At 64.4% G+C, this 55530-nt stretch carries 59 protein-coding genes (2 of these 59 cut by a window edge); 28 read left to right on the plus strand and 31 right to left on the minus strand.

The genetic code is table 11. The annotated features are described in order from the left end of the window. The 8 genes in view from I6F24_RS21175 to I6F24_RS21210 are tightly spaced (at most 41 nt apart) and all read left to right on the plus strand, a layout consistent with a single transcriptional unit that may run on beyond the window. Positions 1-506 carry the 3' portion of an ABC transporter ATP-binding protein gene (locus I6F24_RS21175; protein ID WP_036011537.1) on the plus strand. Its footprint begins 202 nt before the window's first position, so 506 of the gene's 708 nt are visible here — the last part of the coding sequence; its start codon lies beyond the left edge, outside the window; the stop codon is at positions 504-506. A 32-nt stretch (positions 507-538) separates the two neighbouring features. After that, the gene (locus I6F24_RS21180) at positions 539-1771 is read left to right on the plus strand and encodes an ABC transporter substrate-binding protein (RefSeq protein WP_128262831.1); all 1233 of its coding nucleotides are present in this window, start codon (positions 539-541) and stop codon (positions 1769-1771) included. 31 nt (positions 1772-1802) lie between these two features. Further along, positions 1803-3038 carry an ABC transporter substrate-binding protein gene (locus tag I6F24_RS21185; protein WP_036026677.1) on the plus strand — a complete coding sequence of 412 codons (1236 nt, stop codon included), beginning with the start codon at positions 1803-1805 and terminating at the stop codon, positions 3036-3038. A 41-nt stretch (positions 3039-3079) separates the two neighbouring features. Next, positions 3080-3460, plus strand: a complete 381-nt coding sequence (locus I6F24_RS21190) for a carboxymuconolactone decarboxylase family protein (protein ID WP_036011548.1) — start codon at positions 3080-3082, stop codon at positions 3458-3460. A 16-nt stretch (positions 3461-3476) separates the two neighbouring features. Next, complete coding sequence (locus I6F24_RS21195; RefSeq protein WP_225151588.1) at positions 3477-4247, plus strand: SDR family oxidoreductase; 771 nt, start codon at positions 3477-3479, stop codon at positions 4245-4247. A 24-nt stretch (positions 4248-4271) separates the two neighbouring features. Beyond that, positions 4272-5012: an SDR family oxidoreductase gene (locus I6F24_RS21200; RefSeq protein WP_225151590.1), complete on the plus strand. Its 741-nt coding sequence runs from the start codon at positions 4272-4274 to the stop codon at positions 5010-5012. A 23-nt stretch (positions 5013-5035) separates the two neighbouring features. Continuing rightward, a complete protein-coding gene (locus I6F24_RS21205; protein WP_050991723.1) occupies positions 5036-5752 on the plus strand; it encodes a GntR family transcriptional regulator in 717 nt (238 codons plus the stop codon). Positions 5753-5776: 24 nt separating this feature from the next. Beyond that, the gene (locus I6F24_RS21210) at positions 5777-6751 is read left to right on the plus strand and encodes a tripartite tricarboxylate transporter substrate-binding protein (RefSeq protein WP_225151592.1); all 975 of its coding nucleotides are present in this window, start codon (positions 5777-5779) and stop codon (positions 6749-6751) included. A gap of 27 nt (positions 6752-6778) precedes the next feature. Here I6F24_RS21210 and I6F24_RS21215 read toward each other — a convergent pair whose 3' ends face one another. From I6F24_RS21215 to I6F24_RS21250, 8 genes are all read right to left on the minus strand, one after another. After that, entirely contained in the window at positions 6779-7525 is a 747-nt protein-coding gene (locus I6F24_RS21215; protein WP_225151594.1) for an SDR family NAD(P)-dependent oxidoreductase, read from the minus strand. Positions 7526-7583: 58 nt separating this feature from the next. After that, the gene (locus tag I6F24_RS21220) at positions 7584-8546 is read right to left on the minus strand and encodes a sugar kinase (protein WP_225151596.1); all 963 of its coding nucleotides are present in this window, start codon (positions 8544-8546) and stop codon (positions 7584-7586) included. Between the two features lie 32 nt (positions 8547-8578). Beyond that, on the minus strand, positions 8579-9271 hold the full coding sequence (locus tag I6F24_RS21225) for an L-fuculose-phosphate aldolase (RefSeq protein ID WP_225151598.1): 693 nt from the start codon (positions 9269-9271) through the stop codon (positions 8579-8581). A 19-nt stretch (positions 9272-9290) separates the two neighbouring features. Further along, the gene (locus I6F24_RS21230) at positions 9291-9950 is read right to left on the minus strand and encodes a hypothetical protein (RefSeq protein WP_311735354.1); all 660 of its coding nucleotides are present in this window, start codon (positions 9948-9950) and stop codon (positions 9291-9293) included. Positions 9951-10076: 126 nt separating this feature from the next. Next, positions 10077-10646, minus strand: a complete 570-nt coding sequence (locus tag I6F24_RS21235; protein WP_036026687.1) for a peroxidase-related enzyme — start codon at positions 10644-10646, stop codon at positions 10077-10079. A 14-nt stretch (positions 10647-10660) separates the two neighbouring features. Further along, on the minus strand, positions 10661-12970 hold the full coding sequence (locus I6F24_RS21240; RefSeq protein WP_225151600.1) for a molybdopterin-dependent oxidoreductase: 2310 nt from the start codon (positions 12968-12970) through the stop codon (positions 10661-10663). Next, on the minus strand, positions 12967-13725 hold the full coding sequence (locus I6F24_RS21245; protein ID WP_225151602.1) for a CoA transferase: 759 nt from the start codon (positions 13723-13725) through the stop codon (positions 12967-12969). Before I6F24_RS21245 ends, I6F24_RS21240 begins: the two co-directional genes overlap by 4 nt. Then, positions 13725-14534: a CoA transferase gene (locus tag I6F24_RS21250; protein WP_225151679.1), complete on the minus strand. Its 810-nt coding sequence runs from the start codon at positions 14532-14534 to the stop codon at positions 13725-13727. The genes I6F24_RS21245 and I6F24_RS21250 overlap by 1 nt, the downstream gene beginning before the upstream one ends. A 242-nt stretch (positions 14535-14776) precedes the next feature. Between I6F24_RS21250 and I6F24_RS21255 the strand changes: the two genes are divergently transcribed. From I6F24_RS21255 to I6F24_RS21270, 4 genes are all read left to right on the plus strand, one after another. After that, entirely contained in the window at positions 14777-15931 is a 1155-nt protein-coding gene (locus I6F24_RS21255) for an ABC transporter ATP-binding protein (protein ID WP_225124506.1), read from the plus strand. Continuing rightward, the gene (locus tag I6F24_RS21260) at positions 15928-17718 is read left to right on the plus strand and encodes an ABC transporter permease subunit (RefSeq protein WP_057026118.1); all 1791 of its coding nucleotides are present in this window, start codon (positions 15928-15930) and stop codon (positions 17716-17718) included. Before I6F24_RS21255 ends, I6F24_RS21260 begins: the two co-directional genes overlap by 4 nt. Before the next feature lie 32 nt (positions 17719-17750). Further along, entirely contained in the window at positions 17751-18845 is a 1095-nt protein-coding gene (locus I6F24_RS21265) for an extracellular solute-binding protein (RefSeq protein ID WP_036011588.1), read from the plus strand. Between the two features lie 113 nt (positions 18846-18958). Further along, positions 18959-19774, plus strand: a complete 816-nt coding sequence (locus I6F24_RS21270) for an IclR family transcriptional regulator (protein ID WP_036026695.1) — start codon at positions 18959-18961, stop codon at positions 19772-19774. On the opposite strand, the gene I6F24_RS21275 is transcribed toward I6F24_RS21270, so the two are convergent. Beyond that, entirely contained in the window at positions 19757-20188 is a 432-nt protein-coding gene (locus I6F24_RS21275; protein ID WP_225151604.1) for a hypothetical protein, read from the minus strand. The two genes, I6F24_RS21270 and I6F24_RS21275, sit on opposite strands and share 18 nt — an antisense overlap. A gap of 446 nt (positions 20189-20634) precedes the next feature. Here I6F24_RS21275 and I6F24_RS21280 point away from each other — a divergent pair, with 446 nt between their 5' ends. Then, the gene (locus I6F24_RS21280; protein ID WP_225151607.1) at positions 20635-20946 is read left to right on the plus strand and encodes a hypothetical protein; all 312 of its coding nucleotides are present in this window, start codon (positions 20635-20637) and stop codon (positions 20944-20946) included. A gap of 66 nt (positions 20947-21012) precedes the next feature. Here the strand turns inward: I6F24_RS21280 and I6F24_RS21285 are convergent, their stop codons facing one another. From I6F24_RS21285 to I6F24_RS21305, 5 genes are all read right to left on the minus strand, one after another. Continuing rightward, positions 21013-22284, minus strand: coding sequence for an efflux RND transporter periplasmic adaptor subunit (locus I6F24_RS21285; RefSeq protein WP_225134981.1), 1272 nt, complete (start codon positions 22282-22284; stop codon positions 21013-21015). Further along, positions 22281-25463 carry an efflux RND transporter permease subunit gene (locus I6F24_RS21290; protein WP_225151609.1) on the minus strand — a complete coding sequence of 1061 codons (3183 nt, stop codon included), beginning with the start codon at positions 25461-25463 and terminating at the stop codon, positions 22281-22283. The genes I6F24_RS21285 and I6F24_RS21290 overlap by 4 nt, the downstream gene beginning before the upstream one ends. Positions 25464-25544: 81 nt before the next feature. Further along, positions 25545-26468, minus strand: coding sequence for an RNA polymerase sigma factor RpoH (gene rpoH / locus I6F24_RS21295; RefSeq protein ID WP_225151611.1), 924 nt, complete (start codon positions 26466-26468; stop codon positions 25545-25547). 60 nt (positions 26469-26528) lie between these two features. Then, entirely contained in the window at positions 26529-27953 is a 1425-nt protein-coding gene (locus I6F24_RS21300) for an ATP-binding protein (protein ID WP_225114040.1), read from the minus strand. Positions 27954-27965: 12 nt separating this feature from the next. Further along, entirely contained in the window at positions 27966-28643 is a 678-nt protein-coding gene (locus I6F24_RS21305) for a response regulator transcription factor (protein ID WP_192893334.1), read from the minus strand. A 489-nt stretch (positions 28644-29132) separates the two neighbouring features. Here I6F24_RS21305 and I6F24_RS21310 point away from each other — a divergent pair, with 489 nt between their 5' ends. Beyond that, positions 29133-29378, plus strand: coding sequence for a hypothetical protein (locus tag I6F24_RS21310; RefSeq protein WP_109145157.1), 246 nt, complete (start codon positions 29133-29135; stop codon positions 29376-29378). Between the two features lie 259 nt (positions 29379-29637). After that, entirely contained in the window at positions 29638-30030 is a 393-nt protein-coding gene (locus I6F24_RS21315) for a hypothetical protein (RefSeq protein WP_036026706.1), read from the plus strand. A gap of 1734 nt (positions 30031-31764) precedes the next feature. Here the strand turns inward: I6F24_RS21315 and I6F24_RS21320 are convergent. Together I6F24_RS21320 and I6F24_RS21325 are read right to left on the minus strand one after the other, a co-directional pair. Beyond that, entirely contained in the window at positions 31765-32187 is a 423-nt protein-coding gene (locus I6F24_RS21320; protein ID WP_225140424.1) for a hypothetical protein, read from the minus strand. Between the two features lie 155 nt (positions 32188-32342). Next, positions 32343-32819: a DUF3833 family protein gene (locus I6F24_RS21325; RefSeq protein WP_225140425.1), complete on the minus strand. Its 477-nt coding sequence runs from the start codon at positions 32817-32819 to the stop codon at positions 32343-32345. A 244-nt stretch (positions 32820-33063) separates the two neighbouring features. On the opposite strand from I6F24_RS21325, the gene I6F24_RS21330 reads away from it, so the two are divergent. Then, positions 33064-33333, plus strand: a complete 270-nt coding sequence (locus I6F24_RS21330; protein ID WP_109145159.1) for a hypothetical protein — start codon at positions 33064-33066, stop codon at positions 33331-33333. A gap of 76 nt (positions 33334-33409) precedes the next feature. Here I6F24_RS21330 and I6F24_RS21335 read toward each other — a convergent pair whose 3' ends face one another. Continuing rightward, positions 33410-34351 (minus strand): Ku protein, encoded by a 942-nt coding sequence (locus I6F24_RS21335; protein WP_109145160.1) that lies wholly within the window; start codon positions 34349-34351, stop codon positions 33410-33412. A gap of 120 nt (positions 34352-34471) precedes the next feature. After that, complete coding sequence (locus I6F24_RS21340; RefSeq protein ID WP_225151614.1) at positions 34472-35395, minus strand: LysR family transcriptional regulator; 924 nt, start codon at positions 35393-35395, stop codon at positions 34472-34474. A gap of 150 nt (positions 35396-35545) precedes the next feature. Between I6F24_RS21340 and I6F24_RS21345 the strand changes: the two genes are divergently transcribed. Then, on the plus strand, positions 35546-36472 hold the full coding sequence (locus I6F24_RS21345; protein WP_225144786.1) for an MBL fold metallo-hydrolase: 927 nt from the start codon (positions 35546-35548) through the stop codon (positions 36470-36472). 46 nt (positions 36473-36518) lie between these two features. Here the strand turns inward: I6F24_RS21345 and I6F24_RS21350 are convergent, their stop codons facing one another. The 4 genes from I6F24_RS21350 to I6F24_RS21365 form a co-directional block, all read right to left on the minus strand. Further along, positions 36519-37316, minus strand: coding sequence for an alpha/beta fold hydrolase (locus tag I6F24_RS21350; RefSeq protein ID WP_225144700.1), 798 nt, complete (start codon positions 37314-37316; stop codon positions 36519-36521). 385 nt (positions 37317-37701) lie between these two features. Next, positions 37702-38151 carry a lipocalin-like domain-containing protein gene (locus tag I6F24_RS21355; RefSeq protein ID WP_225114035.1) on the minus strand — a complete coding sequence of 150 codons (450 nt, stop codon included), beginning with the start codon at positions 38149-38151 and terminating at the stop codon, positions 37702-37704. Positions 38152-38267: 116 nt separating this feature from the next. Continuing rightward, positions 38268-39224, minus strand: a complete 957-nt coding sequence (locus I6F24_RS21360) for an oxidoreductase (protein WP_225144699.1) — start codon at positions 39222-39224, stop codon at positions 38268-38270. Between the two features lie 61 nt (positions 39225-39285). Next, positions 39286-40005 (minus strand): hypothetical protein, encoded by a 720-nt coding sequence (locus tag I6F24_RS21365; protein ID WP_225151616.1) that lies wholly within the window; start codon positions 40003-40005, stop codon positions 39286-39288. Between the two features lie 283 nt (positions 40006-40288). Here I6F24_RS21365 and I6F24_RS21370 point away from each other — a divergent pair, with 283 nt between their 5' ends. Next, positions 40289-40837 carry a TetR/AcrR family transcriptional regulator gene (locus tag I6F24_RS21370; protein ID WP_225151618.1) on the plus strand — a complete coding sequence of 183 codons (549 nt, stop codon included), beginning with the start codon at positions 40289-40291 and terminating at the stop codon, positions 40835-40837. 56 nt (positions 40838-40893) lie between these two features. On the opposite strand, the gene I6F24_RS21375 is transcribed toward I6F24_RS21370, so the two are convergent. Beyond that, the gene (locus I6F24_RS21375) at positions 40894-41691 is read right to left on the minus strand and encodes an adenylate/guanylate cyclase domain-containing protein (RefSeq protein WP_225151620.1); all 798 of its coding nucleotides are present in this window, start codon (positions 41689-41691) and stop codon (positions 40894-40896) included. A 176-nt stretch (positions 41692-41867) separates the two neighbouring features. On the opposite strand from I6F24_RS21375, the gene I6F24_RS21380 reads away from it, so the two are divergent. The 3 genes from I6F24_RS21380 to I6F24_RS21390 all read left to right on the plus strand — a co-directional run bounded on the left by I6F24_RS21380 (position 41868) and on the right by I6F24_RS21390 (position 42803). Further along, positions 41868-42236 (plus strand): rhodanese-like domain-containing protein, encoded by a 369-nt coding sequence (locus tag I6F24_RS21380; RefSeq protein WP_036011668.1) that lies wholly within the window; start codon positions 41868-41870, stop codon positions 42234-42236. Positions 42237-42330: 94 nt separating this feature from the next. Continuing rightward, the gene (locus I6F24_RS21385; RefSeq protein WP_050995990.1) at positions 42331-42537 is read left to right on the plus strand and encodes a hypothetical protein; all 207 of its coding nucleotides are present in this window, start codon (positions 42331-42333) and stop codon (positions 42535-42537) included. An 86-nt stretch (positions 42538-42623) separates the two neighbouring features. Further along, a complete protein-coding gene (locus I6F24_RS21390; protein WP_225114031.1) occupies positions 42624-42803 on the plus strand; it encodes a hypothetical protein in 180 nt (59 codons plus the stop codon). A gap of 174 nt (positions 42804-42977) precedes the next feature. Here I6F24_RS21390 and I6F24_RS21395 read toward each other — a convergent pair whose 3' ends face one another. The 4 genes from I6F24_RS21395 to I6F24_RS21410 form a co-directional block, all read right to left on the minus strand. Next, positions 42978-43301 carry a hypothetical protein gene (locus I6F24_RS21395; protein WP_158284442.1) on the minus strand — a complete coding sequence of 108 codons (324 nt, stop codon included), beginning with the start codon at positions 43299-43301 and terminating at the stop codon, positions 42978-42980. 56 nt (positions 43302-43357) lie between these two features. Beyond that, positions 43358-44563 carry an adenylate/guanylate cyclase domain-containing protein gene (locus I6F24_RS21400; protein ID WP_036011675.1) on the minus strand — a complete coding sequence of 402 codons (1206 nt, stop codon included), beginning with the start codon at positions 44561-44563 and terminating at the stop codon, positions 43358-43360. A 101-nt stretch (positions 44564-44664) separates the two neighbouring features. Continuing rightward, positions 44665-45249 carry a HutD family protein gene (locus I6F24_RS21405; protein ID WP_036026727.1) on the minus strand — a complete coding sequence of 195 codons (585 nt, stop codon included), beginning with the start codon at positions 45247-45249 and terminating at the stop codon, positions 44665-44667. A 60-nt stretch (positions 45250-45309) separates the two neighbouring features. Beyond that, positions 45310-47400, minus strand: coding sequence for an adenylate/guanylate cyclase domain-containing protein (locus I6F24_RS21410; protein WP_225151622.1), 2091 nt, complete (start codon positions 47398-47400; stop codon positions 45310-45312). Positions 47401-47708: 308 nt separating this feature from the next. On the opposite strand from I6F24_RS21410, the gene I6F24_RS21415 reads away from it, so the two are divergent. Genes I6F24_RS21415 through I6F24_RS21430 form a run of 4 tightly spaced genes read left to right on the plus strand, consistent with a single transcriptional unit; the run spans position 47709 to position 50274 of the window. Next, a complete protein-coding gene (locus tag I6F24_RS21415) occupies positions 47709-48014 on the plus strand; it encodes a DUF2282 domain-containing protein (protein WP_036026732.1) in 306 nt (101 codons plus the stop codon). A gap of 37 nt (positions 48015-48051) precedes the next feature. Further along, the gene (locus I6F24_RS21420) at positions 48052-48966 is read left to right on the plus strand and encodes a DUF692 domain-containing protein (RefSeq protein ID WP_225151623.1); all 915 of its coding nucleotides are present in this window, start codon (positions 48052-48054) and stop codon (positions 48964-48966) included. Continuing rightward, positions 48956-49738: a DNA-binding domain-containing protein gene (locus I6F24_RS21425; protein ID WP_225151625.1), complete on the plus strand. Its 783-nt coding sequence runs from the start codon at positions 48956-48958 to the stop codon at positions 49736-49738. The genes I6F24_RS21420 and I6F24_RS21425 overlap by 11 nt, the downstream gene beginning before the upstream one ends. Beyond that, positions 49735-50274 (plus strand): DoxX family protein, encoded by a 540-nt coding sequence (locus I6F24_RS21430; RefSeq protein WP_225151627.1) that lies wholly within the window; start codon positions 49735-49737, stop codon positions 50272-50274. Before I6F24_RS21425 ends, I6F24_RS21430 begins: the two co-directional genes overlap by 4 nt. Before the next feature lie 51 nt (positions 50275-50325). Here the strand turns inward: I6F24_RS21430 and I6F24_RS21435 are convergent, their stop codons facing one another. Genes I6F24_RS21435 through I6F24_RS21445 form a run of 3 tightly spaced genes read right to left on the minus strand, consistent with a single transcriptional unit; the run spans position 50326 to position 52409 of the window. Next, positions 50326-51171 (minus strand): SDR family oxidoreductase, encoded by an 846-nt coding sequence (locus I6F24_RS21435; RefSeq protein ID WP_225114022.1) that lies wholly within the window; start codon positions 51169-51171, stop codon positions 50326-50328. A 1-nt stretch (position 51172) separates the two neighbouring features. Next, positions 51173-51733 (minus strand): carboxymuconolactone decarboxylase family protein, encoded by a 561-nt coding sequence (locus I6F24_RS21440; RefSeq protein ID WP_036011690.1) that lies wholly within the window; start codon positions 51731-51733, stop codon positions 51173-51175. Continuing rightward, positions 51711-52409 carry a TetR/AcrR family transcriptional regulator gene (locus I6F24_RS21445; RefSeq protein WP_225151629.1) on the minus strand — a complete coding sequence of 233 codons (699 nt, stop codon included), beginning with the start codon at positions 52407-52409 and terminating at the stop codon, positions 51711-51713. The genes I6F24_RS21440 and I6F24_RS21445 overlap by 23 nt, the downstream gene beginning before the upstream one ends. 100 nt (positions 52410-52509) lie before the next feature. Here I6F24_RS21445 and I6F24_RS21450 point away from each other — a divergent pair, with 100 nt between their 5' ends. The 3 genes from I6F24_RS21450 to I6F24_RS21460 all read left to right on the plus strand — a co-directional run bounded on the left by I6F24_RS21450 (position 52510) and on the right by I6F24_RS21460 (position 55061). Next, positions 52510-53514: a tripartite tricarboxylate transporter substrate binding protein gene (locus I6F24_RS21450; RefSeq protein WP_225151631.1), complete on the plus strand. Its 1005-nt coding sequence runs from the start codon at positions 52510-52512 to the stop codon at positions 53512-53514. 105 nt (positions 53515-53619) lie between these two features. Beyond that, on the plus strand, positions 53620-54159 hold the full coding sequence (locus I6F24_RS21455) for a VOC family protein (RefSeq protein WP_225151634.1): 540 nt from the start codon (positions 53620-53622) through the stop codon (positions 54157-54159). 89 nt (positions 54160-54248) lie between these two features. After that, positions 54249-55061 carry a class I SAM-dependent methyltransferase gene (locus I6F24_RS21460; RefSeq protein WP_225151636.1) on the plus strand — a complete coding sequence of 271 codons (813 nt, stop codon included), beginning with the start codon at positions 54249-54251 and terminating at the stop codon, positions 55059-55061. 28 nt (positions 55062-55089) lie between these two features. On the opposite strand, the gene I6F24_RS21465 is transcribed toward I6F24_RS21460, so the two are convergent. Further along, positions 55090-55530, minus strand: the 3' end of a protein-coding gene (locus I6F24_RS21465; RefSeq protein WP_225151638.1) for a L,D-transpeptidase. Its footprint extends 1101 nt past the window's final position; the window shows 441 of its 1542 coding nt (coding positions 1102-1542); its start codon lies off the right edge, out of view; its stop codon occupies positions 55090-55092.

Below are 55530 nucleotides of genomic sequence, written 5' to 3' on the forward strand. Positions count from 1 at the left end.
TGCCGCCGCCGCAGCGCGCCCATCTCGGCATCGCCCACGTGCCCGAGGGCCGCCAGGTCTTCCCTTCACTGACCGTGATGGAGAATCTGGAGATGGGTGCGATGACGGAGAGCGGTCGACGCGACTGGCAGAGCAACATCGAGCGCATCTTCGAATGGCTGCCGGTGCTGAAGGAGCGTCGCAGCCAGTTCGCGGGCACGATGTCAGGCGGCCAGCAGCAGATGCTCGCGATCGGCCGCGGCCTCGCCTCCTCGCCGAAACTCTTGATGCTGGACGAACCCTCGATGGGGCTGGCGCCCTCAACCGCCGACTTCATCTTCGATCGGCTGATCGAGATTCGCCGCCAGTCCGGGCTGACCATGCTGCTGGTCGAGCAGCGCGTGGCGGAAGCGCTGGAATCCGCGGACCACGGCTACGTCCTCGAAGCCGGCCATGTCGTGCTCGAAGGCAACAACGACACGCTGCGCGCCGACGACCGCGTGCGCAAGGCCTATCTCGGCATGTGACGACCATAAAAAGAGACCAGGGAGCAAACAAAATGAACAAGACATCGGAGGGACTCTCGCGACGGACCGTGCTGTCCGGCGCCGCCGCCGTGGGCCTTGCCGGCGTGGCACGCGCGCAGACACCGGCCGAGATCAAGGTCGGGCTGATCGTGCCGCTGTCGGGCATCTACACCCGCCCCGGCCAGGTGATGAAGATGGGCGCCGAGATGGGTATCGAGCACATCAACGCGCAGGGCGGCATCAAGGCGCTCGGCGGCGCCAAGCTGAAGCTCGTCGTGATCGATTGCGGCGACACCACCGAGAAGGCCAAGAACGCGGCGCAACGCATGGTGGCGCAGGAGCCGGATCTCGTCGCTGCCACCGGCTCCTATCTCTCGTCCTTCACGCTGGCGGTCACCGAGGTGACCGAGCGTGCCGAGCTGCCGGTGCTGACGCTGTCCTATTCGGACCTTCTGACCGACCGCGGTTTCAAATACATCTTCCAGACCGCCGCGACCGCGAGCCGCCAGTCCGAGCTCGGATTGCCGACTCTGATGAAGCTCGCGGAGAACGCCTCGGGCAAGAAGCCGAAGACGGTCGCGATGCTGATGGACAACACCGCGACTTCGGTTGCCACGGCCAAGGCGCTGAAGGAGAAGCTGTTCGCGCAGGAAGGCCTCCAGCTCGTCGTCGAGGAAGTCTGGACCCCGCCGCTGTCGGATGCGACGCCGCTGATCCAGAAAGTCCGCTCGGCCAAGCCCGATCTGCTGCTGTTCATGCCGAACGCGGTGTCGGACGCCAAGCTGGGGCTCGAGAAGATCAGCGAGTTTGGCCTTGGCCAGGGCAAGATCCCGACCGTGTCCTTCAGCATCACCATCGCCGAACCGGACATGCTGCAGAGCGTGAGCCCGGAGACAGTGCAGGGCATCATGACCATCGTCGCCAATTGGGGCTCGAAAGGTCACGAGGCGCTGATCGCCGAGCTCAAGGCGAAATACAAGGAGCCCTGGATGACGCAGAACGTCATCTCGACCTATGGCGACATGTGGCTGATGAAGGAAGCCTTGGAAAAGGCCGGTAAGGCCGACCGCAATGCGGTCGCGCAGGCCTTCCGCACCATGGATGCCGGACCGTCGAAATACTATCCCGGCGGACAGCTCAAGTTCGACGAGAAGGGCCGCAGGGTCGGCGCCGGCGTCGTCATCGTGCAATGGCAATCGGGCGTGCCAGTCACCGTCTATCCGCCCGAGCTCGCGCAGGCGCAGCCGTTCTGGCCGAAGAAATAGCATCGCACGCTTTTCAGGGAGGAGGATTGTCATGAGAACAACGAGCAAGATCAGGATCACCCGTCGAACACTGCTTGCGGGCGCCTCCGGCACGCTGATCGCGTCCCGCGCCTGGGCCCAGCAGCCTTCGGAGGTGAAGGTCGGCCTCTTGGTGCCGATCTCCGGCATCTACGCCCGTCCCGGCACGGTGATGCGTCAGGGCGCCGAGATGGCCGTCGAGCACATCAACGCGCAAGGCGGAGTCAAGGCGCTCGGCGGCGCCAAGCTGAAGCTCGTGGTGCTCGATTCCGGCGACACCACTGAGAAGGCCAAGAACGCCGCCCAGCGTATGGTGGCGCAGGAGAGCGACCTGGTCGCGGCAAGCGGCGCCTACCTGTCATCCTTCACGCTCGCGGTCACCGAGGTCACGGAACGCGCCAACTTGCCCGTCCTCACCCTCTCCTACTCCGATCTGATCACGGATCGCGGCTTCAAATACGTGTTCCAGACCTCGGCCACGGCAGCCTCACAGGCCCGTCAGGCCTTGCCGCAAATCATCAAGCTGGCCGAGACGGCATCGGGCAAGCGGCCGAAGACGGTCGCGATCCTCACCGACAACACGGCCGCGTCGATCGCCTCGGCGAAGTCGATGCGCGAAGGCCTGCTGGCGGAAAACCAGCTGCAGCTGATCGTGGACGAGACCTTCACCCCGCCGCTGGCGGATGCGACATCGCTGGTGCAGAAGATTCGCTCGGCCAAGCCCGACCTGCTCTTCTTCCTGCCGACTGTGATCTCGGACGCAAAACTGCTGCTCGAGAAGATGAACGAGTTCGGCCTCGGCCAGGGCAAGGTGCCGACGATCTCATTCGGCATCGCCATCGCAGAACCCGACATGCTGCAGACCGTGAGCCCCGAACTGCTGCAGGGCGTCCTGACCTGCGTTGCGAGCTGGGGCGCCAAGGGCCATGAGGCCCTGATCGCCGAATTGAAGACCCGCTACAAGGAGCCGTGGATGACGCAGAACGCGATCTCCACCTATGGCGACATGTGGGTGATCAAGGACGCGCTGGAGAAGGCCGGCAAGGCCGACCGCGTCGCCGTCGGCGAAGCGCTGCGCACCATGGATGCGGGTCCCTCGAAATATTACCCGCTCGGCGAAATCAAGTTCGACCAGAAAGGCCGCCGCGTCGGCGCCGGCATGACCATCGTGCAGTGGCAATCCGGCGTGCCGGTGACGGTGTTCCCGCCCGAGCTCGCGCTGGCGAAGCCGTTCTGGCCCAAGAGCTAAGGTGAGACCTGATACCGCTCGAAAGCGAAACGGAGAACAGAATGGACAAGGCGACCTACGACCGCGGCCTCGAAATCCGCAAGAGCGTGCTCGGCAGCGAGTTCGTCGACAAGGCGATCGCGTCAGCCGACGAGTTCAACCGCCCGATGCAGGATCTGACCACCGAGTACTGCTGGGGTTACGTCTGGGGCCGCGAAGGGCTGACGCGAAAGACGCGCAGCTTCCTCAATCTGGCGATGCTCTGCGCGCTCAACCGTCCGCACGAGCTGAAGACCCACGTCCGCGGCGCCCTCGCCAATGGCGCGACCAAAGAGGAGATCCGCGAGGTCTTCATGCAGGTCGCGATCTATTGCGGCGTGCCTGCCGGCGTGGACGCGTTCCGCAACGCGAAGGAAGTCTTCGCCGAGCTCGACAAGAAATAAGGGCGCGCGGGCTGCGATGAAGGGCAAATGGGCACTCGTGACCGGCGCGACCGCAGGCCTTGGCCTCGCCATCGCGGAAGGCCTGGCCGGCGCGGGCTGCAACATTGTCCTGCACGACCTCGTTGCGCCGAAGCAGCCCGCGGACGACCTCAGCGCCCGCTTCGGCATCGAGGTCATCCCCGCCGCTGCCGATCTGTCCGGGCGCGACGACATCGAGAGCATGATGGTCGGCCTGCTCGACCGCTGCGGAGTCATCGACATCCTTGTCAACAACGCCGTTGTCAGGCATTTCTCGACGATCGAGCAGTTTCCACCCGATCGCTGGGACCAGGCGCTCGCTGTTAACCTGTCGGCGCCGTTCCACCTGATCCGCCTTGCGCTGCCCGCGATGAAGCAGCGCGGCTGGGGCCGGATCATCAATATCGGCTCGATCTATTCGAGCCGCGCGGTCGAAGATCGCATCGACTACGTCACGACCAAAGCGGCAATCCTCGGCATGACCCGCGCGGTGGCCATCGAGACCGCCCGCAGCGGAATCACCTGCAACGCGCTCTGCCCGGGTACGCTGCCGACGCCGGCGATCCTGAACAAGATCGCGACGATGGCAGCGAATAGCGGACGCCCCGTCGATGACGTGACCCGCGAATATCTTGGCGAGCGCCAGCCGACGCAGCGCTTCGTCGAAATGGATGCGGTCGCCGCCATGGTCATCTTTCTCTGCGGCACCGCGGCAAATGACATCACCGGCGCCAGCCTGCCCATCGACGGCGGCTGGTCAATCGCATGAAAGCATTGGAATGGGAGTGCTGAGATGACCGAACAACCAGGCCAGACCGTCGTCCTGACCGGCGCTGCCGGCGGCATGGGACGCGCCATCACCAAGGCGCTGCTGGACAGCGGCCGCCGCGTCGTGCTGGTCGATCGTGACGCCGAGGCGCTTCAGCAGCTGGCGGCCACCGTCGGCGACGAGGTGTTTCCGATTCAGCTCGACGTCAGCGATTCCCGGGACGTGGATAGTCTGCCGGAGGCCATTCCTGCTCATTTCAAGCCGGTCGAAATCCTCATCAACAATGCCGGGCATGACATCGGCGGCCGGACACGCTTCGACGCCGGCTCCGCCGACGACTGGTCCAACATCATCCAGACCAACCTGATTGGCCTGATGCGCGTCACCCGCGCGATCCTCCCCGACATGGTCAAGCGCAACGCCGGCCATATCGTCAACATCAGCTCCATCAACGCCGTCCGTATAGTCCCGGATATGGCGGCCTACAGCACCAGCAAGGCAGGCGTGCACATGTTCACCGAGACCCTCCGGGGCGAGCTGGCGGACACCGCGATCCGGGTCACCGAGCTCCAGCCCGGCCTGACCAGGACCAACATCATCCTGACCCGCTACCGCGGCGACAAGCAGAAGGAAAGGGACTATTTCGACCAGTTCAGGATGGCGCTCGAGCCGGCCGACATCGCCCTCTCGATCGTGTTCGCCCTGGATCAGCCCGCCCACGTTCAAATTGCCGAAATGATGATTCTGCCTGTAAACCGGTATTGAATCATTCCAACCAAGGCCCGGACATGGAAAGACGCCGCGAATTGCAGTCGACACTCCGCATCGATGACGTACCGACCGTCCGAGCGATGGTGGCGCAAAAGCTGCGCGAGGCGATCATGTCCGGCACGCTGAAACCGGGCCAGCGCCTGGTCGAGCGCGAGCTCTGCGAGATGATGGGCGTCAGCCGCCCCTCGATCCGGGAAGCACTACGCGCCCTCGAGGCCGACGGGCTGGTCAATACGGTCCCTCACCGCGGCCCCGTGGTCTCCACGATCAGCCTGGAGGAGGCCCGGCAGCTCTACGCCGCCCGCGCGGTGCTCGAAGGCTTCGCCGGCCGTGAATGCGCCAGGCTTCACGACCCGGAAGTGGCTCGCCGGATCGGGGAAGCCCTGACCCGGCTGAAGGCAGCCGCAGCCAAGCAGGACCTCGTCGGATGCCTGGAAGCCAAGACCGACTTTTACGCCGCTCTGATCGGTGGCTGCCGCAACGCGTTCATCGAGCGCATGCTCAAGCCGCTGCATGACCGAATCCAGCTGTTGCGGATCACCTCGATGTCGCAGCCGAAGCGGATCAACAAGAGCTTGCGCGAGGTTACCGCGATCTGGCGCGCGATCCAGAACGGCGATGCGGACCTCGCCGAGCGCTGCTGCGTCGACCACATCAATGCGGCGGCGGTGGCCGCGCTCGACATGATCGAAAAATCGTCGGCAGCCAAGGAGGCGGCGCCTTCCGACGACTAAAACATTGCCGCCAGGGAGTGTTCGATGACGTATCTCGTACGATCGCTGATCCTGCTTGTCCTGCTCTATCCCTGCCGCGCAGCCATTGCGGAAGACTACCCCACCCGCCCGGTCACGATGATCGTGCCGTTCTCAGCTGGTGGTCCCGGCGACGTGATCGCACGCATCCTCGGCGGCGCCATGAGTACGACGCTGAAACAGTCGATCGTGATCGAAAACGTCGTCGGCGCCGGCGGCACGCTCGGCACCAACCGTGTCGCCAAGGCGGCCCCCGACGGCTACACGCTGCTGCTGATGCATGTCGGCCAGGCCACCGCGCCGGCCCTCTACGCCAAGCTGCCGTTCGATCCGGTCGGCGATTTCGCCCCGATCGGGCTCGTCACCGACGTCCCGATGATCCTCGTGGCGCGGCCGAACTTTCCTGCCAAGGATCTCAACGAGCTCATCGCGCAGATCCGCAATGCCGGCGACAAGATCACCTTCGGCAATGTCGGTCTCGGCTCGGCCTCACAGCTCTGCGGTTTGATGTTCATGAGCACCACCGATACCAAGCTCACCCCGATCTACTACAAGGGCGGCGGCCCAGCGCTGAACGACGTCATCGCCGGCCACATCGACGTTTATTGCGACCCTGCAACCGGGCCGACGCCTTATATTCAGTCGAACACGATCAAGGGCTACGCGATCACGAGCAAGAAGCGGGTTGCAACGCTGCCGAACGTGCCGACCTCGGCCGAGGCCGGCCTTCCCGCGTTCGACGTGACGACCTGGTATGGACTCTACGCCCCGCGCGGCACGCCGAAGCCCGTAGTCGACCAACTCGTCGGCGCGCTGCAGACCGCGCTGAAGGATCCCGCCCTGATCAATCGGTTTGGTGAGCTCAGCATGTCCCCGGTTGAACCCGAACGCGCGACGCCGGAAGCCCTTGAAGCCTTTCTCAAGGCTGAGATCGGCAAATGGGGAAGGATCATCAAGGCAGCCGGCATCGAGCCGCAATAGGTTAGCTAGAGCGGATCGACCCCGTTGCTAGCTGTAGAAGATGCCTCCGTCGACGTTGAGGGCTTGGCCGGTCACAAACGCAGAATCGTCAGACGCAAAGAACGCAACGGGCCCGACGACGTCCTCCGGCTGCCCGAGCCGGTGCAGGTCCGTGACCTTCTCGAAATAGGCGACACGCTCGGGATCGCGGAGATTGTTCATCCCCATCTCCGTCACGATGATGCCCGGGCATACGGCATTGACCGTGATGCCGTAGCCGCCGAACTCCATGGACGACACCCGGGTGAAGCCGACCACCGCCGACTTCGACGCGGCATAGTGGGACTGTCCCGGACCGCCCGTTCGAGCGGCGAGCGAGGCGATGTTGACGATCCGCCCGTATTTGCGCTCCTTCATATGTGGCACCACGGCCTGGGTCATCTGGAAGACGCCGCGCGTGTTGACGGCGAAGGTCTGATCCCATGTCTCGGTCGTCAGCTCGTCGATGCTCGCCAGCCTGAGGATGCCCGCATTGTTGACGAGGACATCGAGGTGCCCGAGACCCTGGACGGCTTCAGCCACCGCACGCCTGCAATCGCCGATATCGCTGACGTCGCCCAGCACCGGGATGCAGCGGCCGCCAAGCTTGCCGACCTCGGCGACGGTCTCGAGCAGAACCTTCTCCTGGGCCGCGATGTCGGTCAGCGCGAGATCGTAGCCTCGCTTGGCAAGGCCAGTAGCAATCGCACGGCCAATGCCGCGGCTTGCCCCCGTCACGATCGCATGTCGGGCCATGTTGCATTCTCCCCTGTTATTTCCAATGAATCTTGGTTCTTTACCGGCGTTGAAAAGATCAGGCGCAAGCCGGCTTGCGGATTGGCAAGGTGTTCATGGCCTTCACGGTTTCCTCGAAGGATACGAGATTGGCGCCCGAACCCAGCCCCGTCGCGACGATCGCGGCCGTCGCGGTCGCGAGCTTGGCGCAGTCGAGCAGGTCCCAGTCGCGAGCCAGCCCCGCGATGAAGCCGCCCGTATAGGAATCGCCGCATCCCGACGTATCGCGAACGGCAACGTCGAACGCCGGCACCGTGAACTGGCGTCCGTCGCGGGTCATCACGAACGAGCCGTCGGCGCCGAGAGAGATGGCGCAGGCCCCCGCCCCCTTGTCGATGAAGAACCGCGCGCATGCGGCGGGATCGTCGGTTCCGACCATGGCACTGGTCTCATCGATGCTCGGCATGAAGAAGTCGACATAGGGCAGCAGCGGCTCGACCAGTGCCAGCGTTTCACGCCGCGCCTGGATGAGATCGAGCGTCGTCGTGCAACCAGCGGCTTTCGCATCCTGCAGCAATGCGACGGAAGGCGCTCCATCCATCGCAAGCAGAGAGCCGACCCCGCCGAGATGGAGAATTTTGCTCCGGCATGCGGCTACTTGCGTTTCGGGCGCGATCCGCCATCGGGCTGAGGCGCCCCTCGCATGCATGACCGGACGCGAGCCGTCGGGCCGGATCGGCAAAATCGTTGCAGAGGTTGGAGCGCCGGTCATTCGCTCCATCAGAGCGATATCGATGCCTTCGCGCTCCAGCGCGTTCAGCATCCAATCAGCCTTCTCGTCGGAGCCGACGGCACCAACCGCGAGCGCCTTCAAGCCGAGCCGCGCGCAAGGAACGACCGTTCCGCCGGCCGTGCCGGCGACTGCGAGCCGGATTTCCTCGATCAACAACCGGCCACCTCCGGGTGGGATCTCGGTAACGGGGACCCCGAGAATATCCAGGATGTAAGTGCCGCAGACGCTGACGTCGTGAGTGTAGGCCATGAGTTCTCGCAAGGCAGGGGATTATTCGTGATCTAGCTCGACAGCTGGGTAATCTTGGCCGCGCCTTCGTTATCGCGCAGGCCGTAATGCCCCCATCGCTTCAGGATGCTGTCGATCTCCTCGTCCGGTAGCAGCGGAGGAGAGCCGAGTTGAAGACAGCCGTGATACTGCTTGGCGAGCACCTCGACCTCCACCGCGAGCCACAAGGCTTTGCGCAGGTTGGGACCGATGGCGATCAGCCCGTGATGTGCGAGGAGGCAGGCGCGGCGATAGCGAAGCGCGTTCAGGGCCGCCTGCGACAGTTCGGCCGTGCCATATTGCGCATAGGGCGCGCAGGGGATGTCGTTGCCGCCGGCCGCGGCAATCATGTAGTGAATCGCAGGGATCGAGCGATTCATGATCGCGATGATGGTGCAAAAGACCGGATGGGCGTGAACGACGGCGCCAACCTCCGGCTTCGACTTGAGGATGTCGAGGTGAAAACGCCATTCGGTCGACGGAACATTGCCGGCCGATGCAGTCCATGAGCCGTCCCACTTCATGGCCACGATGTCTTCGGGCTTCATGCGGTCGTAGGGAAGACCGGACGGCGTCAGGAGGATGCCGTCGTCGGCTCGAACGCTGATGTTTCCGGACGTTCCCTGGTTGATGCCTTGCGCCGCCATCTCGCGGCACGCGTCGATGATGGATTGACGAAGTTCGAGCTCTGCTTCGCGGCCGATCATACCTTGCTTCCACCCTGGTTCATGCACTTGCTCCGAGCTGGACCTGACGGTCGACCAACAGCCAGGTGGCTCGCGCGGTCGCCAGCACCTCCTGCTCGGCATCGAGCAAAGCACTCTCGGCAAACAACTTGCGGCCTTCCCGCCCGGTCGGCCACGCCACCACCGCACATCGATCTCCGGGACGCGGCCGGCGTTCGATCCGAGCGGCCATGCGTCCGAGCAGCGCCGTTTCGTCGCCCTTCAATCCCAGGTGACGGGCGCCAACGCTGCAATAGCCGGTCGGGCAATCGAGAGCGGCCCAGACGAATTCGGGCGCGACATGGCCGTCCGCACCGGACAGGCTCCGATGAGGTACCCAGGAGGCCGCGAACACGACGGGCTTGCCCGGGACAGCGCCCGCCTGCAGCGGGCCTGCGAAGATGCGAAGACCATCGCCGTGACCACGCGCGGGGCCACAGACAAAACAAGTCGGAAGGTTATGGGTCTGCTCTTCGTAGGGTGTTCGGCCGGCCGCCTCTTCGGCCGCCTCGTAGCTTACCCTGGGAACGTCCGGCACATCGATGTCTGTTGCACGCACCGTCGCGAGCAGCTTGTCTTTCTCGCGCAACTCGATCCCGCCGTCGGCCCCCGTCAGCACGTCGAGCGACCGCTCCAGCGGCGGTGGGGCGCGCAACGTCACTTCGGCGTCTCCACTGACGTGCCTTGCGAGACATCCGCATACATAACCGCCGTTGCCGGAGTTGGGTGGGCCCCGGAAGCGCCTGTCGATGACCAGCGATACCATTGCAGCTCTCGTTCGCGGCGTTTAGCGTCCCATCGCGAAGAACTCGTCGTTCGGACGCATGCTGGTGACGTTGGCGAGGCGGTTCGACATGCCGAAGAATGCAGCGATGGCTGCGATGTCCCAGACGTCCTCCTCGGTGAATCCATGTCCCTTGAGATCCACGAGGTCGGAATCGTCCACCTCATAGGCGCGCACCGAGACCTTCATCGCGAAATCGAGCATCGCCCTTTGCCGCGCGGTGATATCGGCCTTGCGGTAGTTGACGGCGACCTGGTCCGCAATCAGCGGATTCTTCGCCCGCACGCGCAGGATGGCGCCGTGCGCCACGACGCAATACTGGCATTGGTTGGCGCTGCTGGTCGCGACGACGATCATCTCGCGCTCGGCCTTGGTGATCGGCCCCGGCTTGTCCATGAGAGCGTCGTGATAGGCGAAGAACGCCCGGAACTCGTCCGGACGATGCGCAAGTGTCAGGAAGACGTTCGGGACGAATCCAGACTTCTCCTGAACGGCCTCGATCCGTGCGCGGATATCCTCCGGCAGCGTCGCGATATCGGGAACGGGAAAGCGGCTGATCGCGGTTGCAGACATGTTCCAAGCTCCTGTTAGACTGCCGCAAGCGCGACGAGCGTTTCCTGATAGGCCTCGAACGCATCGCGCCGATCGGCCGCATAGGGCTCGACCCGCACCAGGCAGGTATGGGCCGAACAGCCCTGGCCGAATTGAGACGTGCCGATATCGAGCGTGAGCACGTTTGGATTGCCGGCGACCTCCAGACCGCTATTGCCTGTCGGCGTGAACCAAGCACCGGTCGGAAGTACCAGCACGCCTTGACGGACTTTGTCGGTGACCTCCGCCGTCGCAAGGCACTCGCCACGGCCGTTCCAGACGCGGATGGTCTGGCCGTCTTCGACGCCGAGAGCTGCCGCATCGTCAGGATGAAGACGAGCCTGTTCACGGCCGTTGCACTTCATGGCCCGGCTCGATGCGCCGGTTTCGAGTTGACTGTGAAGACGGCCGGCCGGCTGATGCGACACCAAATGCATCTGGCCGGCGGTGGCATTGCCGAGCCATTCAGCCGGCTCGATCCAAGCGGGATGCGAGCGGCAGTCGGCATAGTCCAGCCTGGCCAGAGTTTCGCTGCCGAGCACTATCTTTCCGCTTTCGGTCTTGAGCGCGTGCTCCTCCGGCTCGTTGCGGAAGTCGGTCAAGTACGTATGGTCTGTCTTGACCGGGCAGCGGGCATAGCCGGCTTCCCAGAACGCATCGAAATCCGGCATCTCGAAGCCGAAGCGCTGCGCGGCGTCGCTGCGGCAGGCTTCGTAGAGATGCCGGACCCAACCCATTTCGTCCCGGCCTTCGTTGAACCGATCGGCCACGCCGAGCTTGCCTGCAATCGCGTCGAAGATCGCGAAGTCGGAGCGGGATTCGCCCAGCGGCTCGATGGCCTGCTTCATGGCCAGGATGAAGTCGGAGCGTCTGTTGCCGGCAAGATCGTTGCGCTCGATCGACGTCGTGGCCGGCAGCACGATGTCGGCCCGCTGGGCCGTCGCGGTGAACATCGGGTCCTGCACGATGATCGTTTCGGGCCGCGTCCAGGCTTCCGACAGGCGATTGAGGTCCTGATGATGGTGGTAGGGATTGCCGCCCGCCCAATAGACCAGCCTCGTATCGGGATAAGTGCGGATCTCGCCTTCATAGCTGAACGACCCGCCGGGATTGAGCAGCATGTCGCTGATCCGCGCCACGGGGATGAAGCTGTCGATCGGCCTCTTCAGCTGTGAAATGGCAGGAGCGCGGCCGAGGTTGATCGGGGCCCCGACGCCGCCCAGGGAAGCGTAGCCGTAACCGACGCCGCCGCCCGGCAATCCGATCTGGCCGACGAGCGATGCAAGTCCGAGCGCTGCCCAGAACGGCTGTTCGCCGTGATGGGCACGCTGCAGGCTCCAGCTTACGGTCAGCATGCTGCGCGTGTCGACCAGGCGCCTTGCGAGCTCGGCGATCTGGTCCGCATCGAGCCCGCAGATGCCGGCGGCCCACACGGCGTCCTTGCGTCGGCCATCCGCCTGGCCCGCGAGATAGCCAAGAAAGCGATCCGCACCGCTGGTGCAGCGCTTGAGGAAATCCGTGTCGTGCCGGCCTGCCTTCACGATCTCGCCGGCGAGGCCGAGCATCAACGCCGTGTCCGTGTTCGGCCGGATTGGCCACCATTCGGCGTTGACCCAGTCGGGCAGATCGTCCTTCAGCGGCGAGACGTGGATGATCTTGACGCCGCGTTCGACGATCTGCCTGAGATAGGTCTCCAGGCGATGGCTGCCAATTCCTCCGGCCTCGTTTTGCGCGGTTCGCGGCGAGAGAGCGCCGAACACCACCAGCGTCTCGGTGTGCTGCGCGATAGTGTCGAGCGTATTGGCGCGGCCACCGCAGGCATCGTCGTTGCCCAACGCGTGGCGCAGGATCACGGGGCCCGCGGCGATGGAATAGGTGTCGACATGCCTGGTGAAGCCGCCAACCAGATTGAGCATGCGCTTGAGAAGCGAAGAAGCATGATGCAGGCGGCCGGAGTTGGTCCAGCCATAGGAGCCCGCGAAGATCGACGCATTGCCGAACGTGCCCGCCACGCGACGCACTTCGTCCGCAACCAGCGTCGTCGCCTCGTCCCAGCTGACCGGCACGAATTTCTCCCGGCCGCGTCCCCGGCGATCGCTTTTCTCGCGCTTGTCCAGCCAGCCGGAACGGACCATCGGCCGCAGCATGCGCCGTTCGGGATTGGCCCATTCGGCAATGGAATGGATGATTGGGGACGGCGCCGGATCATGCTGGAACGGTTCGACGCCGACGATGCGGTTATCCTCGACAAGGATCGTGTACGCACCCCAATGGCTGCAATGCGGGATCCGCTTGATCCTGCTCATGCGTCCACCGCTCCAAGTTCGCGCCGCATCTGCGCGGCGAATTCGGGATAGGTCTCGGCGAGCTCGTCGAACACGCGGCCGCGGAGCAGCTCCAGCGTCGATCGATCGGGCAGCGCCGTCTGCCGCGGCTCGGCGTCATGGGCGAAGCGAAAGCCGGTCGCCTGCTTGATCTCCGCAAGATCGTGCCCGGGATGGACGCTCTCGAGATCGAACCCGGGCCGCGTCTTGTCGAATCGAAAGAGGCCCTTGCCGGTCAGGAGAGCCACGGGGCCGCCGCTCCGAAACACGCCCTCGGGGCTGACGCCGGGGGCACTGATGAAGTCCACCTTCTCCACGAAGACGCGCGGCGTATGCTCCTCGCGGAACAGGATGACCCGCGGCACGACGAAATAGAGATAGGCCGACCCGAACGAGCCGGGCCAGCGCACGCTCGAGCGCGGATAATCACCGGTGCCGACGAGGTTCACGTTGCCGAGGCCGTCGATCTGGCCGCCGCCGAGAAAGAACGCGTCGATCCGGCCCTGACCTGCACAATCGAACAGCTCCGCCGAACCGTTGGTGAAGAAATTATGCTCGACAGAACCGAGGATGGAGATGCGTGGACCAACGGCGCCACGCGCCTCCTTCATTGCACGCAGCAGCATCGCGCCAGCGGCAGGAATCGGAGAGGAGGCGCCTACGGCAACATGCCTGACGCCATCGAGCAGCCGCGCGATCGTGCAAATCAGCACTTCGCGAGGGAGAACGTCCGACATCACGCGGGCTCCATCTGCGCCTGCGCCATATAGGCCGAGAAGCCATCGGCCGTTCGCGCGGCCTTCGCATAACGCGCGATCTCCGCGCTATCGGCGGGATACTCGCCCCATAAACCGTATGGCCATGCGCCCTTCGGTGCGCGCGCGACTGCCGTGACGTAGAGTGCCGGCAGCACGCCGGCCGCGCTCATCTCGTTGGCGAGCAGATTTTCCTCGACGATGCGCTCCACCGTGACGAGAACTGTCTGCGAAGCGTAGGCCATTGCGGCAAGCTCGCGGCGTCGCCCGATCCAGACATTGCCGAAGCGATCAGCCATCGGCACATGGAAGATCGTGACGTCGGGCTTGATGGCGGGAATCAGCACGATCGGATCGCCTCCATCCGCCAGCGGATTGTCGACGACACGCCAATCGTCGCGGTGGCGCAGCAGATCCGTTCCGATCAGCCCGCGAAGGGGCATGAAGGGGCTGCCCTTCTGCGCCGCCATCAGGCCCGCATGGATGGCAGGACAGGTCGCGTCCTTCAGTCGAACCGCGCCTTCCTTGACCGCCGCGTTGAACCGGGGCGCTCCACCTGCTTCGCCCAGCGAGGCCGCACTGGTCTCCACCGTCCGGACCAGACCTGCGCCGACAAGCTGGTCGAGCTGCAATCCGCCGGTTGGCACGCAGACCAGATCGAGATCGCCCGCGCCATGCTCGATCATTGGACGCGTCATGGCCATGGAGACGCCGGCGTAATCGACGGGCAGTGCGACTCGCATGCCCGGCTCGATGTGCTTCGCCATGACGCGAGGCTCGCTCAACACCATCATCCTCCCCAGCCTTGTTCTATATTGTAGAACGCAATTCCAAATTATGTTAGGCGGATTTGGACGATGCTGTCAATCTGGCTTCGCCGGCGGAGCCTTCATTTCCAGGACTTTCGCGCGCAGCCGGCCGCAGCAGCGCACCTTTGCGCCGCGATCAGGCGGCGCGACTTGACAAGACGACGCGCTGCTCCAACAATAATTGGAATGACGTTCTATAATATAGAACATACTGGGAGGATAGAATGGGCGAGCCTTCGGCTCAGCGTGCGATGCGCTCTGGCGATGCGAACGTTCGGACATTGCCGACCGGCCGCCTCCGGGACCGCGACGCGTTCGGATCGAGCATTGCCGTCCGTGAAGCGGTGAAAGCTTACGGCAACTTTCATGCGGTCGACCGGATCAGCATCGACATCGAGCCCGGCGAATTCATCACGCTTCTTGGCCCATCCGGCAGCGGAAAGACGACGCTGCTCAACCTTGTCGCCGGATTCCAGAGCCTCGACAGCGGCGAGATCCTCGTCGACGGCAAGCCGGTCCACAACGTACCCACGCACAAGCGCGGCTTCGGCATGGTGTTCCAGAGCTACGCGCTGTTTCCGAACATGACGGTCAGCCAGAACGTCGCGTTTCCGCTTCGGATGGCGGGGGTCGACCGGGCGACTGCGGAGCGGCGCGTCGCCGAAACGCTGGAGATCATGCGGCTGACGGAGCATGCGACGAAGTCTCCCTCGCAAATGTCGGGTGGACAGCAGCAGCGCGTCGCGATTGCCCGCGCCATCGTCAGGAAGCCCAAGGTCGTGCTGATGGACGAGCCCCTCAGCGCCCTCGACCGGCGGTTGCGCGAACAGATCCAGATCGAGATCCGCGACCTTCACCAGACCATCGGCAGCACGATCCTGTTCGTCACCCATGACCAGGGCGAAGCCCTGACGATGAGCGACCGCATCGCGGTACTCAACGCCGGCAAGATCGTTCAGATCGGCCGCCCCCTGGACATCTACCGGCATCCGACAGATCGCTTCGTCGCCTCGTTCGTCGGCGAGAGCAATCTGATCGAGGCCGAGATCCTGCAGAAGCGCGGATCGACACTGACGATGAAGAACCGTGCAGGATACGTGTTCAGCGCCGAAAGCCGGGACACGATCGACGTCGGACGCGCAACTGTGCTCGTGCGTCCGGAACGCATCGCCGTGTCGAACGAGCCGGCTGCGAATTCCACGCCCGTCAGCGTCACGTCTGCGATCTTCCTCGGCGAGATCCTGCGGATCGAGGCGCAAATGGAGGGCGGAGATCCGCTCCTGATCCGCTGCACCGACATGGCCGACCGGCCGCTGCCGGCCGTCGGCGATCGTCTGCACGTGAGCTGGGGCGCCGCGGACTGCTGGGTGCTTGCATGACCGCGGCATCGATCGGCGCCCAGGCAGGCCGTCCTGCGGATCTCGATCTCGTCAGGAGGTTGAAGGATCCGGCGCTGCTGCTCCTGCCCGCGCTCGCGTTTCTGGCCTTCATCTATCTGCTCCCGCTGATCGATCTCATCCGCATCAGCGTGAGCGGGCCGTCGTGGTCGACCTATTTCGAGCGGGTATTCGCCATACCGCTCTATTGGGATTCGCTCGTCCGCACGATGCAGATCTCGGTCACCGTCGCCGGACTGTGCCTGCTGTTCGGATATCCGACGGCGCTGCTCATTCACCGCAGCCGCGGCATGACCCAGGCCCTGATCGCGACCGCGATCGTGCTGCCCTATTTCATCGCCATCCTGATCCGAACCTACGCCTGGATGGTCCTGCTCGGCCGCAACGGGCCGGTCAACAAGCTGCTGGTTTCGGTCGGAATATTGAGCGAGCCGGTGCAGCTCCTCTTCAATCGCGGCACGGTACTTCTCGGCATGACCGCGGTGCTTCTGCCGCTGATGGTGCTGACGATCTATTCCAGCGTGGCGCGCCTCGATCAAAGCCTGACCCGCGCGGCGCTGGCCAGCGGCGCCGGGCCCATTGCGGCGTTCTGGCGCGTGTTGCTGCCGCTGACCCTACCCGGGATGGGCGCCGGCTTCCTGCTGGTCTTCGTCGCAGCGATCGGGTTCTTCATTACGCCCACGCTGCTCGGGGGTCCCGGCGACCAGATGTTTGCCATGCATATCACGCAGCAGGCGGACTCGGTCACATCGGAGGGATTCCTGCAGGCCTTGGGCGTGGTGCTGCTGACGATCACGCTGGCGGTGGTCGCGGTGGCCGGACGCTTCCTCGGCTTCGAGTTCATCTGGGGCGGCCGCAAGCTGACCGAGGCCGCACCGACGACGACTGACCGCCACGCCGCCGATGACGGCCGCCGCAGTTTCGGCGCCTCAGCTGCCGACTTGATAGGCTGGCCGCTTCTGAGACTTTTCGGGCGGCTGCCGGCGAGCTTCGGGACCTGGACAGTTCGCCTTCTGGGCGGACTGGTCATTACCGTTCTCATCCTGCCGATCATCGTGGTGATGATCATTTCGTTCAGCAGCGCAAGCTATCTGACCTTCCCGCCGCCGGGTTTCTCATTTCGCTGGTATGAGCAGTTCTTTTCCGATTCGAACTGGATGCGGGCGTTCTGGACATCCCTGGTCGTTGCGGCGATGTCGGCCGGAATCGCGATCGTGCTGGGCGCGTCGGCCGCCCTCGGCATCGTCAGGAGCAGCATTCGCGGCAAGTCCACCATCATGCTGCTGCTCGTAAGTCCGATCATCGTGCCTCCGGTCGTGCTCGGCCTGTCGCTCTACAGCCTGTTCCTGCGTTTCGACCTGGTCGGCTCCGTCTTCGGCCTTGCCGCGGCGCATGCGATCGGCGGCCTTCCCCTCGTCGTGGTGATCCTGTCCGCATCGCTTCAAGGCGTCGATACAAGGCTCGAACAGGCGGCTGCCGTCCATGGCGCATCGTCCCTGACGGTGTTCCGCCTGGTGACGCTGCCGGCCATCATGCCGGGCCTCGCTGCAGCGACATTCTTCGCCTTCCTGCACTCGTTCGACGAGTTGGTGCTGACGCTGTTCCTGTCGAGCGCGGAGCTGAAGACGCTCCCGCTCATGCTGTGGGGCGACATCAATTACCGGCTCAATCCGGTGCTGGCCGTGGTCTCGACGCTGGAGGTGCTGCTGGTGGTCGCAGGGCTCGTCCTTGCACGGCCCGTTCTCGCCACGTCGCGGAAGGCAACGTGACACAGATCAATTTCAACTGGAGGAAAGAGAAAATGCTGGGAATGAAACGCTGGCGACTGTCGGTTTCCGTATTGGCCTCGGCCCTGTGCATCGCGATGGGGACGGGCCCGGCTCAGGCTCAGAGCAACGTCGTGATCATGCAGGACCCGGGCGGCGGATATGGCGATGCATTGCGCAAGGTCATGTACGATCCGTTCGAGAAGGCGACCGGCATCAAGGTGGTCACCGTCCAGGAGGCGCGTAGCGGCCCACGCATCAAGGCTCAGGCCGAGGCCGGCAAAGCTCAATGGGACCTGACGTTCATCTTCGACCAGGAGACCAAGCTGCTCGGCGACTGTTGCCTCGCCGACATCGACTATTCCAAGCTGTCCGACGCCGCCAAGCAGACGCTGGCGGCCATGCCGGACAATCTGAAGCGCAAGAAGGGCGTGGCGCTGCAGGTGATCGGCGTCGGCCTCGTCTACAACAAGGACAAGTACAAGGGCGAGAACGTGCCGACCAGCTGGGCCGACTTTTGGGACGTGAAGAAATTCCCTGGCCGGCGCTGCATGCCCGCCTGGCCGCGTTTCGTCTTCGAGGCGGCGCTGATGGCCGACGGCGTAGAGAAGAGCAAGCTCTACCCGATCGACATGGAGCGGGCGCTGAAGAAGGTCAAGGAGATCAAGCCACACATTGCCAAATGGTGGACGACATCCGCACAGCCGCCGCAGCTCCTGCTCGACGGCGAGGCCGACATGTGCATGGCCTACACCGGTTCGATGAGCAAGCTCGCGCTGGAGGGCGCCCCGATCGAGCTGACTTTCAATCAGGGCTTCATCTACTACGACTTCTTCTCGATTCCCAAGGGAGCGCCGAACTACGACAACGCGCTGAAACTGCTGTCCTGGCGGCTCGAGCCCAAGCGCGCGGCGCAGCTCACCTCGACCTTCCCGGTCGCCCTTCCCTCCCAGGTCGTGTTCGAGGCCGCAACCGACAAGAAGCTCGCGCGCTACTGGGCCAACAACCCGGACAACGTCTCGAAAGCGATCGAATGGAGCCCGGATTATTGGGGCGCGACTTCGCCGGCTGGAAATTCCACCAATGAAGAGTACGGGCAGGAGAAGCTCAACGCCTTGCTGGCCCAGTAAGCAGGCTGATCAGCCCCGATCCGAAAGGATCGGGGTTAATTCCACACCCGGGCTATTGCCGTTCGCGCGGCCATGCTAGATCGAGTGAAATATCATTCTATTTTGGCTGGTGGATGGATAAGGCTTTTACCAAGGGACTGCGTCTCCTGGAAGCACTTGCTCTGAGCGAGCAGCCCCGCGGCGTCACTGACCTCGCGAGCGAGCTGAAGCTCACCAAGAGCAACGTGCATCGGCTGCTGATGACTTTGCAGTCTCAAGGCTATGTGCGCCAGATCCCCCCGCACAGCACCTACGAGCTCACGACCAAGATCTGGGCGCTCGGCAGCCATGTCATCCACCGGATGGATCTCATCAACGTCGCGCGACCGGCAATGACGAAGCTTGCCGAGATCACCGGCGAAACCATTCACCTGTCGGTGCTCGAGGACACCGACGTGGTCTATGTCGACAAGATCGAAAGCGCTCACCATATCCGCGCCCATACAAGCGTGGGCATGCGCGCACCCGCTTTCACCATGGCGACAGGCAAAGCGATGCTCGCACATATGCCTGATGACTACCTGGAACGGTTCCGGCCGCATCTGAGGCGCTACACGGAAGCGACGCGAACGACGATCGAGGAGCTGCGGGAGGACATCGAGCTGGCACGCGCGCAGGGCTACTCCTCCGTCCTGCACGGCGAGTGGCGCGAGGGCATCGCCGCCTGCGCTTGTGCCATCCTCGGTCGTTCCGGCGAACTCGTGGGAGCGATTGGCATGTCCGGGCCCGACAGCCGCATCAAGCGCAAGCAGATAAAAGAATATTCGGTTCACGTGATGGAGGCAGCCCGAACCATCGGCGCTGCCCTCGGCTATTCCAGTAGGCCGGCGGCATATCCAGCAATGCGAGGCGGTCCTAGACAGTCACATCAATCACGACGAGCCACCTGATCTTTCCAGGACGGCGTTGGTGCCGGGCAACGGAAGCAGCCGCTGCTCGTCCATCGCAGACTTCAGATCGAGGTCCGCACCCGTATACCCGGCCAGGAAGTGGGCATCCCCCGCTCCTTCGCAAAAGCCGAGGGCGACAACGGCATCGGCTTCACGGACGCGCTTGATTCGCTCGACCGCGCCCGCGCCGCCGATCGCAGCGGCGACATCGACGCGTGCAGCCGGGAGATCGCACGCGCGCGGGCCGTCCTGAGATAGCAAATGCCGCTCAAGGGTCGAAGGCAAGGCGATGCGCGCAACGCGGTCGTGCAGCCGTGGGAGCAGGACGTGCGTTCTGGAAATACTCGCCCGAGCGCAGGTTTCTAATGTCAATGCAATCAGGTGGAGTCTTGTCCATGCATAAACAGCACTCATCGAACAATAGGCCACACACGGGCCGGGATCGCACCGAGCCTTCTTGATGAATTTCAGTGCGATGCTTGCTGCGTCTTGCACCTGCCACTAGGGGTTCGATCTGCGTCCGACTTCAGCATCCGGGCGGCAGCACCGGCGACACGCCGGGCGTTGGTGCTGCGCCTGAAGCGTTCGCCGGCAGCACAGTCGCAGGCGAGGCGAGATTCATCGAGACGCCTTCCATGCAAGCCGAGCTGTTCGGGCTGGGCACAACCGCAGCGTTCGGGTCTATACCCGTCCCACCGGCACCACTGGCTTCCGCCTGAATCGTACCAGGTGCGGGGCTTGTAGCCACTTGCGGGATCGACAATGGCAGGGACGCAGCGCTCGTCACCTCTCCCCCCGGCGTCGAGCTGCATCCGACCGTCGTACCTGTTCCTGAGGGCGCAGCTGAGGAGATCGTACCGGTGGCGCTGCTGTTCCGCCTTATCACCGGCAGCAACGGCGCCGCGATGTCCGGTGGTGCAAGGCCTGTCGGCGATACGCTCGGCGTCGCCGGCACCGGCGTCGGCGATGACGACGGCGGAGCGCAGACGACCACCGTCCCCGGCGTCGTCGGATCCGACGCGAGCGGAACCGGCGCCAGCGTCGTGTCCGGAGCACCTGACACGGTCATTGCGGAAAACGGCCCGGGACTGTTGAGCGGTGAGACCACGATCGCGCCCGGCACCGTCGGCAGATCCATTGCAGTAGTGCCGGTCGTTGCGACCTGTGCCTGACCAGCAGAGCTTCCGAGCAGCAACGCCGTCGCCGCTGCGAGTACAATTCGCATCATCTTTCGCGTCCTAGCTCGCCTCGCTCTTGCGAACGGTGACCTTGCTTCCCTCCGCCAGATTGACCGCGGGATTGAGCACGACCTGGTCGCCGGGCTGCACGCCGTCGCGCACTTCCACCGTGGTGCCGAAATCCCGGGTGATCGAGACCTGCTGAAAATGGACCGTGTTGTTGCGCACGACCACGACATGGAGGCCGTTCTGGTCGAAGACGAGCGCATCGGATGGGATCGTCGTCGATGCTGTCCTGCGCGGAATCGATAGTTCGACCGTGCAGTATATGCCCGGACTGAGCAGGCCATCCGGATTGGGCACGTCGATCTCGGTTAGCAGCGTCCGGCTTCCCGGCTGCAGCGCGGTTGCGATCCGCGTGACCTTGCCCGCAAACGTCCGCCCCGGAATCTCGGGGACGCGGATATCTGCATCGACGCCCGGACCAACGCCGAACGCTTCGTCCTGTGGCACGAACACCTGGGTTCGGATCACGTCGGAATGCATCAGCGTGAACATGAAGGTGGACCCGGCTGATACCAGGCTGCCGTTGTCCACGTTACGCTGCGTGACCACGCCGTCGAATGGCGCCACCACACGCTGATAGGACTTCTCCTGCTGGAGAACTCGGATCTGCGCTTCCTGCGCCGTGATGTTCGACTGGGCGACACCCACCGCGCCTTGCTGCGCGCGCAGGGTGAGACGATCGTTGTCGCCCTGTTGTGCCGTCAACCAGCCCTGCTTGACGAGATTGCTGTCGCGCGAGTTGGTCACGTCGGCCAGCTCCCGGCTTGCCTCCGCCTGCTGAAGCGCGGCCTGGTCCTGCGCGAGCGTCGCTTGGGCCTGCGCGATTTGCTGGTCGAGCTCGGGCGCAGTGATTTCCACGAGCAGCTCTCCCTTCTTGACCCGATCGCCGATATCGACGTAGCGCTTCTCGATGTAGCCGCTGGTCCGCGCGAAGATGTTGGCCGCCTCGAACGCGGTCGTCGTCGCCGGCAGGCTCACCTTCATGATGTCGCCTCCGGGCTTCACCGTCGCGACCCGAACCTCGGGAAGGTTGGTTCGAGCCTGCTCTGCCACAGCGGCAACGCCACGCATGGCCTCATAGTGCCGCCAGCCGCCGATGCCGAGACCGCACGCAAGCAGCAGGAGCACGCCTCCGCCGAGCAGCGCGCCGCCGTAACGGCGTCCGGATCGAGGGCCCTTTCCCGGCAGTTCCACAATCCGGAGGCTCTCCGCCCCCGGGCGGTGTGTCGCCCCGTCGTCATCGGTCCTTGCGCGAACGTCACTCATTCCGGTTGCTCCTCGAATACCCCATGATGAGGCTTGCCGTCGTTGCCTTTGCGCAGCATGGCGAAGAGATAAGGCACGATCAGCAGGGTGGTCGGTGTTGCAAACAGCAGACCGCCGATGACCGCCCGCGCGAGCGCTGCATTCTGCTCCTCGCCGGGCCCGCCGATCGCCATCGGGATCATGCCGACGATCATCGCCGCCGCGGTCATCAGCACGGGCCGGATTCGCGTCCGGCCTGCGCTCTGCGCCGCCTGGAATGCCGAATGCCCCTTCAATTGCTCGTCGCGTGCGAATGTCACGAGCAGGATGGAGTTCGCGGAGGCTACGCCGATCGCCATGATGGCTCCCATCAGCGAAGGCACGTTCAGCGTCGTCCCGGTGATAAACAGCATCGTCACGATGCCGCAGAATGTCGCCGGCAGTGCCAGGATGACGACAAAGGGATCGCCAAAATTCTGGTAGTTCACGACCATCAGCAGGTAGACGAGGATGGCCGCGAACAGCAGTCCAAGGGAGAGATCGCGGAACGATTGGTGCATGCTCTGGATCTGACCGAGAACCTGGATCGAGTTGCCCGGCTGGAGTTGCTTCTGCAGCGTGGACGTCACCTTCTCGATGTCAGCCGCGACGCTGCCGAGATCACGGCCCTGCACGCTCGCATAGACATCGTAAACCGGCTGCACATTGGCTTGGTTCGAGTTGGTCGGAACGGTGCCCCGCTTGAAGGTCGCAACATTGCTGAGCAGGCCCGGCACCGTCTGCCCGCTTGCGGCAAGCGAGGCCGAAACCGGCGTATTGCCCAGCGCGTTCAGCGAATTGGTACTGTACTCTGGCGTCTGCACAGCCAGGTAATAGGGAATGCCGGAAGTCGGATCCGTCCAGAAGTTCGGCGAGACCTGCGCGGACGATGAGAGGCTGACATTGATGTTGGTTGCCACCGTGCTCGCATTGAGACCGAGTTGCGCGGCGCGGGTGCGGTCGATGTCGGCGTAGAATGCGGGAGCATCGACCTCCTGCTGCAGATGTGCATCGACCACGCCGGGGATCGCGGCGAGACTCTTTTGCAGTTCCTTGGCGACGGCGAGATTGTTGTTGCCGTAACCGACCGTGCGGACATCGATCTGCGCCGGGAGACCGAAGTTCAGGATCTGCGTGACGATATCGGCCGCCTGGAAATAGAACGTGTCCTCCGGGAATGCCCTCGGCAGCACCTGCCGCAGCCTCCTGATGTAATCCGCCGTCGGCTGGTGCCCTTCCTTCAACGACACGAGAATGGTGCCGTCGTTCACCCCGATGGTGGAACCGTCCGTGAAAGCAAGGTTATAGGGCCGCGCCGGCAGGCCGATATTATCGACGATCAGCGCCCGGTCGTGCTCGGGAATGACCTCGCGGATCTTGTCCTCAACTGCCTGGAAGATCGCTTCCGTCCGCTCGATCCGCGTGCCCGCGGGGGCGCGAACATGGAGCTGGATCTGGCCGCCGTCGATCAGGGGATAGAAGTCCTGGCCGACATAGGCGAACATCGTGGCACCGAGCGCCAGCACCAGCAGGGCGACGACGGGTATCACTGCGCGGTGCCGCAGCAGTTTCAGCAGCAGATCGGAATAGCCGTCGCGCAGGCGTTCGAAACCGCGCTCGAATGCCGCGGAGGCGCGTGCGAGGATGTTTGACGGCCGATTGCCCTTGCCATGACGTTGCTCGCCCTTCAGGAGCAGGCCAATCGTGATCGGCGTCAGCGTCCGCGACAGGCCATAAGACGCCAGCATCGCGAACACCACGGCAAGGCCAAGTGGCGTGAAGAGATATTTGGCCGGGCCCTCGAGGAATACGACCGAGATGAACACGCAACTGATCGCGAGCGTCGAGACCAGCGTCGGAATGGCGATTTCGGCGGCTCCGTGCAGTGTCGCGTCCGGCAGCGGCATGCCTTCCTCGGTCCAGAGCCGGTGCGTGTTCTCGATCGTCACCGTCGAATCGTCGACGAGAATACCGACGGCAAGAGCAAGGCCGCCGAGCGTCATGGTGTTGAGGGTCTCGCCGAGGAAATAGAGGACGATCAGCGAGGACAGCATCGCCAGCGGGATCGAGATCAGGACGACGAGCGTCGATCGCCACGATCCCAGGAACACCAGAATCATCAATGCCGTCAGGCCCGCCGCGATCGCGCCTTCGCGCAGCACACCATCGACCGAGTGTGTGACGAAGATTGACTGGTCGAACAGCTCGTTCACCTTCAGCCCCGCGGGCGCCGACGCGCGGATCGACGTCAGGGCCGCTTTCACGCCGTTGACGACGGCCAGCGTGGAGGCATTGCCGTTCTTGATGACGCTGAGCAGGACGGCGCGGTGGCCATCCTCGCGCACAATGTTCTGCTGAACCTGGGCGCCGTCGCGGACCTGGGCGACGTCCTTCAGGAAGATCGTCGCCCCGTTCGCGAACTTCACCGGGATCATGTTTAGATCCTGGATCGTCGCCGGCGTCGCGTTGGTACGAACGGTGTACTGGGTGTCGCCGATCTTGGTCGTGCCGGTCGGCAGCGTCAGGTTCTGCGTGTTCACTGCGTTGACGATGTCGAGCGGTGTCAATCCGCGCGCCAGCAGCTTGTTCGGATCGAGGTCAACCATGATCTGGCGGTATTTGCCGCCGGTAGGCGTGGGCAGGGTCACGCCTGGAACGGGAGCCAGTTGCTGGCGGACCCGGTAGATGCCGAAATCGTAGAGCTGCTGCTCATTCAGGTTGTTCGATTCGAGGCTGAGCTGGAGCACCGGCACGCTTGAGGCATTGAACTGCACGATGATCGGCGGCTGGATGCCGGGAGGCATCAGAGCGCGGATGGCGTTGGTCGCCGAGACGATCTGCGAGATCGCGAGATCGAGATTGACGTCCGGCTGAAAGTAGATCTTCTGAACCGACAAGCCGTTGAGGGTCTGCGCCTCGATATTCTTGATACCGCTGACATTGGCGCTGATCGAATACTGGCTGTAGGTGCTGACGCGCTGTTCCATCTCCGGCGTGGAAAGGCCGGTGTAGCTCCAGATGACAGTGACGACGGGAATCCGGATCTCCGGAAAGATGTCTGTCGGCATCGAGCGAATTGCGATGCCGCCGAGGAACAGGATCAACGCCGCAAGCACGTAGAAAGTATGCGGAAGCCGCAGCGCGAAGCGAACAATTCCCATGATTGGTCTGCCTGAAACAGGGTTACGCAGGATCGTCGGACAAGTGAGGGCGGCCGCGCCTCCGTTCAAATGAAAACGAATTCAGTCGCTGCACGCGGCGGCGTGTGACACATCATGCGCGGCGTTCATGACGGCCCGTTTGACTTTGGCGAAGGTACGGATCTCGATCTGCCGAACCCGCTCGCTGGATATGGACAGCTCTCGGGCGAGCTGATCGCGCGTAACAGGACATTCCTTCAGGCGCCGCGCCTCGAAGATATGACGCTCCCGCGGCGCGAGCCCGTCCAGTGCAGCGCGCAAAGCCCTGCTGCGCTGCTCCGTCTGGTCGTGATCGGCAAGCATCGTCTCGGCGTCGACCGCACCATCGACCAGCAGGGCCTCCAGCTCGGTTCCACCGTCCTCGTCACCGACGCGCGCGTTCAGCGACATGTCGCGGTGGAGTCTCGCGTCCATCTCGATCACCTCGCGCGCCGTCACCTCGAGCTTCCCGGCGATCAATTCGGCGACGTCGGGTGTGAGCCCGGCCATCGCACTGCTGGTGGCTTTCCTGATCTCGCCGCGGAGTTTGAAAAACAGCTTCTTCTGCGCAGCCGTCGTCCCGATCTTGACCAGGGACCACGATCGCAGGATGTAGTCGTGAATGGTGGCCTTGATCCACCAGATCGCATAGCTGGAGAATCGGGCGCCGTGCCCGGGCTCGAAGCGCGACGCCGCGATCACGAGGCCGAGGTTCGCTTCCGCGATCAGATCGACCAGCGGCAGACCGTATCCCTTGTAACCCCTCGCCAACTTGGCGGCGAGCCGAAGATGGCTGGTGACGAGCGCATCCGCGGCGCGCCGGTCCCGCGTTTCCTGCCAGCGACGCGCCAGCTGCTGCTCCTGACCTGATTCAAGTAGCTCGTAGCGCCGGATTGCGGCGGAATAGGCGGTGAGGAACGGCGTCGACACCGCTGCGATCGGCACGGCAACAGGATCGCGGCACACCACCTCATGGCTCGTCTGCATTTGTCACTCCTATAGTCCGGGCCGGCTGATTGATCTCGGAGGCACCACACGTCATTTGGCTCATCCCATCTGGCCGGCGTCTGCGTGCAGCAATGCGCGTGACCGGCGCGCGATGGGCCTGCCCGCACTCCCGGTCCAGGCGAGGATCTCGATCCGCCCACCGGGAGCCGGGCCAATGATCAGCCGGAAGCCGTGCAGCTTGACGATCGCCGCCACCAGGCTCAGTCCAAGCCCGACGCCCGGCGTATTGCGCATCTTGTCGGAGCGGTAGAACCGCCGCAGCACTGCTTCGCGCTCCTGCTCGCTGATGCCGGGCCCGGTATCGCTAACGCGCACCAGCGCGGTCTCGTCCTCCGCCTGCAGGGCGAGGTCCACCCGCCCGCCGGACGGCGTGAACTTGATGGCGTTGTCGACGAGGTTGGCGACTGCCTCGAACAGCAGGTCGCGGTCACCCCACACCTGCACATTGCACTCGGTGACGACGCCGAGCCCGACATGCTTGTCCTCGGCGATCGGGTCGTAGACGTCGCACACCTCCCGCAGAATCTCGTCGAGCGCGACGTCGCCAAACCCGGCCATACGGCGGTTGTTCTCGATCTCTGTCAGGCGCAGCAAGGCCGTGACGATCGCGAGCGACTGATCGATGCCGGCGATGGCCTTGTCCGCAACGTCCTGCAGCTGTTCCAGCGTCGCCGCATGGGTCCGGCCGCGCTCCAGCGCCAGACGGACGCGGGTCAGCGGCGTCCTGAGATCATGAGCGATGTCGTTGCCGACGCCGGCGAGCGCATTGATCATCGTCTCCATCTCGTCGAGCATGCCGTTGACGATCCTGGCCAGCCGCGCAAACGGGTCGTCCGTCCCGCCCTCCGGAAGCCGCTCGCGCAGCTCGCCGGCCACGATGCGCTGGACCCGCTGGTTGACCTCCTCTACGCGTCGCTGGGCGCGCAAGCTCAGCCAGGCACCCGCAAGCAGGCAGAGGCTGAAGGCCGGCAGCAGACCCAGGGCCAGGGCCTGGCCCACCACGCTCGATATCTCGCGCGTCTCGTCGACGTTCCGTCCCATCACCAAGACATCGCCGTCCTCGAGACGGCTGCCGACCACCCTGACGACGGGACCATGCGCCGTCGGCTTCTCCAGCAGATCGAGTTGCACGCCCTGCGCCGCCCCATCGAGCCCGAGTTCGCGCGGCAGGCGGTCGATATTCCCGGCCAGCCTTTTGCCGGCAGCATCGAACAGTCCCGCGTACTGAACGCCCCTGGAATCCTGCGCGAGGTGATCCGCGATGGCGTTGACGCGGCGGGCCGGGGACAATTTCGCGACGAAGTGGATCTGCGTGGTGATCATGCGATCGGACCGCGCGACCAGATAGGCATCGAGCTTCCAGTAGATGAAGGCGAACAAGGCGACCACGAACAGCGCAAAGGACGCCGCCACGGCCAGAGCCCAGAGAAATGTGCTGGAGCGGATCAACTGTGTCTGCTGCATCGCCCGTCTCTCCTACCGCGAGCGAAGGACGAAGCCGGAGCCTCGGACATTGTGGATGAGCTGTGTCTCCCCGGGACCGTCCACCTTGTGACGAAGCCGGCCCATATGCACGTCGATCAAGTTGGTGGTCGCCGGAACGAACTTGTAGTTCCAGACCTCCTCGAGCAGCATCGCGCGCGTCAAGAGCTGATCGCTCCGGCGCATCATGTACTCGAGCAAGCGGAATTCGCGCGGCAACAGGTCGAGCCTGCGCTCGCCGCGTCGCGCGGTGCGCTCGATCAGATCGAGCTCGAGGGGCCCGACATGCAGGATGGTTTCGCGGCTGTCGCTCGGCCGGCGCAGCAGCGCCTCGATTCGCGCAACCAGTTCGATGAGCGCGAACGGCTTTGTGAGATAGTCGTCCCCGCCCATGCGCAACCCGCGCACCCGGTCATTCACGGCGCCAAGCGCACTCAACACCAGCACGGGCGTCCTCACCTGCTCCTTGCGCAGCACCTCGATGACGGTCAGCCCGTCAACTCCCGGGAGCATGCGATCGACGATCATGGCATCGGGGCTCGACGCACGCGCGCGCTCGAGACCGTCGACGCCGTTGCCGGCCCACTGCACCTCGAAGCCGCGATCGCCGAGTTCGGCGAGGATCGCCTCGGCGGTTTCAGTGTCGTCCTCAATCAGGAGAATCCGGGTCATGAGCCTCGTACCATAATTCCCACGGCGTCTCGACGCGCGGTTGGGCAGCACGGGTACGGCGTCGGGCCGTGTCATGCTCAGTGCCCGCGTACGTCGGACGCGCGTCGCTGATGCCGCCTGTTGCCGGTCGCCCGCTGCGCTATGAGGTAGCTCTGCCGCGCGCACCGCGCCACTAAATTGCGGTTCATGTTGTCGGCTGTGCGTGCCGCCAACGGCACGAGGACCCGCACCACGCGTGTTACAAATGCAATGATCATCTTCCGCGCTCCGCTGCCAACCGACTGGATCGAACATATGCCGTCAACGCACGTGCCGTCGTCTCACGGACCACGGATGTTATGCATTCGCACGATCGTGGTTGCGACACCGCAGCGGCTCTCGGGCGGTTGAAATGCAGTGAGCAAAACGTGCGTTGGAAACGTGGCCGATCGTTCACACATCGTCGCTGAGCCGGCTTGATCGGCCTGATGTCGTCAGAGGAGAGAGCGAATGACCACGTCCAAACTATTGTCGATAGGATTGATCGCGGCCGCAATGCTGGGTGGCCCAGTCATGGCGCGCGAGCACCAGCGCGCCGCGCAGCAGCCCGACGTGGCCGCCGATACAGTCGCGGCGACCACGCCGTTCCATTATCCGGGCGAGCGCGCCTGCGTTCCGGCGCCGCGCGTCGGCGCCTTTGCAACCGCGCCGTGGACCGGCAACAACGTACCGTGCGAGCCGGGCACAGGCAGCTAGTACTGATTGGGTGACGCGGCCTGCCCTATAGCTTCGCCGCGTTTTGCAATAACGAGGAGCGGACTGCGCTGGTCGGCCCGCTCCTACGCGTGCGTCGCGCCGATCCGCGAGACGCTCTTCGCGAGCGGCTTGCCTGATATTCTGACATCGAATTCAGTTGGATCGCCTCGTACCGGACCTACCTCTCCCTCATCACTGACCCGGCCATCGGCAACCTCGCGCGGAACATGGCCGGACAGCGCAACAAGAGGAGTCATCCATGAAACGTGCAATCATGATTCTGGCGACAGCAGCACTCGCCTCGACGCTCGCCGTTGGCGCGGCCAATGCCCATGGCGGCGGTGGTGGCGGTGGCCACGGCGGTGGTTTTGGCGGTGGCGGCTTTGGCGGCGGACATGCAGGCTTCGGCGGTGGACATGCGGCCTTCGGCGGCGGCGCGCATTTCGGCGGCATGGGCCATGAGGGAGATTTTGCCGGCGGCGCCCGGTTCGGCGGCGAGCACCTTGGCTTCGGTGGTCATGACGTAGGCCTGCGCCAGCACGCGTTTCACCACTTCCGCCGAGGCGGCTATGGATTCTACGGCGCCTATCCAGATTGCTACGACTGGTACGAGTTGCATCCCGACCTGCCGTTACCGCTGAGCTGCAGCTAACCGCCGCACTCTGCAACCATTGGTCTGGAGCAGCGGGGGCGCATTGCCGTTCGCGTCGAGGATAGAGTCGATGAAGTGCGTCGTTCTATGCGCGTGGCCACGTCAGGCACGCCCTGCGGTAAGCTCGTGAGCATCGCCTCCTTCTTCCGAGGTGCGCTGCCCGCGCTGTGCTTCCGTGCACTTCTGCAAGGCGGCCTAATCGCTGCGATGCGGTCTGCGCGACCGCAGAATAGCTAAGGCGGAGCCCCGCTCATCTCTCGCGATCGAGGAGGCTGTTGCGCTCCCCTGGGCCCGTCCCGACTATAAAGCCTCGACCGGCGCGGCGCTCGACGATCGCACATCGGTCTCTCGATAGCGTTCCACCGCTTCAGACGACTTGTACTAAATTGGCCCCGACGGTTTTCCTCGAGCAGGTTGTTCATTGCGGGCCGCGCTCGCAGCACCCAGCTCCACAAGACCACGACATCTGGACAACAAATCGCGGCATCCAACCCAAGATCTAGCGTCATCACCCATTCGACTAGCAGATCTTTGGAATTGACCTAAAACGACTCGCGAATGTTTGGCGACGGACGCGAAACCAATGACTTAATCGACTCGCATTTGATTGGTCCCGACAGCACTCAGGAATCGCTGAAAACGGTCGCGTACCGAAGGTGCGCGGATTGATTTCTGATCATTAGACTTGGCGCGCTACGGTTTCTCCGCCGGAATCCGACCATCCGGATCCATTTTCAGATACTCACCGCGATCGGTGGTGAAAGCCGCGGTGCTGGGCAACGCCAGGCGTTGTCTGGTAGGCCCTGTTGGGCCCAAACAAGGGAGCCGCGCCGCCAGGGCGTTCCAGGCCCATTCTGCCTGCTGGCGTCAATTCGCAGTCGTTCAACACATCCCGATCGGGATATTGCGCCTGAAACAAATCTGGATGTTGAGTCGCCCACAATGGGCACTGGGCGCTTGCAGAGCTTATCGCGCCAATCGACATCATCGCTGCAATAACAAAGGTCCTGAATCCAGTCATGGTCGTGCTCCGAACGGCTGTTGTTTTCGTGCGGAGCATTCGCGCTGACTCGAACCGGCTGCTCTGTTGAAATGCGCTTCCTTCGAATTTCTTGGTTGAGCATTAGGTGGGTATGCGCTCGGGAAAAACACGTGGGTGAACAATCACGCCTGCGCGAATGGCAAATCGGTGTGCTCATCATCGCGTGACGCACCCCGGCGACGAAAGACTCCAAACCGTGACGCAACTGCCAGCATGAAGCCGAGTGCGGGGTTTACAGATTCGCACGAATTCGACCGCCAACCCGCGCGTGATGCCGAGGACGTTACCAGTCTTGCAGGCGTCACCGATTGCGAGGGCGTGGACCGAGGCTCATCTAACTCATCATCGTAGGTCTATCGGAGAAACTCCCATGCGATCGGGTCTCGTTCTGAGCCTTTTGATTATCCTGTGGGCCCCCGTCAGCGCCGCGGTGGCAGGCCAGGTCCATCGGCATCATGCAAAAGCGCATCCTCGTGTTCTGACGACTGGGAGTACTGCGGCCTGGGCTTATTCACCGGCACGGCCGGACCGCCGTCAACCGGCCCCGCACTATGATGATCAACCAGAGCCAGGTCATAATCCTTACGAGAGATGGGGTGGTTAGCACCCCGTCGCCTCCGCGTCGCCGCCGGCTTGGCGCCCCTTCGAGCGCGGCGATGGACCGCTAGTTCGTTGCCGACCTCAATCCCGGTTCAGGAGGCGTTCGCCCGCGCCCGTTCGCGGGCTTCGCGGCGGCGCTCTCGGCGCTCGCGCCGACGCTTGGCCCGGTCGGCTGGCTGCGGCAGCGGGGAAAGCGGAGCAATCTCCAATACCGGCTGGGACGTCTCATCGACCGGGGCCGCCAGGCTGGGCTCGCTTGGTGCCGGTCGGGCTTCCATGAACGCCAAGATGTCTCGCCCCTTCGACGTCAGTCTCCAGCCACCGCTGATGCGCTCGACCAGCCCCTGTGAAAAGATGTCGAGGTCCGGCACGCGGCTGGCAAGACGCCTCGTCCGGTCGGCCCAATCGCGGCCGCTGGTCGCCAGGATCGCCATGTCGCGCTTGAGATCTTCCATGACGGCAAAGCCATCCGGATAGCTCACCAGGATCTTCAAAACCGTAACCTGGAAATTCACGCCCGGCCCCCGCTCTGGCTCAATCAGCGCCAGAAGATTCACTCCCGCGAAAACGCCCACCGTACTTTGCTTCGGTGCCTTCGCGATTCAAGAATGTTAAGTTCGAGAAAGAAGTGCGCACCGGAGAGCGGGGCTGCAGCCCCCGTCGGGCGAACCTAAAGCTTCCGATACGTCACATGCGCCGTCGCGAACGGAATGCCCGCGCGCCCGGCGGATCCGCGCACGATGCAGGCGCGGTCATCGATCGCATAGAACCAATCGTCGAAGTTCAGCTTGAACGACTTTCCATCGCCTTGGGGCGTGTCGCGCGTGTACTTCCAATGGAATGCACAACCGGCCTGCTCGCCCGTGGCTTCACCCTCCAGTCGATTTTCGTGGCCGATGTATTGACCTTCGCTCAGCTTGTGGATCGTCCAGCGCAACGTGTCGCTATGGCCGTCATCAAAGGTGTAGGTTTCAGTCAGAACGACAGTGTCGGTGTCCGCGTCCAATTCGCCATGCGCCGTGATCGTCGCCCGCTTCAACAGCCCGCCGACGAGACTCTCGACCACCGCCCATCCTTCCAAGCGACCAACGAAGAACTGCTCAGGGAGAAACACCGGCGTGGTGCCAGCGAACGCATCAATGACCATGGCTTTTCCTCCGAAACCGATGACGACATAAGCCGCCTCTCAGCACCAGGGTTCCTCAGGAGGAAACCTGCCTGGCTCTGCTGGGTGCTTGCAACGCATCCAGACGCTGCGTCACAACGCGCGCTCCCCTTCATCCGGAACACGTGGACAAGCCCAGCCCTGCCGTTTGGGAATCTCTGACCCGTGTTAACAGCCCGGAACGATCTGGCGGCGGCACGGATTCGTCCCGCAGGAGCAATCTCGCATGCTGATGACCAGGGAAAGACGGCCGGCGATCCGGACCTTACGGGGATGGGCCACCCACGTGCTGCACGAGGCCGGCGCGATCTGCGAATGCGAGGAGCACGGCTGGGCCAGGGACCGCGCCGACCCGCACGCGCGCCATCGCGCGGTCGTGCTTGCGCGCCAGGATCCGCCGGACGGCGTCTCTGCCGATCAGGCGGTCGCGGAGATCAACGATGTCCTCGATTCGATCGGCGATACATGTCCGGAGTGCCCTGACGAGGGCCTTTGAGGCCTGCGACTAGGACCTTCGCGTACCAAGCGGCATAGGGCGTGTTTTCGATTTAAGTCCGGCGTCACGGGATGCTTCATGCCGATTTCCGCCGCGCCCCTGCGGCCGGCTTTTTCGCGGACGTCTCCCTGGCGGCCGCCTTCTTGCCGGCGATCGGCATCAGCATCTCCTTCTGGCCGGCCGCCGCCTTCCTCGGCTTCTTCGCCGGCTTGTCCGCCTTCGCGGGCGCGGCCTGCTTCCCGACTTCCTTGCCGACGCTCCGCCGCAGCGCCTCCATGAGGTCGACGACGTTCTCGCCCTTCGGCCGCTCCTTCGGCCGGATCACCTTGCCGGCGCGCTTTTCGTTGATGAGGTCGATCAGCGCGGTCTCGTAATGGTCCTCGAACTTTTCGGGCGCGAAGCGTCCGGCCTTCTGGTTGACGATGTGCCGGGCGAGATCGAGCATGTCCTTGGTGACCTTCACGTCCTGGATGTCGTCGAAATATTCGGCCTCGCTGCGCACCTCGTAGGGGTAGCGCAAGAGGGTGCCGACGAGGCCCTTGTCCATCGGCTCCAGCGCGATGATGTGCTCGCGGTTGGTCAGCACCACGCGCCCGATCGCGACCTTGTTCATCTCGCGAATGGTCTCGCGGATCACCGCGAAGGCGTCGTGGCCGACCTTGCCGTCGGGCCGGATGTAATAGGGGCGGATTAAATAGCGCGCGTCGATGTCCGATTTGTCGACGAACTCGTCGATCTCGATGGTGCGCGTGGACTCCAGCGCGATCTCCTCGAGCTCTTCCTTGGAGACCTCGATGTATTGGCCCTTCTCGAGCTCATAGCCCTTGACGATGTCCTCGTTCGTCACCTCGTCGCCGGTCTCCGCGTCCACCTTCACGTATTTGATGCGGTGGCCGGTCTGCCGGTTGAGCTGGTTGAACGAGATCTTCTCGCTCTCGGAGGTAGCGGGATAGAGCGCCACGGGACAGGTGACGAGGGACAGTCTCAGGAAGCCTTTCCAATTGGCGCGCGGGGCCATTTACGCAGAACTCCGGTTCGAGGCGGCTTGGATTCAAGACGAACGGCCGGCCCGGGTTCCGACATCGGGAGCAACATTCATGACGAGCACGCTTTGCGGCGTCTTGCTCCATGTTTTGGTTTAGGCGGCGCCCGACTTGACAGAATCGACCACCAGCCGGCGCAACCAGACCGCGCCGGGATCGTCGTGACTTCGTTCGTGCCAGAGCAGGCGATAGCCGTAGGGCGTCACCTGCGCCGGCGGTTTCAGCATCACGAGACCGAGCCGCGGCGCAAGCTGCCGGGCCGCCCGCGAGGGCATGGTCACCAGGTAATCCGACGCAGCCGTGATCACCGCGGCCGTTGCGAAATATGGAACACGCAGCGCGACGTGCCGCTTGTAGCCGCGCTCGGCCAATGCGGTATCGATCGGCCCGCCCTGCCCGCCAAAAATGCTGACCACGATGTGCGGCCAGGCCGTGAACAGCTTGATCGGCAGCACGTCCTTTGCCCCGCGCATCTGCTTGAGCAAAGGATGCCCTTGCCGGACCAGCGTCACGAAATTTTCGCGGAACAGCTCGCGCGCCCGAAACGAGCCGGATACCGGATTATCGGCATACAGCACGAAATCGACCTGACCGTCAGCGAGCATGCGGAACACATCACGCGAGAAGCTGACGACCTCGATCGCCGCCCCGGGTGCCTCGCGCGCAAAGTGGGCGGCGACATTGGGCAGGATGCCGAGCGCCCCATAATCGGTCGTCGCGATGCGAAAGACGCGGTCGGTGGCGGAAGGATCGAATTTCGGCTTGTGGAGAAATGTCTCGACGCCGCCGAGCAAGGTCGCCAGCGGCTCGCGCATCGCCTCGGCGCGCAGCGTCGGCGTCATGCCGCTTGCCGCCTTCACCATCAGCCGGTCACCGAACAGGCGCCGCAGCTTTGCCAGCGCACGGCTGATCGCGGGTTGGCTGCTGCCGAGACGCTCAGCGGCGCGCGTGACGCTGCCGGTCTCGAGCAGCGCATGCAACACCACCAGCAGGTTGAGGTCGACTTTCGCCAAATCCATCGAACGCATAATGTAAATTCTATCATGACATTTGTGGATGATGCCAGATCATCGTACACAGACCCCACCGCGATAGGCCGGAGAAGCCGTATGCCATCACATCTGAACATCAGCCGCCGCATAATGCTCGCAGGCGGCGCGGCCGGAGCGATGACGCCGCTGCTGGGCATGCCGGCCGCGATCGCGCAAACGCCTGCTGGCAGGGCCAATTCCGGCCACTACAGTTTTCGGATCGGCGATATCAAGACAACCGTCGTCAGCGACGGCACGCTGAGCGGCAATCCGCGCATCTATGCCCACACCGCCCAGGCGGAGGAACTCGGCAGGACGCTGAGCGATGCGTTCCTGCCGACCGACACCTTCAGGCTCAACCTGAACACGCTTCTGCTGGAAACCGGTGGCAGGAGAATCCTGATCGAGGCAGGTGCAGCGCAAACGCTCGGCCCCGATGGCGGACATCTATTCCGCAATCTTGCGGCGATCGGCGTGGAGCCCGAGCACATCGACGCCATCGTGATCACGCATACCCATCCCGATCACGTCGGCAATCTCAGCCGCGCCGACGGATCGAGCGCTTTTCCGAACGCGACGGTCCATCTTCCCGAGGACGATTTTGCGTTCTTCATCCGTAACGAGCCTGACCTGTCGCGGCTGCCCATGCCGGAAGATTTCCGGCGCGCCTTCATCGCCAATATCAAGCGAAGCGTGGCGCCCGTCGCCAAGTCTGCCGTGCTGTACCGGCCGGGCGGCGAGTTGTTGCCGGGCATAACGACGATCGCCGCCGGCGGCCACACGCCGGGCATGTCGGCGATCCTGGTGCATTCCGGCGCGCAAGCATTGCTGATCACGTCCGATGCCGCCTATAGCCCCCTACTCAACATCGACAATGCCTGGCGGCCCGGGCCGGATCTCGATCCCGATACCGCGTTGCAGTCGCGCAGGCGCTTGTTCGACCGCGCTGCGACGGACCGCATCCCGGTGCTTGGATTCCATTTCCCGTTTCCGGGCATCGGCAACATCAGGAAGACGGACGACGGCTATCGCTGGGTGCCGGCGAACTGGCGGTTCGAAGGCTGAGCCAGCCCGAAGATGCGAAAGCGGCTATCGTAGGATCTCAAGCCCATCATTCTACGACCGCCGTATGCAGAAGCGCTGTTCTATCCAGGCGCCCCCCGGCGATTTCCGAGATGAATCGTCCGCAGCGCTCTACGATCAGATCCTTGTCGTTATCGAGCGTGGCGACATGATAGGAATTGTCGAGCCAAAGCAGGCGCACGTCGTTGGAACTGACCTCCTGCGCGATTCGCTTGCCATTGGCCGCCGGCACGACGTGGTCCTCTCTGGAATGAATGGCGAGCGTGGGACAGCTGACCTTGCGCAGCAGGCTTTCGGTCGCAGCAATCAGGACGTGGACCTGCCGGAGGCAAGCGACTGGCACCTCCTGATAGGCCAGCTCCTTGACGCCGGCGGCCTTGATGTCCGATCCGATGCCGGGAACGCGCTTCGGCGCCGCGCCGTCCGATACGAGCTCGGCCATCGCGCCATCGAAGATTCCGGCGGCACCGTTGATCGGCACGGCGCCTGCGACGATGTTCGGAAAACGTGCGGCTAGGTTGAGCGTCAGCGTGCCTCCCATGGACAGGCCGGTGACGAAGACCTTGGTGCCCTGCCCAGCCAGCTCGTGAAGCGCCTGCTCCGCCGACGCGAGCCAATCGAGATAGCCGGTCGTTTCCATGTCGTCCGGTGAGGTGCCGTGGCCCCGCAGGCGAGGCCCGCTGACGGTGAAGCCGAAGCGCCGGTGAAGCTCTTCGCCGAGATACCGCATGCTTTGCGTCGTTCCCGTGAAGCCGTGGAGCACGAGGACCGCAGGCCCCTTGCCCTGCATGAAGAATGGTTCGGCTCCAGCCATCACATCGGTCATGTCATCTCTCCTGTTGTCATCGCGGCTGCGGCCGCATCCGTTCTCGTTCCGATATCGAGGCAATCATGACTGGCGCCTTGCCGAATATGCGGCCGCTGCAAGGCCGATGATCGCACCCTGCAGCATCAGCTTGGCGGATTCGCCAAGCCCCCGACTCGTCAGCAGGTTGAAGCTGAATGTCAACATCAAGGCGGCGACGGTCGGGCCGAGCCCCTCTCCCAGGACTATTGCATATGGTGCTTTGCGCGAGCTGAGCGCGCGCCTCGTCCTTCAACGCCCGCTAACGGCGGGCGTCTCGAAGAATGGCCACAGGCGAGATCGCTCCCATATGCGATCGCCCTGCCCCTTTCCGGAGCCGAAGGTAACGCCGTCGGCGTGAACGGCGCTAGCGGACCCGCTCGAACGTGATGCGGATCTTCGTGCCGTCAGGTCGTTCAAAATTCTCGGTCATGACGTCGCCGTCGACCACCAGACGCAATTCCTTCCGCGTCCGAACGCTGCCGATCCAGTTCGGAAAGGTGCAGCCCTCGACCTTGTTGCCGCTGAACTCGCCGTTCTCATCCACCGTGTAGGTGCCGAAAAAGCCGATGCTGCCGGCCATGGCCGCGCGGTTTTCCGCGTCCGTGCCCTCGCCCCGCACGCTGGAGGCAAAGCGCGGGACGTCCGAGTCGGTCAGCACCTCGATGAAGTGCATGTCCGGCGTGAAGGTCAGGAGCCCGTTCGGCCGCGCGCCATAGGCCGGCAGGTTCTTTCCTTCCGGATCGATCTGAGCGGAGACCATTCTCCAGGTGCCGAGCACCTTGTTCGGCGGCGTAGCGTGGACTGGAGCACTCATCAGGCAAACTCCCAAAGCGATCAGCACCAGATTTCGACGGGTCATGTTGGAGTCCTCTGCTTCGTCTTTCTACGCGGCCGCCGGGCCTCGGAATGGCGGACCTGCGCGAGGCCGCTTCAAGTGCACAGATCCGTCCTCGCCTGGGTGCGGGACGACTCCGTCGCTAAGCGAGCGCCGGTCAGTGTTGCCGAGACATCCCACAGATGAGACGCCACCGCATCGTCATCGGCCTGCGGCGGCACGCGGGCCACGGACGGCGAACCGCGGATTTCGCCGAACTTGTCCGGACCGTAATAGCCGCCGGGGACGATGTCCGGCGACGTCGCCGCGAACAGCGTCGGCAGCGCACCTTGCGCCGCCGGCTGAAACAGGAACCAGAGGGCGGTCCGCGCCAGGCCGGGAAGGCTCATCCGGCCGGCGCCATTCGGAATGAGGTCGGTCCGCGATACGCCGGGATGGGCCGCAACGCTGGTGATGCCCCAGCCGAACCTCCGGCTGCGTCGCTGCAGCTCGAACGCAAACATCAGGTTCGCAAGCTTGGACTGGCTGTAGATCGGCATCGGCTGGTAGCGACGCTCAGCCTGCAGATTGTCGAACTCGATCGCTCCGCTGCGCGCTGCCAGGCTGGACACGGTGACGACGCGCGGCTCGACGCCCTTGTGCAGCAGCGGCAGAAGCTCGGCCGTCAGCGCGAAATGGCCGAGGTGGTTCGTGCCGAACTGCATTTCGAACCCGTCGGCCGTTACTTGCCGGACAGGGGGCATCATGACCGCGGCATTGTTGACGAGCAGGTCGAGACTGTCCCGTTGGCCACGCAAACGGGAGCCGAAGGCCCGCACCGAATGAATATCCGCAAGGTCGAGCCGTTCGAACCGGACGTTCGCGTTGGGCTGACGGGATCGGATCCGCGCGACGGCGTCTGCTCCCTTCGAGGCATTGCGACCGGCAATGATCACTTCGCCGTCCGCACGCGCCAACGCCAGCGCATCTTGGTAACCCAGGCCACCCGTGCCCGTGACAACGGCGCAACGCCCCCGCTGGGACGGAATATCGCTCGCACTCCAACCAGGCATCGGGCCATCTCCCACGGCACAACATCACATCGGGCCAGTTAAATTACACCTAGTGTAATTTTCAAGCGTTGTGCCGCCCGAGCCTGTTGACCTTCTCGTGAACGACACCTGCGCCGCGGCCCTCCCGCGCTGCGCGATTCAGTGGCCGCAGCGAAGCTCTGAGGATCCCGCGCAGCCGGACAAGCAAGAGGGCGGCTAGCGCCCGCAGCTTGGCCAGCGTCCCGGCGCGGATGACGGTCAGCACAGGGAGCAGCGCGAGCAGAAGGCTGAGGCCAATCCAGCGCAGAAGGCGGCCGGCCAGAAAGGCCTGGATCGTCGGGGTCCAGTCGTCCACCACGAGATTGACGGTCGCGGCGAACGCCGCCTTCGCACCGAGACAGAGGAAGCTGTTCGAAACGACGTTCGCCAGATCGAAGCAGGGATGGAACGAGATGGCGCACAGCAGGATGAGAACGCCGAAATTGCCGAGATACGGCGAACGTATGGCCTTCACCGCGCGCGCGAGGGTCCGAGCGACAAATCGACGCTGGTCACGTTCCCTTGGCGAGCCTTGCACGGCGCCGTCGAGGCGCCGCTCGCCGGCATGACGGGCTCGCGCGTCATGTATCGTCCGGGGGACGGATTGCAGGCTCCTGCGAGGTCTGCTGATTGCACGGCGAGGCCGGTGCGGCGCGCCCTGGCGATGGCTGGAGGCGACGTAACCGGCAGGATTGCGGCGTAGAAGCTCGATGTTGCCGGAGCTGCGCGTGCGCTGGTCCTTCCCGGCCGCCGCTTGCAGCAAACCGGCCTCGGCATCGTGGAAATCGCAACGCGAAGCATCGGCATCCCGGTCGTTCGCCGGGCCGTCCCTGTCTGCAGTCATCTTGATCCAGTTCGCTGGTCTTGGACGCCTCGAATCGGCCCGAGCCTTGCTGGCCGGCCTCACATGCAGTAATTTCGCACTTGATGCGGAATTTTATCGCACTGAGTGTAATTTTGAATGAGGCCGTTGTGTGTCGAAACAGGACGGAGACGACCCATCACCGAAAAGCGAGGGACTGAGGGAGCAAAAGCGCCGCGAAACGTTGCGACGGCTCACCGACACCGGTCTGAGGCTCTTCCTTCGGAACGGCTATGAGGCGACGACGCTCGACGCCATCGCGGAGGCAGCGGGAATTTCGCGTCGGACCTTCTTCTATTATTTCAAGTCGAAGGAAGACATCATCCTGGCCTGGCAGGGCGGTCTCGCCGAAGCCATAGGGCGCGCCGTTCTGGAGCAATCGACCAAGCAGCCGCCGCTCGAAGCGGTGAAGAATGCACTGGTCAGACTCACGGCGTCCTACGAGGACGTCCAGGCCCGGAAACAAATGATGGAGATCGACCGGTTCATCCGCACCAACGAGACGCTTCGCGCCCGCGAGGCCACCAAATACGCCCAACAGGAACAGGCGGTCTTCGACGCGCTCTGCACGATGTGGCCGCAGCCCAAGCGGCGAACGGCACTCCGCATAGTCGCGATGGTCTCAATCGGAGCTTTTCGCCTTGCGATCGACAGTTGGAGCCAGGATGAGGGAAGGCGTCCCTTCGCCGCCTATTTGCGGGACCGTTTCGCAAACATGAAGGCGGAAGCTTGAATCCAGGGGCTGTGACTGAGGCGCAGCCTCGCAAGGCTTATTGCGCCGCGATGCCCTCAGCCCTCCACCCGGTACAGCCGCCACCTTTCGGGCACCCCCTTGAGCCGGTGCTGGCCATGATCCCTCAGGTTGATTGCGGACTGCGCCGCCATCAGTTCCTTTACCGCGCTCGAAACCAGCACCTCGCCCGCGCGTGCTTTCGCTGCAACCCGGGTGCAGATGTGGAACGCGAGGCCGACCATTTCGCCGCCGCTGATGGTGTATTCGCCCGCGTGGAGACCCACCCTGATATCGAGGCCGAGCGTGCGCACGGCTTTCTGAATCGCGGCCGCGCAGGCGATGCCGGCAGCGGGTTTCCTGAAGGTCGCCAGCACGCCGTCGCCCGTGGTCACGACCTCCTTGCCGCGGCACGTCTTCAGCTCCTTGCGGACCGCCGCGTAATAATGGCCTATCACCTTGGTCCAGCGCGCATCGCCGAGCTTGGCTGCCTTCGCCGTGGAGCCGACGATGTCCACGATGAGGATGGTGGCGAGCGCCTGCTTGAGCTCGGCGGCGCGGGCAGCCGACCGGCGCCGGTTCGCGATGGGTCCGGTCAGCGGCTCATAGCGGTGATTGCGGCGCCGCGCGATCGCGGCTTTCGTGTACTCCTGCGCGCGCTGCGCGGTGCCGCAACGGATCGTCTTCTCCTGCGGCGACCGCGACCAGTAGACCTTGCGCCCGGCGCCGGCGCCCTGCACCTCCACCGCGCCCCATTTCAGGAAGACCGCCGCGCCGACGCGTCTGACGCACCACGCCTTCGAGGTGTATCCGGAGACGTTGGACTGATGGACACCGATGCGGAGAAATTTGGGCATGAAGGTGCGGCCAGAGACCGTTTGGGCGTAGCTTCGGCAAGGCTAGTCGGACAATCCAGCCTTGGCAACCGGACCTCCGGCCTCTGACTCCGGCGGGACAAGCTTATCCAGGAGCGATGTCCAGATCGATGTGCTATCCTCCTATGGGGCGGCAGAAGAAAATCCGGAGAGAATTTATGGCAACGAGTGTCAAGCAAATGCTGGAAGCTGCGAACGCGGCGGTCCCGAAGATCACCTCGGAGCAGGCGGCCGAGATGATCAACAAGGGCAACACGCTGGTCGTGGACGTTCGCGATGCGCCGGAAGTCGCCGCCAGCGGCAAGATCGCCGGCGCCGTGAACGTCTCGCGCGGGATGCTGGAGTTTCGCGCCGACCCGGAGTCGCCCTATCACGACAAGGCGTTCGACAAGGGCAAGACCGTCATCCTCTATTGCGCATCCGGCGGCAGGTCGGCGCTGGCCGGCAAGCTCTTGAAGGATATGGGTTACGAGAACGTCTACAACGTCGGCGGCTTCAAGGACTGGACGGGCGCAGTCGAGAAGTAGCGAGAACAGCGGCGCGGTTCCGTTGACTGCGCTGCGAACTCCGATTGGCACTTTCTGCGGCAAGGCGCGTTGCGGTGTTGTCGAGGAGGCGCAGATGACCAAGACCAAGGCTGCCCACGCACAAGACGCCAAGATTCCCACGCAAGCAGCGCTCAATCCCGGTGACGAAGCTCCGCCCGGAACCAAGGGCACCGGCGACGACGTCTGTCCCGATTGTCACGGCAAGGGACGCATCGACGGCGCGCCTTGCGCCACCTGCGGCGGGAGCGGCACCGTCACGCGGGCGGTCGGCGGCGCCTGACGCCGCCTGGTCCAGCGGCTTCATCCTCAAAGCAACGATCGGCCCTTCACGTGTGTTTTCCCCAACTGGAGACAGTGAGGCGCACCATGAACAAGACGAACGGACTGAGACCCGACGATTTTCCGATCGAAGCCGACAAGGACAAGCTGAAGACACACAAGGGCGAGCCGGTGGCCTCGGCCGAGACCGAGCAGATCGCGGACGAGATCGCCGACCGGCTGAACGAGCAGGCCCACCAGGAAGAGCAGGATCGCTGGTCGGCGTAGTTCAGCGGCCCTGCCATCGAATTTGGAACGACCACGCGTTCCCGCGCATTGGCCCTTCGCCGGCGTCTCACCATTCCGGCAAATGGCGGCCCCGGCTCAAGCCCGCCCCCGGATGCCGGGCCGGGGCCGCCTAGAGCGCGATGCGATTAGGATGAACCGTCATCGCGCTCCAGGTTATTGTTTGAGCATGATCTTTTCGGAAAACCGCTGCGCACTTTGCGCTGCGCGGCCCTCCGGGTCCGGATCATGCACCAGGCCGAGCACAGGAGCGGACATGAAAGCACTCGTCATAGCAGGGCTCATCGCGGCGCTCGCCTCGTCCCCTTCCGCCTTCGCGCAAAGCGGCGCGGGGCCGTCGAGGACGGGCTCCGGCATCAATTCGACCGGCACCGGCGGCACGACCGGCGCGGGCGCCTCCAGCCTCAATACGTCGTCGGACGCCAACAACGGCGGCGCCAATGCACCGGCGAAGTCGTCAACGATGAGGCCGGGCGACAACGATCCGGCCAGGCAGACCCAGGGGGGCCAACAGGCCCTGCCGAACGCCCCCGGAACTAACCGGAAATAGCGCGAGCCGGATAGGCATAGAGCTCGATGGGGGCGTTGAAGCCGCGCACCTCGTGCCGGCCGACATGCTCCAATGCGAACTCCTTCTCGACCAGCTCGGCGAAATCGCGTGACAGCAGCACGTTCCTGCCGAGCGTCTTGGTCAGCGCCTCCAGGCGGGAGGCCATGTTGACGGCCGGGCCGATCACCGTGAAATCCAGCCGCTGGGCCGATCCGATATTGCCGTACATGACATCGCCGACGTGGACGCCGATGCCGTAATTCAGCGGCGCGCGACCCGTCGCGCTGTTTCGATCGTTGAGCGCGGCCATGGCTCCCCTCGCCTCGGCCACCGCATGCAGAAGATTGGCGCAGGCGTTCGGCTGATGCAGCGGGAAGATGGCGAGCAGCCCGTCGCCGATGAACTTCAGGATCTCGCCGCCGTGCCGCGCGATCGGCTCCGACATCGCGTCGAAATAGTCGTTGAGAAGGTCGATGACATCGTCGCGCGGCCAGTTGTCGGAGATCTTGGTGAAGTCCCTGAGGTCGCAGATCATGATCGCGGCGCGCACCGTCGTGCCGGTGCCGCGCCTGGTGGCGCCGGCCAGGATCAGCTCGCCGGCATGGGAGCCGACATAAGTTTCCAGCAGCGTGCGCGCCAGGCGATTCTTGATGCGGATCTCGCTGACCAGCGCCAGCACCGGCAACAGCTTCTTCAGGCCGGCGATGTGGACATCCTCGAAACCGCCGGGACGATCAGTGGCAAATGTGACGACGTGGCGCTTGCCGAGCGTGTGCAGCAGCGGCCAGGCCACATAATCGGTCATGCCCAGCGACCGCATGTCGTCATAGAGGGCATGCTTGCGACCGAGCGAGGAATCCTGCTCGAGCTTTTCGCGGACCTCGTCGGCACCGTCATGGATCTCGTTGGCGGAGCTGCCGATATATTCGGACCGCTCGCGAACGTCATAGTCGGCCAGCGTGATCTCCGCCTCGCGCTTGCCGTCGGACCACATCATGCGGGCACCCAGCCATTGCGGATGATGGATCATCACGTGAAGCGTCGATCGCTTGAGCGGAATGCCCGCCTGCTGCAGGCGGATGCACATCAGCGCGAAGATGTCGTCGATGAAGCGCTCGTCGCGCGTGCCGTTGGTCAGCCAGTCGATGACGCCGTCGGCCAGTGTGGGGGCGTATGTGTGTGGCGCATTCATATCCTGCCCCTCGAGCTGCGGTTTAGCCAGCAGATATCGTGCGCCGGCCCGGCGGCGTCAACCTGGCTAGTTGCATGGATTGTGCGCATCGGTCTGAGGTTCTAGACCAGAAGCCGGATCGACCCCAGCACCGCCAGACCCGCGACGAGCGCAAGCTGCGACGGCCCGGCCAGCTCGACCTTCAACGTGCCGGTGCGGGGAATCGCAAATTCCTCGTTGTCGAGGCGGATGCGGCATTCGCCGCGCGGGGCGTAGACCAGATGCGTGCCGGCGGCGAGGTGCCGGTCGCCGGGCTGCTTCAACGCGAGGAGATCGATCTCGGCCGCGCCGCGCCGCGCCATGAGGTTCACGACCTCGACGGGACCGGCCTCGAGCTCGGTCACGATCTCGAGCTCGCCGGTGAACCGCACCGTCGTAAAAGGTTCACGTTCGTCGAATTCCTGCGTCGGCGACTTCAGCACCAGCCCGCGGCCCTCGACGACCATCTGCAAGCGGTCGATGCCGGGCATGTGGGAGAACGGACCGGACGCAAGAATCGGCGTCGACGCAAAGCGCCAGAGCAGGCTGTCCCAGTCCTTCCGCGGCGCATCGGCCCGATGCGCATCCGCGATGTCGGTGAAGACGCCGGCGCCGTTCTTCCACGGCGAGCGGGTGTAGATTTCAGGATTGAGCAGCGTTGCCTTCATGTCTTGAGCTCGTCCGGGAAAGTCGGAGTATGTACCAGAGTTTGTAGCCGGATGATGTCGCTATTTCGACGCCAATGCCGCCACAGGCCGCCAGCTGACGTCGGGCGCAGCTGCAGCGAGCCGACGGCAGCGGTCACGCATCAGCTCGGCCGGGCGATCATCGCCGCGCCGCTTCAGCACCGCCTCGAAATCGGCCAGCGCATCGGCAAAGCGGCGGGCGCGATAGGCGGCGAGGCCGCGTTCGTAATCCGCGATCCAGCCGATGCTGCCGACCGCATTCTCGTTCACCATCCCGATCAGCTCGTGGACGGAGAGTCCCTCCTCGCGTCCGTAGACCGCGATGCTGTCGACCTCGCGCGTGACGATGGCGCCGCGCGCCAGACGTTCGGTTGCCGCGCCGATCAGGATCTGCGTGCCGTAGGATTTGTTGGCGCCTTCGAGCCGGCTCGCGACGTTCACGGCATCGCCGATCACGGTGTAGTTCAGCCGCAGCTCCGAGCCGATATTGCCGACCAGCATGCGGCCGGAATTGATGCCGATGCGGATCTGGAGCGGCTGACCGAGATCGTCGACGAGGCCCGACTCGTCGATCGCCCGGCGGCAGGCGAGCGCGGCGCGGCAGCATCGTGCGGCGTGATCGCCTTGCGGCTGCGGCGCGCCCCAGAACGCCATCACGGCATCGCCGATGAACTTGTCGATGGTCCCGCCATTGGCGACGATGATCTCCGAGGTGAGGTCGAGATAGCGCGACAGCAGCGGCACGACGCGATCGCCGAGCCGCTCCGACAGTCCGGTAAAGCCGGCGATGTCGATGAACATCACGCTGAGCTCCTGAACGCTGCCGCCGGGCTTCGCCTCGACGCCCTGGCGCAGCAGGCCACGGACGAGATCGGCCGGGATGAACTTGCGGAATGCGGACAGGCCGGCCGCCATCTCCGCGATCGCACCCGACAGGCTTGCGATCTCCTTCAGCCGCGACGGATGGCGGCGGACCTGCTCCAGCGCGAAGGCTTCGACATGGCGCAGTTCGCCGACGACGCGCGACAGCGGCGCGGCAATGACGGACCGCGCCAGCATCGCCGAGGCCAGCGCCGCGAGCACGGCGCCGACGGCGAGGCCGAGGATAAGGCGATGCAATGTCGTCTCGACCGGCCCGAGAAATTCGGCCTCGGGGATCACGGTCGCGAGCGACCAGCCGGGAAACGGCAGCGGCGTCAGCGCGACCTCATAGGCCGCGCCGCCCGAGGTGAGCCGGCTTTGCCAGGCCTCCTTGCGGCCGGCCTCCCCGGCCTGGTCGAGCGCTGCGCGCGCCAGCGGCAGCAGCGCCGTGTCGCCACGCGCCGGATGGAGCTCGTCGGCGTCCTTGTCCGGCGCTGCGACGAGCTCGCCGCTGCCGTCGACGATGAAGGCGGTGCCGGTGCGTCCGACCTCCAGCTGCGACAGGAAGCGCGCAAGCCTGGTGTATTCAATGATGACGGCAAGCACGCCTTGCCGCTCCTGATAGACGTCGATCGGTCCGGCAAAGGCGATCGATGGGCGCTCGCCGGTCGCGTGGTTCATGACCCTGAACCATTGCGGATCGTCCGCGCCGAGGCCGGCCTTGAACCAGGCCTGATCGGCGACGCGGAAATCGGTCGGCTCGAAGCGGCGGTTGGCGAACTCGATGTCGCCGGGCACCACGTCGTATTCGTCGACGCGGCGCTCGCCCGGATGATCCGTCAGCGAGATCTCCATCATCTCCAGGCGCCGATCGCCGAGCTTGTGCGCGGCGAAGAAGGAGCCGTCAGGCCAGCCGAACGCGACCCAGGAAATCGTGGCCTGCGATTGCAATTGCGAGAGGAAGACGAATTCGCGCTTGTCGGCCTCGCGGGTGTCGAGCACGTTCTGGAGGAACAGGGTGCGGATCGCGGTATGCGCGGCGCGCGCCTCGTCGACGATGGCCGAGACCTCCTTGCGCACCGCCGCGACGATCTGCTCGTTGATGGTCGAGGCGAGCTGCCGGCTGGCCGCCTCCGCGGTGCGCCACCACAGCAGGCTGGAGAGCGCCGCGGTCAGCAGGATCGCGGCGAGGACCAGCGCGGAGACAGCAAGGCGGATACTGACCGTCATCCTTGCGATCGCGCGCAGCTGGCGTCCGGGATCGACGTTCATGGTTTTATCCGCCTTTGGGTGGGCGCGACTCCTGTCATCTTCCTACGCAGATTTCCTACCGTCCGTTACCTCTGCCAAGTTTGGTCGGACGCATCCAATGCTCTCGCTCTAACGTGTCGATAGCGCCAAGGCATTGGATTTGGGCACCCACTTGCCCGCTAATCCCGTCCAAGCGCACCGACCGTGCGCCCGATCCAATCGATCTCACGGTTTCGTGAGCAGCCCGCCGTAACACGGGCGGCGCGCGGAACGAAGGAGATCATGCGCGCTCGCCTGCCGGGCGGCACCATTCGAACAGGAGAACCTCGATGTCTGCCAAACATACCGTCACCTCCCTCGTCCTCGCCGGTGCGGTGTCGACCGCGCTCGCGACCCTTGCCTCCGCCGCCCCCCTGAGCAAGGCCGAAGCCGATGCCGCCGTCGCCGCCAAGAAAGAGAAGTGCTTCGGCGTCGCACTGAAAGGCCAGAACGATTGCGCGGCGGGACCGGGCACCACCTGCCAGGGCACCTCGACCGTGGACTACCAGGGCAATGCCTGGAAATTCGTCAAGGGCGGCACCTGCACCAGCATCGAGCTGCCGGGCGGCAAGAAGGGTTCGCTGAAGCCGATCTGACGGCCGGCGCAACGGCAAGCGCGAACGGAGCAGCACGATGAGCACGATCAAGCCGGCCCCGCCAGCAGCGCTGCCGCTCCGCTTCGCAACGCCGATCGGCGGCGTTGCCGGGACGAGCTTCAAGCCCGAGCACCTCCCGGCAATCCTCGAGGCAAAGAAACGGCGCGGCTTCTTCGAGGTCCACGCCGAGAACTACATGGGCGCGGGAGGGCCGCCGCATCGCGCGCTGGAGGCGATCCGCCGCGATCATCCGCTCTCGCTGCACGGCGTCTGCATGTCGATCGGCGGACCCCGGCCGCTCGACAAGGCGCATCTGGCGCGCTTCCGCGGCCTGGTCGCGCGCTATCAGCCGGCGCTGGTCTCCGAGCATCTCGCCTGGTCGACGCACGAGACCAGCTTCTTCAACGATCTGTTGCCTCTGCCCTACACGGCGGCGACGCTGACTTGCGTCTGCGATCACATCGATCAGGTGCAGGAGGCGATCCGGCGGCCGCTGCTGTTGGAAAACCCGTCGACCTATCTCGCCTTCCGCGAATCCTCGATGCGCGAGACCGAGTTCATCCGCGCCGTTGCGGAGCGCACCGGCTGCGGCCTGCTGCTCGACGTCAACAACGTGTTCGTCTCCGCGGCCAACCATGGATATTCGGCGCTCGACTACCTCGCTGATTTCCCGCTGTCGCGCGTCGAGGAAATTCATCTCGCCGGGCATGCCGCGCAGGCCGACGACGAAGGTGACCTGCTGTTGATCGACAGCCACGATGGCCCGGTGGCCGACGCCGTCTGGAAGCTCTACGAGATCGTGATCCGGCGCCGCGGGCCGGTGCCGACGCTGATCGAATGGGACAGCAAGATTCCGGACTGGCCGGTGCTGCAAGCGGAAGCCGCGGCCGCCCAGGCGATCCTCGACCGCCATCAGTCCGTCATACCGGCAGGAGAGCGTCATGCCGCCTGAACCCGGCCTGTGTTTTGCCGCATCGTTCGCGCCGGCGTTGCTGGATCCGGAGCGCAGCACGCCTGAATTCGTGACCGGCCCCAACGGCAAGGCCGCTGGCCGGCGCTACGACGTCTACCGCAACAACGTCACGGTCAGCCTGATCGACGCGCTCGCCGCGATCTATCCGGCGGTGCAGCGCATCACCGGCATGGACTTCTTCCGCGCGATGGCGCGCTTGCATGTGCGTAGCAATCCGCCGACATCGCCGCTGCTGTTCGAATACGGCCGCGATTTCCCGGAGTTCATCGAAGCTTACGAGCATGCGCAAGATCTGCCCTGGCTCGGCGACGTCGCGCGTCTCGAGCGGGCCTGGCTCGATGCCTATCACGCTGCCGACGCGGTCCCGCTGTCGTCGGCCCAGCTCGCGGCGGTGACACCCGACCGCCTGGCTGGTGTGGTGTTCATTCCGCACCCGGCTGCGCGATGCCTGCGTTCGAACTACGCTGCCGTGACGATCTTTGCGGCTAACCGCGGCGACGCACCGGTCATGCGGATCGATGCCTCGACACCGGAGGATGCGCTGATCACGCGAGGCGAATTCGACGTCGCCGTGCGCCGCCTTCCACCCGGCGGCGCGGTCTTCGCGCACCATCTCATGTCGGGCCGGCCGCTCGGCGAAGCCGCTGCGGCAGCGCTGGAGGCGGCAAGCGAATTCGACATTGCCGCGAACATCGCCGGGCTGATCGAAGCCGGCGCCTTCACCTCGCTCTGTTGCGGAGACCCATCATGATCACGGAGCAACCCATGACGCCCGCCAGCGGCCTGCCGTCGCTCGGAGCACTCATCGACAGAGCCAATCATCTGGTGCAGGCGCTCGCGATACCATCGCTGGTCCAGCTGGTGCTGCGCCTCGCGCTGGCCGTGCCGTTCTGGCGCTCGGGCCTGCTCAAATGGGACGGCTTCCTCAGGCTCAACGACACGGCAGTAACGCTGTTCAGCGACGAATTCATGCTGCATCTGCCCGGCGGTCCCTATCACTTTCCGGCCCCGACGGTGATGGCCTTTCTCTCGGGCTCCGGCGAGATCATGTTCCCGATCCTGCTGGTGCTGGGGCTGGGCACGCGGTTCGCAGCGCTCGGACTGCTAGTGATGACGGTGATCGTCGAGCTCACGGTGCCCGACGGCTGGCCGATCCATCTCACCTGGGCAGCGATGGCACTTGCCCTCATGGCTTACGGGCCGGGGCACATCTCGCTCGATCATCTGATCTGTCGCATCCGTAGCCCGGATGGAGCGCAGCGCAATCCGGGGCAGGTTGCGCGGTGAGGCATCGGTCCCGGATTACGCTTGCGCTCCATCCGGGCTACAGAAGAGCACTTACATCCCGCTCAGGCCGCTATCGACTGCGAGGGTCTGTGCGGTGACGTAGACGCTTTCGTCGGAGAGGAAGAACAGCACGGCATAGGCAATCTCCCAGGCTGTCGCCTGGCGGCCGAACGGGATGTGGCTCTTGCCGCGGGAGGGACGGCCGGCGCCGGCTTCGCGGCCGTTGGGGGTGTCGACGAGTCCGGGATAGACGAGATTGGCGCGGATGCCGCGGCGGGCTCCGAGATGGGCGATGTTGCGCATCAGACCGCCGAGCGCGGCTTTCGAGGAATCGTACACCGCCATCTGCGAGCCCGCCTTCAGCGCGGCGATGGAGGAGATGAAGACGATGGCGCCGCCATCGTCGAATTTCGGCAAGCCGGCGCGGCAGCACAGCATGGGGCCGCGGACATTGACGTCGTAGATCTTGTTCCACTCCTCGGGGCTGACGGCATCGAGCCCGACCTTGCCGAATGTGCCGACGTTCAGCACCATGCCGTCGAGCCCGCCCATGGCGCGGCGCGCCTCGTCGATCATGCGGACGACGTCGGCCTCCGAGGTGACGTCGGCCGCGATGGCAAAACCCTCGCCGCCTTCATCCGTGATGCGCTTCACCGTCTGTTCGGCGGAGCTGCGGTTGAGATCGGCGACCGCGACCTTGGCGCCCTCGCGGGCGCACAGGATGCTCATGGCACGGCCGTTGCCGATTGGATCGCTCGCTGCGTCGAACACGCGTTGGCCGCCGCCGACGATCAGGATGCGGCGCCCTTTGAGGCGCCCCCTGCCCGGCGCTTCTCCGGATGATTCCGCGCTCGGCGGACGAATGTAACGCTCCGGCTTGCTCTCGGTGTCCGCCATCTCAGCCGCCTGGCTTCTTGCCGCCGTCATAGACCTTCATGCCAGCGGCGGGATCGAGATCGGTTTCCGTTGCTTCGGTCAGGCGCGCCATCATCATGTAAAAGCCGAGCGCGACGATGGCTTCGACGATTTCCTGGTCGCTGAAATGTTTTCGCACGGCCGCGAAGATGGTCTCGGGGACACGGACGTTCTCGACCACTTCGCGGCCGAACTTCAGCAGCGCGCGCTCGGCCTCGCTCAGGCCGGCGGCGTCGTAGTCACTACGCTCGACGGCGTCGATCTGGTCCTGCGTGCAGCCGACGCCGAGCGCGATCGGCACGTGCTGGCGCCACTCGTAGGCGCCGCCTTCGAGCTGGGCGGACTGGAGGATCAGAAGCTCGCGGTTGACCGCGCTGAGCTTCTGCTTGTGCAGGATGGAATTGCCGAGCCGCATCGCCGGAATCATGTTGGCCTCGGCATGGGCCATCATGCGGAAGATGTTGAGCTTGACCGGCATGCGGTCGAACGAGGCGCGAATGTCGCCGCTCGTCGTCTCCGGATCAATCAGGGGCAGCCTTGCCACGCATTTCTCCCTTGGGCTTTCGTTTCTTGTTGTCGGCGTCTTGACCTGCCGCGATCAGCGACAGGAAGAAGGCGAGATAGCGGTCGATCGCCTCGATCACCTTCGGCCGCGGCGACGGCACCGCGCCCATCACGTAATGCTCGAGGCGGATGTAGATCAGACCGGCGGCGAACAGCCGCGCGGTCTCGCGCGGATCAGTGGTCGAGATCAGGCCGGCGAGCGCGAAGCCGCGGAAATAATCCGTCATCAGGCTCTGCTCGCGCGCGTAGAAATGATCGGCGAATTTGGCGCGAATGCCTGGCACGCGGTTGCGCTCGGCGGTGATGACCTTCTGGAACTGGTGCTCGCGCGGATCGGACCATTGCTCGACGAGGTCGAGCGCGAACTGCCGGCAGAACTCCGCCGGCTGCCGCGCCAGCTGCTTGTAGCGCGGCTCCTCCAGCCGGCTCGCCGAGCTGGCCGGGCCATGCTCGCTGACGATCGCCTCGAGGATCGCCGCCTTGCCGGGGAAATGGTTGTAGAGGCTGCTCTCGCGGATGCCGACGCGGCGTGCGAGCTCGCGCATCGAGGCGCCGCCATAACCGCTCAGCGCGAACAGGTTGAGCGCTTCGGCGAGGATGCGCTCGCGCGTCGTGGGCGCAGCCGCTTCAGCCGCGCTGGAGGTGTCGACAGCCATGCTGCTTGACTAACGAACGCTCGTTCGCTAGTCAACCGTACGAACGATCGTTCGTTTCAACTCCGCTCGATAAGCGGAGAGCAATTGGGGGAAGAACGCCATGGCAAGCCACGCTCGCCTTTTGCCCGCGCAAACCATCGCAGCGCTTCGCATCGTCACATCATTGCTGCTGATCTTGTCAGCGGCGCCGTCCGCCCGCGCCGAGGATGCTGCCGCCTACCCCACCCGCAAGATCAGGATGCTGCTGCCTTACGCGGCCGGCGGCGGCGGCGACGTAGTCGGCCGGCTGCTTGCGGACAGGATGGGCAAGACGCTCGGGCAGAGCATCTATATCGAGAACCACACCGGCGCCGCCGGCACGATCGGCACGCAGATGGTCGCGACTTCCGCCAATGACGGCTACACCATCACCGTCGGCGGCATGACCACGCATGTGCTGGCGCCCGCGATCTATCCAAAGCTGCCCTACGATCCGATCAAGGACTTCACGACGATCGGGCGCGTCGGCGTCTCCTCCATCATGCTGGTGGCGACCAAGGACTTTGCCGCCAATGACATCAAGGGTCTGGTCGCGCTGGCCAAGAAGGGCGAGCCGATCCAGTACGGCAGCTGGGGCGTCGGCTCGACCGGGCAATTCTGCGCGGAAATCCTGATGCAGCAGACCGGCATCAAGATGGACCACGTGCCGTTCAACGGCATCGCAAAGCTGGCCGGCGATTTGCTCGGCCGCCACATTTCCCTGGCGACGCTCGACGTCGCCACCGCAACGCCGCTGGTGAAGGAGGGCTCGATCAAGGCGCTGGCGGCCTGCGGCGAGCGGTCGCCGAGCCTGCCCGAAATCGCCAGCTACAAGGAGCAGGGCGTCGCGTTCGACCGCAGCCTGTCATGGGCGATGTATGCGCCCGCCGGCGTGGCTCCGCCGATCGCGCAGAAGCTGTCGGCGGCCCTGAAGGAGACCCTTGGCGATGAGGTGGTGAAGCAGAAGCTGCTGGCGCTCGGCATCACCCCGCAATTCGTGCCCGGCGAGGAGCAACGCGACATCAACGCGCGCGACATCACGGCCTGGAAGCAGGTTGCCAAGGACGCGGGCATCGAGGTCAAGTGAGCAAGTGGCGGGCAGCTCGCCAGCAACCATCCTTCGAGACGCCCGCCTGCGGCGGGCCCTCAGGATGAGGCCCCTCGTGAATAGGCAGAGAGCAGGAGCGCGGACATGAGCAGCATCTTCGGCGCGGTGCGCCAGAACGGATATGTGGTGCGGGACATCCACGCCGCGATGAAGCACTGGATCGAGGTGATGGGCGTCGGCCCCTGGTACTACATGGACCGGGTCAAGACCGACTGGTTCCGGCATCGCGGCCGGAATTCGGCCGTCGAGATGAGCATTGCGCTGGCGAATTCCGGCGATCTCCAGATCGAGCTGATCCAGCAGCGCAACGACGCGCCCTCGCTCTACAGGGAATTCCTCGATGCTGGGCACGAAGGGCTCCAGCACATGTCGTATTGGAGCCACGACTATCAGGCGCTCTACGACAAGGCGCTCGGGCTCGGCTATCGGATCGGCCATGAGGGCCAGATCGGCGGCAACAAGGGACGCTTTGCCTATTTCGACACGCAGGCGCATCCGGGCACGGTGATCGAAATCTCCGACATCAGCGGCACCAAGGGACCGTTCTTCGAAAAGGTCCGGCAGGCCGCGATGAGCTGGGACGGCACGCGGCCGATCCGCGAGATCGGCGGCGGGAGATCGTAGAACCGATTGCCCGCAATGTACGCCGTTGCTGGCTCTTGCGGGAAACCATGGTAACGTGGCCTCGTGTCCGAACCTTCAGCGAGGCTAGCATGCCCGACACTGACAAGGTTTTCGCCGGCTCGATTCCGAAAATCTACGACGAGTATCTGGTCCCGATGATCTTCGCCGTCTATGCGGAGGACATCGCAAGGCGCGTTGCCGCACGCTCTCCCGCTGTATTGCTCGAGATCGCAGCGGGCACCGGTGCGGTGACGCGTGCCGTGGCGGCGGCGCTGCCGCGCGGCGTTCGATACGTTGCAACGGACCTCAACGAACCGATGCTCGCGGTCGCAGCGCAGCGCCAGGCGAATGACGATCGCATCACCTGGCGCCAGGCGGACGCAATGGCCCTGCCCTTCGGCGACGCCGAGTTCGACGTGGTCTGCTGCCAGTTCGGCGCGATGTTCTTTCCGGACCGCGTCAAGGGCTATTCGGAAGCAAAGCGCGTCCTGAAGCTCGGCGGCGCGTTTCTTTTCAATGTCTGGGACCGCATCGAGGAGAACGTGTTCGCCGATGACGCAACGACCGCCCTGGGCAAGCTGTTTCCCGACGATCCGCCACGCTTCCTAACGCGGACACCCCACGGCTATTTCGACCAGGCGATCATACGGGCCGACCTCGCACGCGCAGGTTTCGGCAACGTCTCGATCGAAATACTGGCAGCCACCAGCCGCGCCGCCTCGCCCGACCTCGTGGCGTTAGCGTATTGCCAGGGTACGCCGCTGCGCAGCGAAATCGAGGCGAGAAGCGGCGGCGATCTTCAGGCCGCGACGGACGCTGTCGCCGCTGCAATCCGCGCGCGCCACGGGTCCGGACCGGTCGAAGCCAAGATCCAGGCGCTGGTGATCACGGCGCGGCCATAAGCCTGCGCCGCAGGCAAGCCCGGCTTCCTTACCAGAAGCCCCGCTGCATCGGCGGCGCCGGCTGATAATACTGATACTGGCTGCGCCGGCGCGGGTTGACCGGCTGGACGTAGGGATCGCGATAGAAGAAGCCGAAGCCGTTGTCCCAGCCGTCGTCGCTGGCGACCATGGCGGGTGCGGTCGGCTTACGCGTGATGAAGCCGCCTTGCGGCTCGTTGCTCAGCACCGCGACGAACTCGGTGCGGTAATTGGTTTCGCTGCTCAGCGGCTCGTCCGAGATGACGATCGAGGAGCGCGGCAACGCGGTCGGCCCGATGCGGTCCCACACGTCCTGCGGGATGGTGATGCGGTCGAGCGCGTTGCGGGCCTCGTCGCCGTTCTCGATCGTGACCACGCTCCAGCGCAGGCCCGTCGCGGTCTTCGCCATCGCCGTGAAGATATGCGTGCCGATCGGCTGCTCCGGGTTGCG

Source organism: Bradyrhizobium sp. BRP23 (genome assembly GCF_020194135.1).
GTDB lineage: Bacteria > Pseudomonadota > Alphaproteobacteria > Rhizobiales > Xanthobacteraceae > Bradyrhizobium > Bradyrhizobium yuanmingense.

Coding starts and splice junctions, on each gene's coding strand:
- I6F24_RS21180 (WP_128262831.1), top strand. CDS start 539: ATGAACAAGACATCGGAGGGACTCTCGCGACGGACCGTGCTGTCCGGC.
- I6F24_RS21185 (WP_036026677.1), top strand. CDS start 1,803: ATGAGAACAACGAGCAAGATCAGGATCACCCGTCGAACACTGCTTGCG.
- I6F24_RS21190 (WP_036011548.1), top strand. CDS start 3,080: ATGGACAAGGCGACCTACGACCGCGGCCTCGAAATCCGCAAGAGCGTG.
- I6F24_RS21195 (WP_225151588.1), top strand. CDS start 3,477: ATGAAGGGCAAATGGGCACTCGTGACCGGCGCGACCGCAGGCCTTGGC.
- I6F24_RS21200 (WP_225151590.1), top strand. CDS start 4,272: ATGACCGAACAACCAGGCCAGACCGTCGTCCTGACCGGCGCTGCCGGC.
- I6F24_RS21205 (WP_050991723.1), top strand. CDS start 5,036: ATGGAAAGACGCCGCGAATTGCAGTCGACACTCCGCATCGATGACGTA.
- I6F24_RS21210 (WP_225151592.1), top strand. CDS start 5,777: ATGACGTATCTCGTACGATCGCTGATCCTGCTTGTCCTGCTCTATCCC.
- I6F24_RS21215 (WP_225151594.1), bottom strand. CDS start 7,525: ATGGCCCGACATGCGATCGTGACGGGGGCAAGCCGCGGCATTGGCCGT.
- I6F24_RS21220 (WP_225151596.1), bottom strand. CDS start 8,546: ATGGCCTACACTCACGACGTCAGCGTCTGCGGCACTTACATCCTGGAT.
- I6F24_RS21225 (WP_225151598.1), bottom strand. CDS start 9,271: ATGATCGGCCGCGAAGCAGAGCTCGAACTTCGTCAATCCATCATCGAC.
- I6F24_RS21235 (WP_036026687.1), bottom strand. CDS start 10,646: ATGTCTGCAACCGCGATCAGCCGCTTTCCCGTTCCCGATATCGCGACG.
- I6F24_RS21240 (WP_225151600.1), bottom strand. CDS start 12,970: ATGAGCAGGATCAAGCGGATCCCGCATTGCAGCCATTGGGGTGCGTAC.
- I6F24_RS21245 (WP_225151602.1), bottom strand. CDS start 13,725: ATGTCGGACGTTCTCCCTCGCGAAGTGCTGATTTGCACGATCGCGCGG.
- I6F24_RS21250 (WP_225151679.1), bottom strand. CDS start 14,534: ATGGTGTTGAGCGAGCCTCGCGTCATGGCGAAGCACATCGAGCCGGGC.
- I6F24_RS21255 (WP_225124506.1), top strand. CDS start 14,777: ATGGGCGAGCCTTCGGCTCAGCGTGCGATGCGCTCTGGCGATGCGAAC.
- I6F24_RS21260 (WP_057026118.1), top strand. CDS start 15,928: ATGACCGCGGCATCGATCGGCGCCCAGGCAGGCCGTCCTGCGGATCTC.
- I6F24_RS21265 (WP_036011588.1), top strand. CDS start 17,751: ATGCTGGGAATGAAACGCTGGCGACTGTCGGTTTCCGTATTGGCCTCG.
- I6F24_RS21270 (WP_036026695.1), top strand. CDS start 18,959: ATGGATAAGGCTTTTACCAAGGGACTGCGTCTCCTGGAAGCACTTGCT.
- I6F24_RS21275 (WP_225151604.1), bottom strand. CDS start 20,188: ATGAGTGCTGTTTATGCATGGACAAGACTCCACCTGATTGCATTGACA.
- I6F24_RS21285 (WP_225134981.1), bottom strand. CDS start 22,284: ATGAGTGACGTTCGCGCAAGGACCGATGACGACGGGGCGACACACCGC.
- I6F24_RS21290 (WP_225151609.1), bottom strand. CDS start 25,463: ATGGGAATTGTTCGCTTCGCGCTGCGGCTTCCGCATACTTTCTACGTG.
- rpoH (WP_225151611.1), bottom strand. CDS start 26,468: ATGCAGACGAGCCATGAGGTGGTGTGCCGCGATCCTGTTGCCGTGCCG.
- I6F24_RS21300 (WP_225114040.1), bottom strand. CDS start 27,953: ATGCAGCAGACACAGTTGATCCGCTCCAGCACATTTCTCTGGGCTCTG.
- I6F24_RS21305 (WP_192893334.1), bottom strand. CDS start 28,643: ATGACCCGGATTCTCCTGATTGAGGACGACACTGAAACCGCCGAGGCG.
- I6F24_RS21310 (WP_109145157.1), top strand. CDS start 29,133: ATGACCACGTCCAAACTATTGTCGATAGGATTGATCGCGGCCGCAATG.
- I6F24_RS21315 (WP_036026706.1), top strand. CDS start 29,638: ATGAAACGTGCAATCATGATTCTGGCGACAGCAGCACTCGCCTCGACG.
- I6F24_RS21325 (WP_225140425.1), bottom strand. CDS start 32,819: ATGGTCATTGATGCGTTCGCTGGCACCACGCCGGTGTTTCTCCCTGAG.
- I6F24_RS21330 (WP_109145159.1), top strand. CDS start 33,064: ATGCTGATGACCAGGGAAAGACGGCCGGCGATCCGGACCTTACGGGGA.
- I6F24_RS21335 (WP_109145160.1), bottom strand. CDS start 34,351: ATGGCCCCGCGCGCCAATTGGAAAGGCTTCCTGAGACTGTCCCTCGTC.
- I6F24_RS21340 (WP_225151614.1), bottom strand. CDS start 35,395: ATGGATTTGGCGAAAGTCGACCTCAACCTGCTGGTGGTGTTGCATGCG.
- I6F24_RS21345 (WP_225144786.1), top strand. CDS start 35,546: ATGACGCCGCTGCTGGGCATGCCGGCCGCGATCGCGCAAACGCCTGCT.
- I6F24_RS21350 (WP_225144700.1), bottom strand. CDS start 37,316: ATGACCGATGTGATGGCTGGAGCCGAACCATTCTTCATGCAGGGCAAG.
- I6F24_RS21355 (WP_225114035.1), bottom strand. CDS start 38,151: ATGAGTGCTCCAGTCCACGCTACGCCGCCGAACAAGGTGCTCGGCACC.
- I6F24_RS21360 (WP_225144699.1), bottom strand. CDS start 39,224: ATGCCTGGTTGGAGTGCGAGCGATATTCCGTCCCAGCGGGGGCGTTGC.
- I6F24_RS21375 (WP_225151620.1), bottom strand. CDS start 41,691: ATGCCCAAATTTCTCCGCATCGGTGTCCATCAGTCCAACGTCTCCGGA.
- I6F24_RS21380 (WP_036011668.1), top strand. CDS start 41,868: ATGGCAACGAGTGTCAAGCAAATGCTGGAAGCTGCGAACGCGGCGGTC.
- I6F24_RS21385 (WP_050995990.1), top strand. CDS start 42,331: ATGACCAAGACCAAGGCTGCCCACGCACAAGACGCCAAGATTCCCACG.
- I6F24_RS21390 (WP_225114031.1), top strand. CDS start 42,624: ATGAACAAGACGAACGGACTGAGACCCGACGATTTTCCGATCGAAGCC.
- I6F24_RS21400 (WP_036011675.1), bottom strand. CDS start 44,563: ATGAATGCGCCACACACATACGCCCCCACACTGGCCGACGGCGTCATC.
- I6F24_RS21405 (WP_036026727.1), bottom strand. CDS start 45,249: ATGAAGGCAACGCTGCTCAATCCTGAAATCTACACCCGCTCGCCGTGG.
- I6F24_RS21410 (WP_225151622.1), bottom strand. CDS start 47,400: ATGAACGTCGATCCCGGACGCCAGCTGCGCGCGATCGCAAGGATGACG.
- I6F24_RS21415 (WP_036026732.1), top strand. CDS start 47,709: ATGTCTGCCAAACATACCGTCACCTCCCTCGTCCTCGCCGGTGCGGTG.
- I6F24_RS21420 (WP_225151623.1), top strand. CDS start 48,052: ATGAGCACGATCAAGCCGGCCCCGCCAGCAGCGCTGCCGCTCCGCTTC.
- I6F24_RS21425 (WP_225151625.1), top strand. CDS start 48,956: ATGCCGCCTGAACCCGGCCTGTGTTTTGCCGCATCGTTCGCGCCGGCG.
- I6F24_RS21430 (WP_225151627.1), top strand. CDS start 49,735: ATGATCACGGAGCAACCCATGACGCCCGCCAGCGGCCTGCCGTCGCTC.
- I6F24_RS21435 (WP_225114022.1), bottom strand. CDS start 51,171: ATGGCGGACACCGAGAGCAAGCCGGAGCGTTACATTCGTCCGCCGAGC.
- I6F24_RS21445 (WP_225151629.1), bottom strand. CDS start 52,409: ATGGCTGTCGACACCTCCAGCGCGGCTGAAGCGGCTGCGCCCACGACG.
- I6F24_RS21450 (WP_225151631.1), top strand. CDS start 52,510: ATGGCAAGCCACGCTCGCCTTTTGCCCGCGCAAACCATCGCAGCGCTT.
- I6F24_RS21455 (WP_225151634.1), top strand. CDS start 53,620: ATGAGCAGCATCTTCGGCGCGGTGCGCCAGAACGGATATGTGGTGCGG.
- I6F24_RS21460 (WP_225151636.1), top strand. CDS start 54,249: ATGCCCGACACTGACAAGGTTTTCGCCGGCTCGATTCCGAAAATCTAC.